The 55,354-nt window shown below is 62.3% G+C and carries 58 protein-coding genes and 2 tRNA genes (2 of these 60 running past the window's edge); 37 read left to right on the plus strand and 23 right to left on the minus strand.

Annotated features, from left to right (window positions below):
• On the minus strand, positions 1 to 408 hold the start of the coding sequence (locus tag H3H39_RS07565) for a DEAD/DEAH box helicase (RefSeq protein ID WP_182152757.1). The gene continues 996 nt to the left of window position 1, outside the view; the window shows 408 of its 1,404 coding nt (coding positions 1-408); the start codon lies at positions 406 to 408; the stop codon falls past the left edge of the window.
• A 380-nt stretch (positions 409 to 788) separates the two neighbouring features.
• On the opposite strand from H3H39_RS07565, the gene H3H39_RS07570 reads away from it, so the two are divergent.
• Positions 789 to 1,994: an NHL repeat-containing protein gene (locus tag H3H39_RS07570; RefSeq protein WP_182152758.1), complete on the plus strand. Its 1,206-nt coding sequence runs from the start codon at positions 789 to 791 to the stop codon at positions 1,992 to 1,994.
• A 121-nt stretch (positions 1,995 to 2,115) separates the two neighbouring features.
• Complete coding sequence (locus H3H39_RS07575; RefSeq protein WP_182152759.1) at positions 2,116 to 2,352, plus strand: hypothetical protein; 237 nt, start codon at positions 2,116 to 2,118, stop codon at positions 2,350 to 2,352.
• A gap of 22 nt (positions 2,353 to 2,374) precedes the next feature.
• On the opposite strand, the gene H3H39_RS07580 is transcribed toward H3H39_RS07575, so the two are convergent.
• From H3H39_RS07580 to H3H39_RS07590, 3 genes are all read right to left on the minus strand, one after another.
• On the minus strand, positions 2,375 to 3,028 hold the full coding sequence (locus H3H39_RS07580) for a UPF0149 family protein (RefSeq protein WP_182152760.1): 654 nt from the start codon (positions 3,026 to 3,028) through the stop codon (positions 2,375 to 2,377).
• Positions 3,029 to 3,133: 105 nt separating this feature from the next.
• Positions 3,134 to 3,925 (minus strand): enoyl-ACP reductase FabI, encoded by a 792-nt coding sequence (gene fabI, locus H3H39_RS07585; protein WP_182152761.1) that lies wholly within the window; start codon positions 3,923 to 3,925, stop codon positions 3,134 to 3,136.
• A gap of 180 nt (positions 3,926 to 4,105) precedes the next feature.
• Positions 4,106 to 5,473 carry a transglycosylase SLT domain-containing protein gene (locus H3H39_RS07590; protein ID WP_182152762.1) on the minus strand — a complete coding sequence of 456 codons (1,368 nt, stop codon included), beginning with the start codon at positions 5,471 to 5,473 and terminating at the stop codon, positions 4,106 to 4,108.
• Positions 5,474 to 5,779: 306 nt separating this feature from the next.
• Between H3H39_RS07590 and H3H39_RS07595 the strand changes: the two genes are divergently transcribed.
• Both H3H39_RS07595 and H3H39_RS07600 read left to right on the plus strand, forming a co-directional pair.
• Positions 5,780 to 6,340, plus strand: a complete 561-nt coding sequence (locus H3H39_RS07595; RefSeq protein ID WP_182152763.1) for a DUF1415 domain-containing protein — start codon at positions 5,780 to 5,782, stop codon at positions 6,338 to 6,340.
• A gap of 1 nt (position 6,341) precedes the next feature.
• Positions 6,342 to 6,533, plus strand: a complete 192-nt coding sequence (locus H3H39_RS07600) for a DUF1289 domain-containing protein (RefSeq protein WP_182152764.1) — start codon at positions 6,342 to 6,344, stop codon at positions 6,531 to 6,533.
• A 48-nt stretch (positions 6,534 to 6,581) separates the two neighbouring features.
• Here the strand turns inward: H3H39_RS07600 and H3H39_RS07605 are convergent, their stop codons facing one another.
• Complete coding sequence (locus H3H39_RS07605; RefSeq protein WP_182152765.1) at positions 6,582 to 7,088, minus strand: DUF1993 domain-containing protein; 507 nt, start codon at positions 7,086 to 7,088, stop codon at positions 6,582 to 6,584.
• A gap of 199 nt (positions 7,089 to 7,287) precedes the next feature.
• Between H3H39_RS07605 and H3H39_RS07610 the strand changes: the two genes are divergently transcribed.
• A complete protein-coding gene (locus tag H3H39_RS07610) occupies positions 7,288 to 10,413 on the plus strand; it encodes an EAL domain-containing protein (RefSeq protein ID WP_182152766.1) in 3,126 nt (1,041 codons plus the stop codon).
• A gap of 89 nt (positions 10,414 to 10,502) precedes the next feature.
• On the opposite strand, the gene H3H39_RS07615 is transcribed toward H3H39_RS07610, so the two are convergent.
• A complete protein-coding gene (locus H3H39_RS07615) occupies positions 10,503 to 10,931 on the minus strand; it encodes a thioredoxin family protein (RefSeq protein WP_182152767.1) in 429 nt (142 codons plus the stop codon).
• Between the two features lie 147 nt (positions 10,932 to 11,078).
• Between H3H39_RS07615 and tsaB the strand changes: the two genes are divergently transcribed.
• Genes tsaB through H3H39_RS07635 form a run of 4 tightly spaced genes read left to right on the plus strand, consistent with a single transcriptional unit; the run spans position 11,079 to position 14,269 of the window.
• Complete coding sequence (tsaB, locus tag H3H39_RS07620) at positions 11,079 to 11,807, plus strand: tRNA (adenosine(37)-N6)-threonylcarbamoyltransferase complex dimerization subunit type 1 TsaB (protein ID WP_182152768.1); 729 nt, start codon at positions 11,079 to 11,081, stop codon at positions 11,805 to 11,807.
• Positions 11,804 to 12,274, plus strand: coding sequence for a ribosomal protein S18-alanine N-acetyltransferase (gene rimI / locus H3H39_RS07625; protein WP_182152769.1), 471 nt, complete (start codon positions 11,804 to 11,806; stop codon positions 12,272 to 12,274). Before tsaB ends, rimI begins: the two co-directional genes overlap by 4 nt.
• A complete protein-coding gene (locus H3H39_RS07630) occupies positions 12,271 to 13,299 on the plus strand; it encodes a uracil-DNA glycosylase (protein ID WP_229217922.1) in 1,029 nt (342 codons plus the stop codon). Before rimI ends, H3H39_RS07630 begins: the two co-directional genes overlap by 4 nt.
• Positions 13,283 to 14,269, plus strand: coding sequence for a DUF1853 family protein (locus H3H39_RS07635; RefSeq protein ID WP_311196872.1), 987 nt, complete (start codon positions 13,283 to 13,285; stop codon positions 14,267 to 14,269). Before H3H39_RS07630 ends, H3H39_RS07635 begins: the two co-directional genes overlap by 17 nt.
• A gap of 107 nt (positions 14,270 to 14,376) precedes the next feature.
• Here the strand turns inward: H3H39_RS07635 and lplT are convergent, their stop codons facing one another.
• Positions 14,377 to 15,639, minus strand: coding sequence for a lysophospholipid transporter LplT (gene lplT, locus H3H39_RS07640; protein WP_182152771.1), 1,263 nt, complete (start codon positions 15,637 to 15,639; stop codon positions 14,377 to 14,379).
• Between the two features lie 207 nt (positions 15,640 to 15,846).
• Between lplT and alr the strand changes: the two genes are divergently transcribed.
• From alr to H3H39_RS07665, 5 genes are all read left to right on the plus strand, one after another.
• Positions 15,847 to 16,935 carry an alanine racemase gene (gene alr / locus H3H39_RS07645; protein WP_182152772.1) on the plus strand — a complete coding sequence of 363 codons (1,089 nt, stop codon included), beginning with the start codon at positions 15,847 to 15,849 and terminating at the stop codon, positions 16,933 to 16,935.
• 1 nt (position 16,936) lies between these two features.
• Positions 16,937 to 18,313 carry a DNA repair protein RadA gene (gene radA / locus H3H39_RS07650; RefSeq protein WP_182152773.1) on the plus strand — a complete coding sequence of 459 codons (1,377 nt, stop codon included), beginning with the start codon at positions 16,937 to 16,939 and terminating at the stop codon, positions 18,311 to 18,313.
• A 172-nt stretch (positions 18,314 to 18,485) separates the two neighbouring features.
• The gene (locus H3H39_RS07655) at positions 18,486 to 18,806 is read left to right on the plus strand and encodes a PilZ domain-containing protein (RefSeq protein WP_182152774.1); all 321 of its coding nucleotides are present in this window, start codon (positions 18,486 to 18,488) and stop codon (positions 18,804 to 18,806) included.
• A gap of 150 nt (positions 18,807 to 18,956) precedes the next feature.
• Complete coding sequence (gene fliD / locus H3H39_RS07660) at positions 18,957 to 19,745, plus strand: flagellar filament capping protein FliD (RefSeq protein WP_182152775.1); 789 nt, start codon at positions 18,957 to 18,959, stop codon at positions 19,743 to 19,745.
• A 77-nt stretch (positions 19,746 to 19,822) separates the two neighbouring features.
• A complete protein-coding gene (locus tag H3H39_RS07665) occupies positions 19,823 to 20,950 on the plus strand; it encodes an extracellular solute-binding protein (protein ID WP_182152776.1) in 1,128 nt (375 codons plus the stop codon).
• Positions 20,951 to 21,271: 321 nt separating this feature from the next.
• On the opposite strand, the gene sixA is transcribed toward H3H39_RS07665, so the two are convergent.
• Entirely contained in the window at positions 21,272 to 21,739 is a 468-nt protein-coding gene (gene sixA, locus H3H39_RS07670; protein ID WP_182152777.1) for a phosphohistidine phosphatase SixA, read from the minus strand.
• Positions 21,740 to 21,906: 167 nt separating this feature from the next.
• Entirely contained in the window at positions 21,907 to 24,003 is a 2,097-nt protein-coding gene (gene ppk1 / locus H3H39_RS07675) for a polyphosphate kinase 1 (RefSeq protein WP_182152778.1), read from the minus strand.
• 292 nt (positions 24,004 to 24,295) lie between these two features.
• On the opposite strand from ppk1, the gene pstS reads away from it, so the two are divergent.
• The 14 genes from pstS to H3H39_RS07745 all read left to right on the plus strand — a co-directional run bounded on the left by pstS (position 24,296) and on the right by H3H39_RS07745 (position 38,801).
• The gene (gene pstS, locus H3H39_RS07680) at positions 24,296 to 25,342 is read left to right on the plus strand and encodes a phosphate ABC transporter substrate-binding protein PstS (protein ID WP_182152779.1); all 1,047 of its coding nucleotides are present in this window, start codon (positions 24,296 to 24,298) and stop codon (positions 25,340 to 25,342) included.
• 264 nt (positions 25,343 to 25,606) lie between these two features.
• The gene (gene pstC / locus H3H39_RS07685; protein WP_182153077.1) at positions 25,607 to 26,551 is read left to right on the plus strand and encodes a phosphate ABC transporter permease subunit PstC; all 945 of its coding nucleotides are present in this window, start codon (positions 25,607 to 25,609) and stop codon (positions 26,549 to 26,551) included.
• Positions 26,551 to 27,408, plus strand: a complete 858-nt coding sequence (pstA, locus tag H3H39_RS07690; protein WP_182152780.1) for a phosphate ABC transporter permease PstA — start codon at positions 26,551 to 26,553, stop codon at positions 27,406 to 27,408. Before pstC ends, pstA begins: the two co-directional genes overlap by 1 nt.
• Positions 27,409 to 27,436: 28 nt before the next feature.
• Positions 27,437 to 28,237, plus strand: a complete 801-nt coding sequence (gene pstB, locus H3H39_RS07695) for a phosphate ABC transporter ATP-binding protein PstB (RefSeq protein ID WP_182152781.1) — start codon at positions 27,437 to 27,439, stop codon at positions 28,235 to 28,237.
• Positions 28,238 to 28,277: 40 nt separating this feature from the next.
• Positions 28,278 to 28,982 (plus strand): phosphate signaling complex protein PhoU, encoded by a 705-nt coding sequence (gene phoU, locus H3H39_RS07700; RefSeq protein ID WP_182152782.1) that lies wholly within the window; start codon positions 28,278 to 28,280, stop codon positions 28,980 to 28,982.
• A gap of 18 nt (positions 28,983 to 29,000) precedes the next feature.
• Positions 29,001 to 29,690, plus strand: coding sequence for a response regulator (locus tag H3H39_RS07705; RefSeq protein ID WP_182152783.1), 690 nt, complete (start codon positions 29,001 to 29,003; stop codon positions 29,688 to 29,690).
• 3 nt (positions 29,691 to 29,693) lie between these two features.
• On the plus strand, positions 29,694 to 31,007 hold the full coding sequence (phoR, locus tag H3H39_RS07710) for a phosphate regulon sensor histidine kinase PhoR (protein WP_182152784.1): 1,314 nt from the start codon (positions 29,694 to 29,696) through the stop codon (positions 31,005 to 31,007).
• Between the two features lie 243 nt (positions 31,008 to 31,250).
• Positions 31,251 to 31,607 (plus strand): carboxymuconolactone decarboxylase family protein, encoded by a 357-nt coding sequence (locus tag H3H39_RS07715; RefSeq protein WP_182152785.1) that lies wholly within the window; start codon positions 31,251 to 31,253, stop codon positions 31,605 to 31,607.
• 104 nt (positions 31,608 to 31,711) lie between these two features.
• Positions 31,712 to 32,623, plus strand: a complete 912-nt coding sequence (locus tag H3H39_RS07720) for a patatin-like phospholipase family protein (RefSeq protein WP_182152786.1) — start codon at positions 31,712 to 31,714, stop codon at positions 32,621 to 32,623.
• A gap of 38 nt (positions 32,624 to 32,661) precedes the next feature.
• Positions 32,662 to 33,066, plus strand: coding sequence for a GlcG/HbpS family heme-binding protein (locus H3H39_RS07725; RefSeq protein WP_182152787.1), 405 nt, complete (start codon positions 32,662 to 32,664; stop codon positions 33,064 to 33,066).
• A gap of 325 nt (positions 33,067 to 33,391) precedes the next feature.
• Positions 33,392 to 34,555, plus strand: coding sequence for a glutamine-hydrolyzing carbamoyl-phosphate synthase small subunit (gene carA, locus H3H39_RS07730; protein ID WP_182152788.1), 1,164 nt, complete (start codon positions 33,392 to 33,394; stop codon positions 34,553 to 34,555).
• Positions 34,556 to 37,786, plus strand: coding sequence for a carbamoyl-phosphate synthase large subunit (gene carB, locus H3H39_RS07735; protein ID WP_182152789.1), 3,231 nt, complete (start codon positions 34,556 to 34,558; stop codon positions 37,784 to 37,786). It begins immediately after the preceding gene.
• Between the two features lie 98 nt (positions 37,787 to 37,884).
• On the plus strand, positions 37,885 to 38,361 hold the full coding sequence (gene greA / locus H3H39_RS07740; protein WP_182152790.1) for a transcription elongation factor GreA: 477 nt from the start codon (positions 37,885 to 37,887) through the stop codon (positions 38,359 to 38,361).
• The gene (locus tag H3H39_RS07745; RefSeq protein WP_229217947.1) at positions 38,358 to 38,801 is read left to right on the plus strand and encodes a DUF4149 domain-containing protein; all 444 of its coding nucleotides are present in this window, start codon (positions 38,358 to 38,360) and stop codon (positions 38,799 to 38,801) included. The genes greA and H3H39_RS07745 overlap by 4 nt, the downstream gene beginning before the upstream one ends.
• Before the next feature lie 61 nt (positions 38,802 to 38,862).
• Here the strand turns inward: H3H39_RS07745 and H3H39_RS07750 are convergent, their stop codons facing one another.
• Complete coding sequence (locus H3H39_RS07750) at positions 38,863 to 39,333, minus strand: YhbY family RNA-binding protein (RefSeq protein ID WP_182152792.1); 471 nt, start codon at positions 39,331 to 39,333, stop codon at positions 38,863 to 38,865.
• Positions 39,334 to 39,374: 41 nt separating this feature from the next.
• On the opposite strand from H3H39_RS07750, the gene H3H39_RS07755 reads away from it, so the two are divergent.
• From H3H39_RS07755 to glmM, 4 genes are all read left to right on the plus strand, one after another.
• The gene (locus H3H39_RS07755) at positions 39,375 to 40,070 is read left to right on the plus strand and encodes an RlmE family RNA methyltransferase (RefSeq protein WP_182152793.1); all 696 of its coding nucleotides are present in this window, start codon (positions 39,375 to 39,377) and stop codon (positions 40,068 to 40,070) included.
• A 204-nt stretch (positions 40,071 to 40,274) separates the two neighbouring features.
• Positions 40,275 to 42,155, plus strand: a complete 1,881-nt coding sequence (gene ftsH, locus H3H39_RS07760) for an ATP-dependent zinc metalloprotease FtsH (RefSeq protein WP_182152794.1) — start codon at positions 40,275 to 40,277, stop codon at positions 42,153 to 42,155.
• An 88-nt stretch (positions 42,156 to 42,243) separates the two neighbouring features.
• Complete coding sequence (folP, locus tag H3H39_RS07765; RefSeq protein WP_182152795.1) at positions 42,244 to 43,083, plus strand: dihydropteroate synthase; 840 nt, start codon at positions 42,244 to 42,246, stop codon at positions 43,081 to 43,083.
• Between the two features lie 28 nt (positions 43,084 to 43,111).
• A complete protein-coding gene (glmM, locus tag H3H39_RS07770; protein ID WP_182152796.1) occupies positions 43,112 to 44,461 on the plus strand; it encodes a phosphoglucosamine mutase in 1,350 nt (449 codons plus the stop codon).
• Between the two features lie 125 nt (positions 44,462 to 44,586).
• Here the strand turns inward: glmM and H3H39_RS07775 are convergent, their stop codons facing one another.
• Positions 44,587 to 45,018, minus strand: a complete 432-nt coding sequence (locus H3H39_RS07775) for a hypothetical protein (RefSeq protein ID WP_182152797.1) — start codon at positions 45,016 to 45,018, stop codon at positions 44,587 to 44,589.
• A 97-nt stretch (positions 45,019 to 45,115) separates the two neighbouring features.
• On the opposite strand from H3H39_RS07775, the gene H3H39_RS07780 reads away from it, so the two are divergent.
• From H3H39_RS07780 to H3H39_RS07790, 3 genes are all read left to right on the plus strand, one after another.
• Positions 45,116 to 45,403 (plus strand): hypothetical protein, encoded by a 288-nt coding sequence (locus H3H39_RS07780; RefSeq protein WP_182152798.1) that lies wholly within the window; start codon positions 45,116 to 45,118, stop codon positions 45,401 to 45,403.
• A 434-nt stretch (positions 45,404 to 45,837) separates the two neighbouring features.
• Positions 45,838 to 45,914: transfer RNA gene (locus H3H39_RS07785), tRNA-Pro, on the plus strand.
• Positions 45,915 to 45,991: 77 nt separating this feature from the next.
• Positions 45,992 to 46,068 (plus strand) — tRNA-Arg (locus H3H39_RS07790).
• Positions 46,069 to 46,788: 720 nt separating this feature from the next.
• Here H3H39_RS07790 and H3H39_RS07795 read toward each other — a convergent pair.
• Complete coding sequence (locus H3H39_RS07795) at positions 46,789 to 47,382, minus strand: hypothetical protein (protein WP_182152799.1); 594 nt, start codon at positions 47,380 to 47,382, stop codon at positions 46,789 to 46,791.
• Positions 47,383 to 47,601: 219 nt separating this feature from the next.
• Between H3H39_RS07795 and H3H39_RS07800 the strand changes: the two genes are divergently transcribed.
• A complete protein-coding gene (locus H3H39_RS07800; RefSeq protein WP_182152800.1) occupies positions 47,602 to 48,009 on the plus strand; it encodes a hypothetical protein in 408 nt (135 codons plus the stop codon).
• 177 nt (positions 48,010 to 48,186) lie between these two features.
• Here H3H39_RS07800 and H3H39_RS07805 read toward each other — a convergent pair whose 3' ends face one another.
• The 5 genes from H3H39_RS07805 to H3H39_RS07825 form a co-directional block, all read right to left on the minus strand.
• Positions 48,187 to 48,390 carry a hypothetical protein gene (locus tag H3H39_RS07805; RefSeq protein ID WP_182152801.1) on the minus strand — a complete coding sequence of 68 codons (204 nt, stop codon included), beginning with the start codon at positions 48,388 to 48,390 and terminating at the stop codon, positions 48,187 to 48,189.
• Positions 48,387 to 48,575, minus strand: a complete 189-nt coding sequence (locus H3H39_RS07810) for a hypothetical protein (RefSeq protein ID WP_182152802.1) — start codon at positions 48,573 to 48,575, stop codon at positions 48,387 to 48,389. The genes H3H39_RS07805 and H3H39_RS07810 overlap by 4 nt, the downstream gene beginning before the upstream one ends.
• Positions 48,572 to 49,258, minus strand: coding sequence for a hypothetical protein (locus tag H3H39_RS07815; RefSeq protein ID WP_182152803.1), 687 nt, complete (start codon positions 49,256 to 49,258; stop codon positions 48,572 to 48,574). The genes H3H39_RS07810 and H3H39_RS07815 overlap by 4 nt, the downstream gene beginning before the upstream one ends.
• Positions 49,255 to 49,641, minus strand: a complete 387-nt coding sequence (locus H3H39_RS07820; protein ID WP_182152804.1) for a hypothetical protein — start codon at positions 49,639 to 49,641, stop codon at positions 49,255 to 49,257. Before H3H39_RS07820 ends, H3H39_RS07815 begins: the two co-directional genes overlap by 4 nt.
• Positions 49,642 to 49,841: 200 nt before the next feature.
• Entirely contained in the window at positions 49,842 to 50,150 is a 309-nt protein-coding gene (locus H3H39_RS07825; protein ID WP_182152805.1) for a hypothetical protein, read from the minus strand.
• A gap of 338 nt (positions 50,151 to 50,488) precedes the next feature.
• On the opposite strand from H3H39_RS07825, the gene H3H39_RS07830 reads away from it, so the two are divergent.
• Complete coding sequence (locus H3H39_RS07830) at positions 50,489 to 50,956, plus strand: hypothetical protein (RefSeq protein ID WP_182152806.1); 468 nt, start codon at positions 50,489 to 50,491, stop codon at positions 50,954 to 50,956.
• 2,146 nt (positions 50,957 to 53,102) lie between these two features.
• Here the strand turns inward: H3H39_RS07830 and H3H39_RS07835 are convergent.
• The 6 genes from H3H39_RS07835 to H3H39_RS07860 all read right to left on the minus strand — a co-directional run.
• Positions 53,103 to 53,408 (minus strand): hypothetical protein, encoded by a 306-nt coding sequence (locus H3H39_RS07835; RefSeq protein WP_182152807.1) that lies wholly within the window; start codon positions 53,406 to 53,408, stop codon positions 53,103 to 53,105.
• 1 nt (position 53,409) lies between these two features.
• Positions 53,410 to 53,943: a hypothetical protein gene (locus H3H39_RS07840; protein WP_182152808.1), complete on the minus strand. Its 534-nt coding sequence runs from the start codon at positions 53,941 to 53,943 to the stop codon at positions 53,410 to 53,412.
• Between the two features lies 1 nt (position 53,944).
• Positions 53,945 to 54,271, minus strand: a complete 327-nt coding sequence (locus H3H39_RS07845; RefSeq protein WP_182152809.1) for a P27 family phage terminase small subunit — start codon at positions 54,269 to 54,271, stop codon at positions 53,945 to 53,947.
• Between the two features lie 187 nt (positions 54,272 to 54,458).
• Positions 54,459 to 54,779, minus strand: coding sequence for a hypothetical protein (locus H3H39_RS07850; RefSeq protein ID WP_182152810.1), 321 nt, complete (start codon positions 54,777 to 54,779; stop codon positions 54,459 to 54,461).
• A gap of 135 nt (positions 54,780 to 54,914) precedes the next feature.
• Positions 54,915 to 55,181: a hypothetical protein gene (locus H3H39_RS07855; protein ID WP_182152811.1), complete on the minus strand. Its 267-nt coding sequence runs from the start codon at positions 55,179 to 55,181 to the stop codon at positions 54,915 to 54,917.
• Between the two features lie 32 nt (positions 55,182 to 55,213).
• A protein-coding gene (locus H3H39_RS07860; RefSeq protein WP_182152812.1) for a S49 family peptidase crosses the window boundary here: on the minus strand, positions 55,214 to 55,354 show its 3' portion. It continues 924 nt past the right edge of the window; only the last 141 of its 1,065 coding nucleotides appear in the window; the start codon falls outside the window, past its right edge; the stop codon is at positions 55,214 to 55,216.

Genomic DNA, 55,354 nt, shown 5'->3' on the forward strand with positions numbered 1-55,354 from the left:
GTAAGGCATGCCGCCCAGGATGGAGACGGCCTTCAGGCGGCGCAGGTTGACGCTGTACTTGTCGGTGTTGGTGGTCACCTGCAGGGCCAGTTCGCGGGTCGGGGTCAGCACCAGCATTTTTGGCTGTGCAGCTTTGAAACGGGGGCGCTCGCCACGGGCGCGCGCCGCTTGCATTTCCTGGTTGGGCGTCTTGCCGGCGGCGGCTGGCTCGGACGCGGACAAACGGTGCAGCGACGGCAGCATGAAGGCCGCCGTCTTGCCGGAACCGGTTTGCGAGGATACCAACAAGTCCTGGCCCGCGATAGCGGCGGGTACCGCCTGCTCTTGCACCGGAGTTGGCTTGGTGTAGCCGGCGTCGGTCAGGGCTTTGATGATGGACGTGTTGAGACCAAGTGCTTCAAATGTCATTCTTTTCTTTCGTAAAAATCAGCGTTCGTGCAAACAAGCAGAACGCGAAATAGCAACGCCAACCAAAACGAAATGACTCAATCTAAATCGATAGAAATTTCGGCACAAAAGCTTTGCGCCGGGACGGTGTCAGGTGCGACACACAAGGCGGGAGGGCTTTATAAGCGACATCAGTGTGATGCGCTAAGGCTTGCGAAGCTGCTAGTTATTTTTCGGGCGACTGCTGTCATGCAGCGCAGAGGCAGAACTATACCTGATTTCCACTGTTCTTGCACGCCTAAATATGCATTTCATTATGGACGTACTTTTCTAATTTTCAAAAAGATAAGCTTGTTATTTCATAGTAAGATGCCTGTTACTTAATTTTTTGCATATTCATCATGGCAACTTCGCGCAAAACTTCCCGCAACTACCTGGCCGCCGTGGTGGCGCTGGCACTGGCCGCGTGCGGCGGCGGCGCGGGCGTGCCCAGCGGCCCCATCGTCGTGGCGCCGGCCATCAATACGCCCGCCACGGGCGCCAACGGGGTGCAGATCATTCCGGCCGGCGGCAGCCATACCATGGCGGCCGGCGAGAAAGTGCTGGTGCCGTCCGGCGCCATCGTCACCTCCAATGGCAGCACCGTCAATATCAACGGTTCGGACAACACGATCAACGTGACGGCTGGTGCCGTGGTGCGGGTGCCGTCGTCGTCCACCGGCAAGGCTGACAATACCGTGGTGGCCAGCGCGGCTGCGCCCGGCGTGACGGTGGCCGCGCAGCTGATTGCCGGCCCGTCGACCATGGGCGCCTATGATCCGGTGGATGGCACGGGCGACCAGGCCCGCTTCGGCGGCCTGTACCAGTTGACGCTCGATGGCGCGGGCAACCTGATCGGCACCGACCGTGGCCGCCTGCGCCGCATCACGCCGGCCGGCGTGGTGAGCACGCTGCCGGCTTCCATCGCGCTCACGTTCGAAGGCGTGGCCGTCGATGGGACGGGCAATATCTACGGCACCGACAGCATCAGCAATGTGCTGTACCGCCGCACCCCGGACGGCGCCGAGCAGCCCTGGGGCCCGGACTGGAGCAAGGTGATGGTCAACAAGGGCGGCCAGTTGCTGGTTGATGGCGCCGGCACCGTGTACCGGGCTGATTTCGACAACCGCCGCATCCTGAAGATATCGGCGGCCGGCGTGGTCAGCGTGCTGGCCGGTGGCGGCTCCGGCGACGGCAACGATGGCGTGGGCGTCAACGCGGCCTTCCATGGCCCATGCGCCATGGTGTTCGATGCCAGTGGTGCGCTGCTGGTCAACGACAGCGACGCCATCCGCAAGATTTTGCCCAACGGCACGGTGACGACGGTGGCCAAAATTCCCAAGCGCATCATCCCGGTCGATGGTTCGATCGCCATCGACCATGGCAACATCTATGCGGCGACCGACAGCGCCATCGTGCGCGTGGCGCCGAACGGTACGGTGGAGGCCATGCACTTCGCCAACGGTAGCATGCCCTACATCATGACGCTGGTGTCCGATGGTAACGGCACGCTGTATGCGGGCACTGGATGGTCGTCGCCGGTGCAGGTATGGAAGATCACGCTGTGATTTTTCTGCTTGTGTAGATTGGAGAGAAACAAACGCGCATGAGTCGCTATACTTTATAAAAAGCATAACGTTAATAACTTTCCAAATGCTAGCAAACCATGGCTGGCGCGAGGAGACTATCATGCGCGGCAGGAGTGTTCCCCATTTGATGATCGTCGGCGGGGTGGCGTTGGGCGCCGCCCTCGGCGCGATGCAGGTCATGCGCGACATGACGGCGCCCAAGCCGGCGCTGGAGCCGGTGAGCGTAGCATCGCCCGCGCCCGCGCCGGCGGTCAAGAAGCACTCCAGGGTGCGGCAAGCGATCGCGCAGGCGTCGCAGACGGACAAGATCGCCCTGGCGCTGGGCGGCTCGGATTAGGCAGGCGCGGCGCCGCGCCCCGTCAGGCGTCGGCCGCGCCGCAGCACTTCTTGTACTTTTTCCCGCTGCCGCAAGGGCAGGGGTCGTTGCGGCCCACCTTGGGCGTGGCGCGCTGGGCCGGACGGCCCGCGCCGCCTTGCTGCGGTGAGCGCGTGCCATGGATGGCGATGATGGCCGGCGCCACGGCATCCATCCACTTTTCCGTTTCCTCGTCCGGCATGGGCGGTTCGCGTCCGTCCGACGCGGCCAGCTCGCGCATGGGCGCGAACCAGTCCGGCTGCGCGGCCTGCAGCGGCGCCCAGCCGGCCGCATCCAGTTCCAGGCCCGCCATAAAGCCCTGGCACCAGGCCGCGATGCCCCATTCCGGGCCGCAGTGGAAAATAGGTTCGAAACTGGCCGCGTCCCTGGCCAGCCATGCGCGCAGGTGGTGGAAATGGCGCAGCACCAGGCTGGTGGCGCGCTGCCGTTCGGCGTTGTCGGCGTCCGCCGGCGCCGTTGGCCACACCTGGGCCAGCCATTCGGCTTCCGCCGGCGGCGTGGCGGCTGTGGCGATGGCCGTCAACAATCCTTCCAGCGTGGAGACGTCATGGATGGCCGCGCCGGGCGTGGCCAGCAGCGCGCCGAGCGCCTCGTATTCATCGTCGGACAGGGGAGTGGCGAGCGCAGTGGTGGTCATGGTGGTGTCGGGGGCAGGTGGGCCGGCCGCGACATCATGCGCGGCCGGTCCGGATGTAAAAAAGCCGCCCGGCGGGGCGGCTGGTGCGATGCGCCAGGGGGGCGATCAGGTGTAGTCTTCCGCGTTCAGGCCCATCACGTGGGAGAAGCCGCCATCCACGTAGGTGATTTCGCCCGTGATGCCGGAAGCCAGGTCCGACAGCATGAAGGCGGCCGTGTTGCCCACTTCCTCGATGGTGACGTTGCGGCGCAGCGGCGCGTGCGAGGAGGCGAAGCCCAGCAGCTTGCCGAAGTCCTTGATGCCGGAGGCGGCCAGGGTCTTGATGGGGCCGGCCGAAATGCCGTTGGCGCGGATGCCCATCTTGCCCAGGTTTTCCGCCAGGTAGCGTACCGACGCTTCCAGCGACGCCTTGGCCAGGCCCATGGTGTTGTAGTACGGAATGGCGCGGATGGCGCCCAGGTACGACAGCGTCAGCAGCGACGAGCCTTCCTTCAGCAGCGGCAGGGCGGCCTTGGCCATGGCCGGGAAGCTGTAGGCGGAAATGTCATGGGCGATGCGGAAGTTCTCGCGGGTCAGGCCGTCCAGGAATTCGCCGGCGATCGCTTCGCGCGGCGCGAAGCCGATCGCGTGCACCAGGCCGTCCAGCTGCGACCAGCTTTTCGCCAGGTCGGTGAACAGGGCGGCGATCTGCTCGTCGCTGGAGACGTCGCAATCGTATACCAGGGTGCTGTCGAATTCGGCGGCGAACTCGGTGATGCGGTCCTTGAAGCGTTCACCAACGTAGGTGAAAGCCAGCTCGGCGCCTTCGCGGTGGCAAGCCTTGGCGATGCCGTAAGCGATGGAACGGTTCGACAGCAAACCGGTGATGAGGATTTTTTTGCCTTGCAAGAACGCCATATGGACTCCGATTGCTACTGCTGCGCCGTAGCGCCACCCGCTAGGCGGCGACGGCGACAGTATGGGTTGTTTGGTAGTGGTGGCCAGGACTGTGCGCGCTCAAGGTCTGGCTGCCGCAAGACCGAGATTGTAGGGCGTGCGCGCCGCGATGGCAACTTTTCATCGCGGCCAACACGGGCATCAGTCTTCGTTGCGGTGCCGCGATTTGTGGTAACGGGTGACGTGGGCCTTGACCAGCTTGACGGGTGCCTCATCGTCGTCGCCGTGGTGGCGGGCCGCCTTGTAGCCGCGGCCGCGCTTGTTGCCGCGGTCCGCTTCCAGCGCCACCACCGCGTTGTCGGCCACTTCCGGCGCGATATCCACGTTGGCCGAGGTGGCCAGCTTGGGCACCAGGATGGTGGAGCCAGCCTTGAGTACGGTCTTTTGCGGGATGTTGTTGGCCTGGCGGATCACTTCCGGCGTGGTGTGGAACCGGGAGGCCAGGGTTTCGATGCGCTCACGCGCGGTGGTGATCTTGTGGGTGGTCCAGGTCGACAGGGCGCGGCCCCATTGGGCCAGGTTCAGGTGGAACTTTTCCGCGTTCTGCTGCGGCAGCAGGATCTTGGTCTGTTCGCCGCCCGTGATGACGGGGCGGTTGAACTGCGGGTTCAGGGCCTTGAATTCATCGACCGACAGCTCGGCCAGGTGGGCGGCGATGGTCAGGTCGATGTCGCTGGTCTTGTCGACGGCCGTGAAGTAGGGCTGGTTGTCGACCAGCGGCAAGGTCAGGCCGTACTGGCCGGGATTGGCGATGATGTTCTTGACCGCTTGCAGCTTGGGCACGTAGTTGCGGGTTTCGGCCGGCATCAGCTCGGCCAGGCTTTCGAAATCAGTCGGCTTGCCCAGCGCGCGGTTGCGCTGGATGGCTTTCTGCACCGAGCCTTCGCCCCAGTTGTAGGCGGCCAGCGCCAGTTGCCAGTCGCCGAACATATCGTACAGGCGCTGCAGATAGGTGAGGGCGGCGTCGGTCGAGGCCACAATGCCGCGCCGCTCGTCCTTGAACACGTTCTGTTTCAAGTTGAAGTCGCGTCCCGTGCCGGGCACGAACTGCCACATGCCGGCCGCGTTGGCGCTCGACAGGGCTTGCGGGTTGAAGGCGGATTCGATGAAAGGCAGCAGCGCCAGTTCGGTCGGCATGCCGCGCTTTTCCAGTTCCGTGACCACGTGGAACAGGTAGCGCGAGGCGCGCGCCGTGGTGCGGGCCATGTAATCGGGACGGCTGCTGTACCAGGTGATGTGCTTGGCCACCAGCGGGTTGTCCAGGTCGGGAATGGCGTAGCCGGAGCGGATCCGGCCCCACACGTCCGTCTCGCGCAGCGCGTCTTCGCTGGCGGGGCGGGCTTGCTTGCTGTCGGTTCTGCTGGTGAAAGTGGTGTCGGGGGCCTTGGCCGCGGCCGGCTGGGAGGCCGGGGCGGGCAGCGCGCCCATGTCGGCGGCCTGGCTCAGCGCGGGAGCCAGCATCAGGGCCAGCGCCGCCAGTGCAGCGGAAGTGTTATTGCGTGCTTGCATAGTATTCCATTGTTGTCGGCGGGGAAATAACCGAGCGGACATGAATAAACGTGGAGTGTACGAAGGTCGATTGGCTGAGTCAAGCAATATGTCAGCCGCATGACGGTACGGTGGCTTAGTGCTATTTGGCAATAATTGCCGGTGAGTACAATACAGTTGTCGTGGAATTCAGGCTAAAACATGGGTGGTGGACGTTGCCACAGGGCCAGCATGGACCGGACCGGGCGTTGGCGCAAGCGGCGCGTGATCTATATATGAGATGGCGCAAAGAGTGCGTACAATTCGGGTTTTGAATCCAGGAATAACATGAACACCACCACCGACGACCACGCCGGCATCATCGCCGCGACTGAACAATGGCTGGAAAAGGCCGTTATCGGCCTGAACCTGTGCCCGTTCGCGAAAGCCGTGCACGTCAAGAAACAGGTGCGCTACGTGGTGTGCGACGCCGACACGCCGGAAGCGCTGCTGTCCACGTTGATGGATGAATTGCAATATTTGTCGGACGCGGACCCGGAAGCGGTCGATACCACGCTGTTGATTCACCCCAATGTGTTGACCGATTTCCAGGACTACAACGAATTCTTGGACGTGGCCGACGCCGCGCTGGAAGACATGGACCTGGCAGGCGAGCTGCAAGTGGCCAGCTTCCACCCGCAATACCAGTTCGCCGACACGGCGCCTGACGATATCAGCAACTACACCAACCGGTCGCCCTACCCGACCTTGCACCTGCTGCGCGAGGAGAGCGTGGAACGGGCGGTGGACGCCTTCCCTGAAGCCAGCGACATTTTCGAGAAAAATATCGCAACCCTGGAAGCGCTGGGCCATGAAGGCTGGGACAAGCTGGGATTGAAGGTGAAATAGGATGAGCAACGATTTGCCGGTGCGGCCCGACACGCCGTGCGTGGCCGTCTGTTCCACCACCTTCGACGAGATTTGCCGCGGCTGCGGGCGCAGCGTGGTGGAGGTGGCGCACTGGGTGGCCATGACGGCCGATCAGAAGGAAGTGGTGTGGCAGCGTATCCTGGCCCAGGGTTACCCGCGCCGCAACACCTGACGTCTGACGCGGCATGGCGGCCTGGGCGCCGCCGTCCGCCGCGACTAATTAATAGGTGCCGATGAAGTTCTTCTTGCCGATATCGAGGCCGTTGTGGCGCAGGATGTCGTAAGCCGTGGTGGCGTGGAAGAAGAAGTGGGGCAGCGCGTAATGCAGCAGATAGGCCTGGCCCGTGAAGTGCTTGGTCTTCTCGCCGCTGCCGGTGGTGATGGCGCGTTCCTCGCTGCCGGCGATCTGTTCCTGCGGCACGGTGTCGATGAAGGCCAGCGTCTTGACGATGCGCGCCTTCAGGTCGGCGAAGCTGCGCTCATTGTCCTCGAACGCGGGCACGTCCACGCCGCCCAGGCGCGCGCTGCAGCCTTTGGCGAAGTCGCAGGCGATCTGGATCTGGCGGATGAAGGGCAGCATGTCCGGATACAGTCGGAATTGCAGCAGGGCTTGCGGGTCGATTTTTTTCTCGTCGGCGTGGGTTTCGGCCTTGTCGAGGATGGCCAGCAAGCTGTTCAGTATTTGTTTGAACACTGGCACGGATGCGGAGTACATGGATAGGGTCATGGCGATTCCTCAGGTTGGGAGCGCAGATCATAGCCTGCCTGCGGTTTTTTTGCTGGCGGCGACCGAACTGTGCCATCAGGCGCGCCGGCGGATGACTTTTGCGTGTCTTTCCGTGCATAATTCTGTATAGAACAACGAATCGACCAACCAGCTTGATGATGCAAACTGATAAAACAGGCCGCTGCGGCGCGTCACGTGCATGACCAGTGCCCTCTACCAGCAGGTGCGTCAGCGGCTGACCGCGTTGTACGGCCTGTCCATCTATGGCGCGCTGCTGCTGGTGGTGTTCGGCGGCCTGGTGATTCCGGCCATGATAGGCAGTTACCTGCTGATCGGCGTGCACGAGCAGCAGTCGGCCAAGGTGGCACTGAACGAGGCGCTGCAGCGCAACGCCGACATCCTGGCGCTGGGCATGCAGGAATCGCTGTGGAACATGAATGCGGAATCGGCCCATTCGCTGGTCGAATCCGTCATGCGCGACCGTTCGGTGTTGCAGGTGGAAGTGACGGGGCAGGCCGATACCCAGTTCATCAGCGTGCAGTCGCCGCGCCGCGCCACCGGCCACGTGTTCCGCGCCGAGCGCGAAATCCTGGTGCGGGGCGAACATATCGGCCGCATCATGGTCGAGATGGACGACGCGCGCAGCCAGCAGGACTTGCGCGAGAAGCAGCTGTCCTATGTGTTCGTGCTGGCGGCCCAGCTCACCGTGTCGCTGCTGCTGATCATACTGTTCCTGAATAAGCGCCTGATCAAGCCCTTGCGCAAGCTGATGCGCTTTTCCGACCGCCTGTCCCATGGCGACTTCGAAACCCAGCTCGACCTGACCGGCAGCGATGAACTGGGGCGCCTGGCCGGCCAGCTGGAGCAGATGCGGGTGGCCATCAAGCACCTGTTCGAAGATATCGGCCAGCGCGAGGAACGCTTCCGCACCATCGTGACCCAGGTGCCGGGCGCCGTGTTCCGCTTCCGGCCGGATGGTCCGATCGACTTCGTGTCGGACGCCATCGAAGGCATTTGCGGCTACTCGGCCGCCCAGTTCATGCGCAGCACCACCCACGCGTGGGCCAACCTGATCTGCCCGGAAGACCGCAAGGCGCAGCGTCGCTGCGTGGCCCAGGCCGTGCGCGATGGCCAGCCGTACGAGATCGAATACCGCATCACCGACGCCAACGGCATCGAGCGCTGGGTGGCCGAGAATGGCCAGCCGCAGATGGCGGACGGCGACCATGATTCGCCCTGGGTGGACGGCATCATCTCCGACATCAGCCAGCGCAAGCATAACGAGATGCGCATCGAAGCCCTGCTGGCCGAACAAAGCGCGATTCTCGATAACGTGATGTTCGGCGTGATGTTCGTGCGTAACCGTACCATCGTCTCCGTCAACCGCCGCTGCGAGGAATTGTTCGGCTACGAGCCGGGCGCCATGACGGGCAGCTCCACCGCCATCGTGTTCCCCAACGCGTTTGACTTCGAGGCGGCCGGCGCGCGCCAGTACTCGTCGCTGGCCTCGGGCGACTACTTCAGCGAGGAACGCAACTACCGGCGCAAGGACGGCAGCCTGTTCTGGTGCATGGTGAGCGGCTGCGCGATCGACCAGAACCGCCCCAACGAGGGCAGCATCTGGGTCTATGCCGACATCTCGGCCCGCAAGGAGGCCGAGGAAAAGCTGCGCCTGTCGGCCACGGTGCTGGAACACATCGCCGACGGCGTGATGGTGGTGGATGCGGCCGGCAAGATCGTCGCCGTCAATCCGGCCTTCACCCAGATCACGGGCTACAGCGAGCAGGAGGCGCTGGGCCGGGACCGCACGCTCACGCGCTCGGGCCGCCACGACGACGCGTTCTACCAGAGCCTGTGGACGGAACTGGTGACCACCGGTTTCTGGCGCGGCGAGATCTGGAACCTGCGCAAGAGCGGCGAGCTGTATCTGGAATGGCTGACGGTGAGCGCCGTGCGCGACAACCGGGGCCAGACCACGCACTACGTGGGCGTGTTCAGCGACATCACGCAAGTGAAGGAGTCGCAGGAGAAGCTGGACCACCTGGCGCACCACGATCCGCTCACGGCGCTGCCCAACCGCCTGCTGTTTAACGACCGCCTGCAGCACGCGCTGCAGCGGGCCACGCGCGACCACGAACAACTGGCGCTGCTGTTCATCGACCTGGACCGCTTCAAGAACGTCAACGACACGCTGGGCCACCACATCGGCGACGAACTGCTCAAGCAGGTGGCCAAGGCGCTGCAGGAAAAGCTGCGCGAAGGCGACACGCTGGCGCGCCTGGGGGGCGATGAATTCATCGTGCTGCTGGAGAATGTGGATGGCCAGCACGGCGCCGGCCTGGTGTCGGACAAGCTGGTGGCCATGTTCGAGCAGCCCTTCATCGTGGCGGGGCACGAACTGTTCGTCACCTGCAGCGTGGGCATCAGCCTGTTCCCGACCGACGCCACCGACCTCAATATGCTGATCCGCAACGCCGACGTGGCCATGTACCAGGCCAAGGCGCGCGGGCGCAATGGCTACAGCTTCTACGCGCCGTCCATGACGGGCGAGGGCGTGGAGCGCTTGCGGCTGGAGACCTTCCTGCGCCGTTCGATCGAGAAAGAGGAGATCTTCCTCAACTACCAGCCGCAGGTGGAGATCGACACGGGACGGCTGGTGGGCGTGGAGGCGCTGGTGCGGTGGAACCATCCGGAGCTGGGGCCGGTGCCGCCGGTGCGCTTCATTCCGCTGGCCGAGGACACGGGCTTCATCAACCAGCTGGGCAAGTGGGTGCTGCACGAGGCCTGCCGCCAGATGATGCGCTGGCAGGACGCCGGGTTGCATGTGCCTAAGATCGCCGTCAACCTGTCGGTCAAGCAGTTCGAGCGGGGCAGCATCGTCAACATGGTGGCCGAGATCCTGCGCGAGACGGGGCTGGAGCCGGAACGCTTGCAGCTGGAGGTGACGGAGTCGGTCATCATGAACACGGGCGACGCGCTCAATTTCATCAATGACCTGCACTCGATCGGGGTGGGGCTGGCGATTGACGATTTCGGCACCGGCTATTCCTCGCTGGCCTACCTCAAGCAGTTGCCGGTGCAGACGCTGAAGATCGACCGTTCCTTCATCCAGGATATTTCGACGGACGTGAACGATGAGGCGATCGCCATCGCCATCATCCAGCTGGGCAAGAGCATGAATTTGTCCGTGATCGCGGAAGGGGTGGAAACGGAAGATCAGGCCGCCTTCCTGCTGCGGCAGGGCTGCCGTCTGGCGCAAGGTTATTTGTACAGCAAGCCATTGCTGGCCGAGGATATGCTGCTGCGCTGGCGCGTGCCCGCGTAAGGCGCCGTTTCAGCGGGCGGCCGGCGGGCCAGCTCCGTACTCGCTAGCCGCTGGGCCGACATTGTCGTCGCAGGCCGTGTGCGCGTGCGTCAGGTGTGCGCGGCGCGCAGCAGCGTGCGCAGGTTGCAGTCGCGCTGCCACTGGCGGCGTTCCTCGCTGGCGGCCGTCAGCGCGTTCAATTCCTCAGCGCTGTGGGCTGATTGGGCCTGCACCAGACGGTGCGCCAGACCCGCGTCGGGCAGCATGGTGCCGAAGAAGGCCACCTGTTCGCCATGCTGGATCAACAGGGTGGGGAAATTCTCCACGTCCAGCTCACCCACCACGTCCGCGTTATCCTCGATATCGATCCAGATGAAGCACTTGTCGGGATGGCGCGCCGCCAATTCGTCGAAGGTGGCGCGGTACGAGGAGCAGGTGCCGCACCAGGCGGCGCAGAGGCAAGCGACGATCCAGCGCTCGCCAGCGAGGGCGGCGGCGATGTCGTGGTGATTGTCGGAGCTGAGGGTCAGGCTGTGCATGGGAAATCGGCTATCGGAGGCGCCCGGGGCGCCAAACGTTCACATTCTACATGGGCGAAGCCTGCGGCGGAGGGGGGGAGGCCTGGAAGTGGCGTTCAAAAGGGCCGCGTATGGCCCGAATCAGGAGAGTGCGGGTTAAAATACGGGATGCCTACGATACTTGCCATTGAAACTTCCTCCGAACTGGCTTCCTGCGCGCTGCTGCGCGATGGAGCCGTCATCGCCCGCGCTTCTTCCGGCGTGCGCACCCATTCCCAGTCCATTTTGCCGATGGTGCAGGAGCTGCTGGCCGAAGCTTGCATCGCGCTCCAGCAATGCGACGCCATCGCCTACGGCTCCGGCCCCGGCTCCTTCACCGGCGTGCGCACCGCGTGCGGCGTGGCGCAGGGGCTGGCGTTCGGCGCCGGTTTGCCCGTGGTACCGGTGGTGACGCTGGACGCGATGGCGCTGGCCTGCCATCAGCAACATGGTGCGGACGCGGTGCTGACCGTGCTCGATGCGCGCATGGGCGAGGTCTATTGGGCCCAGTATCGCTTTGACGCGGGCGCGGTGGCGCCAGCGGTGGTGCTGGCGCCGGCGCTGGCAGCGCCTGAGGCGGTGCAGCCGCAAGGCCAGCCTGTCGCCTGCGGCAATGGCTTCGCGGCCTATGCCGAGGCGTTGGCCGGCCTGGCCTGCGCGCCATCGGCCCACGGCGAGGTGATGCCGCACGCGGCGCAGATCGCGCAGCTGGCCGCCGTGGCGTTCGCAGCCGGCCATGCCGTGTCGGCCGCCGAGGCGCAGCCGCTTTACCTGCGCAACAAGATCGCCTACACCAGCGCCGAACGCCGTGACATGCAGGCGGCCAAGGCGGCCCAGGCGGATGGGGCTGGCGCATGAAGCCAGTGTGGGATCTGGCCCGGCTCCAGTATGAGCCGATGCAATCGTCCGACCTGGAAGATGTGGTGGCGCTGGAGCAGACCGTCTATCCACACCCGTGGAGCCGCGCCAATTTCGACGATTCGCTGGCTAGCGGTTACCAGGCCTGGGTATTGCGCGACGCGGGCGGCGAGTTGCTGGGCTATTTCCTGCTGATGGCCATTGTCGATGAAGCCCATCTGCTTAACGTGGCCGTGTCGGCCGAGCGCCAGGGGCAGGGGCTGGGACGCTTCCTGCTGAACCAGGCCGTCGCGTGCGCGCGCGGGCTGGGCATGGAATCGGTGCTGCTGGAAGTACGGCCTTCGAACACGCGGGCGCTGGAGATCTACCAGCGCTATGGATTCCAACAGATCGGCCGGCGCAAGGCTTACTACCCGGCCGCCAATCAGCAACGCGAGGACGCGATCGTCATGCGGTTCGGATTATGAGTCAGCAGTCTGTCCGCAGCTCCGCCTTTCTCGATGAGATGGGCGTCGGCCCCCTGTGGCAGTTGCGCCATCCAACACCGTCGCAGCCGGACGCCGCGCCCGGTGAGGTAATGGATGCGCCGGCGGTGCAGGTGGCGGCGCCCGTGCCCGCAGCGCCAGCCGTCTCCGCGGCGCAGATTATGTCCGCCGCCGTACCGGTGGCCGCACCGACATTTGCTCCCACCGCTCCCGCAGCTGCGCCCGCGCCTGTCCCCGTGGCCGCGCCCGCGCCAGTGCAGGCGCCCGCGCGCGAGGCTGAGACGCCAGCCGTGTCCGCGCCGATGGCCGCCGCCATGGCCGCCCCCGAGCCAGATGCGCTCGACGCAGCCAACGCATCGGCCGCCGACCTCGCCGATGACGATTCCACAGCCTGGTTCGATGATGCGCCCACACCCGCCCGTCCGGCCCCGGTCAGCGAGGAAGCCATCGCCGCCATGGACTGGCCGGCGCTCAAGCAGGCCATCGCCAGTTGCACCCGCTGCGACCTGTGTGCCACGCGCCGCGCCACCGTGCAGGGACGGGGCCACACGGGCGCGCAATGGATGGCGGTCACTGCCGCGCCGAACCGGCTCGATGAAAAGGAAGGCCGCGCCGTGGCCGGCGAAGCGGGCAAACTGCTCGACAACATGCTCAAGGCGATCGGCCTGACAACGGAAACGGACGTCTACCTGACTGGCCTCGTCAAATGCCGCCCGGCTGGCGACGATGGCGCCGAACGCGCACCCTCGCCGGACGAAGTGGCGGCCTGCCGTCCGTTCCTGGAGCGGGAACTGGCGCTGACCGGCGCCGGCATGGTGCTCACCTTCGGCCAGGCCGCCGCCAAGGGCTTGCTGGGCGTGGCCTCGCGCGGCAAGGTGCATCGCCATGGCGCGCTGCCCGTGGTCGCCACTTACCATCCGGCCGACCTGCTGCGGCGGCCGGAAGACAAGGCCAAGGCATGGGCCGACCTGTGCCTGGCCAGGGGCATGCGTGACCACGCCGCCTGACGCCGGCGACGACAACTTCCAGGCGCGTTTCGAGCGCCGCTGGGGCCATTTGACCCGTTCCCATGTGCGGGCGCTGGCCTGGCTGCTGGACGCACCCGACCTGCTGGACCCGGCCTCGCCGCACTGGCGGGGCCGTATCGCCATGCTGGGCGCGGTGACGCCGGCCGTGGCCGATTGGCTGGCCGCGCTGGAAGCCGATCCGGCGCCGCTGGACGCCGCGCTGGGCCAGCGTTTCTATTCCCGTCTGGGCCTGTATGCGGAGAAGCTGATGGCCTTCTATTTTCAGCAGCACGGCATGTTGGCCGCGCACGGCCTGCAGGTGCGCGCCAACCGCAATGACACGGTGGGCGAATTCGACTTCCTGCTGCGCGATGGCGGCCGGTTGCTGCACTGGGAGCTGGCCACCAAGTTCTACCTGTTCGACAGCGCGCCGCCATGGGATGCCGATGACGGCAGTTTCAATTGCCTGATCGGCCCCAACCTGGCCGATACGCTGGGCGCCAAGATGCGCAAGATCCTCGACAAACAGCTGGTGCTGGCCAGCCATCCGGCCGCGCAGGCGCTGCTGCCGCAGCCGGTCGATCGCGCGCAGGCGCTGGTCAAGGGCTGGCTGTTTTATCCGGGTGGCGTGCGGCGCGCGTTGGAAGGCATCTCGCAACCGCATTGCCACGGTTTCTGGTTCACGCTGGCCGAGTCGGCGGCGCTGGAAGGGGAGCGCTTCATATTGATGCCGCGCCTGGAATGGCTGGCGCCCATGAAGGCGCCGCTGGCTACGGCCCCGGTGCTGGACCGGGCCGAATTGCAGCAGGTCCTGGCGCGCCATATGGCGACCGTGGCCACGCCGCAGATGGTGGCGGTGGTGGTTCCGCAAGATGGCTGGTGGGTGGAGCGTGCGCGCGGCTTCGTGGTGCCCGATGATTGGCGCGCACAGGCGGTGGCGCGCCGGCTGGCCGGCACGCTGCCATCCTGATTTTTTGAGGCTGGTTCAAAATGGCCGTGGCGAGGCGTGGCGACGAAGACAGTGCGCCTGCACGGCGAGGCGCCACAACAAAGCCACGGGCTTTTTGAAACGGCCTCTTAGTGTTTCATCTCGCCGATCAGCGATAGTGAATCGTGCTCGCGCTGGTTGGCCGCGTGCTTGCGCATGATGAACAGCATGACGCCGGCCACGAACAGGCCAAACAGGATGATGATGGCGTCCAGTTCCAGGTGCACACGCAGCATCAGCGAGTAGATCGCCAGCATGGTCAGGATGGACAGGTTTTCGTTGAAGTTCTGCACCGCGATCGAATGACCTGCGCTCATGAGCACGTGGCCGCGGTGTTGCAGCAGGGCGTTCATTGGCACCAAGAAGAAGCCAGACAGCACGCCGACCAGGATCAGCAGCGGGTAGGCCAGCCACACGGAATGGACCAGCGTCATGCCCATCACGATGCCGCCCATGGCGACGCCGAGCGGGATCACGGTGAGCGACTTGCGCAGCGAGATGAAGCAGGCCGACAGCACGGCGCCGGCGGCCACGCCGATCGCCACCACGCCCACCAGGCTGGTGGCTTTGTCATACGGCAGATGCAGCGATTTCTTGGCCCATTCCAGCACGATGAACTGCAACGTGGCCGCCGCGCCCCAGAACAGGGTGGTCACGGCCAGCGAAATCTGGCCCAGCTTATCCTTCCACAGCAGGCCGTAGCAGTTGGCGAAGTCGCTCACCAGCTTGATCGGATTGTGCTCCTGGTGCGGGTATTTGCAGCCGGTGTCGGGAATTTTCAGGTTGAACAGGGTGGCCAGCACGTAGATGCCTACCACCACGCAAAGCGCCGCTTCCGTCGGCGTGTCGATGCCGGTGTCGATGAAGGGCACGTCAAAGCCCAGCAGGAAGGCCGAGGTGCGGCCGCTCACCAGCATGCCGCCCATGACGGTACCGAAGATGATGGAAGCGACTGTCAAGCCTTCGATCCAGCCATTGGCCGCCACCAGCTTTTCCGGCGGCAGCAGTTCCGTCAGGATGCCATATTTGGCGGGCGAATAGACGGCCGCGCCAAAGCCCACCACGGCGTACGCCAGCAGCGGGTGGACGTTGAAGAAGATCAGGGCGCAACCGGCGATCTTGATCAGGTTGGCGATGAACATGACCCGGCCCTTGGGCAGCGAGTCGGCGAACGCCCCCACGAATGCGGCCAGCAGCACATAAAACAGCACGAATGACAATTTCAGCAGCGGCGTGATCCAGCCGGGCGACTTCATGCTGATCAACAGGTCAATCGCAACAAACAGCAGCGCGTTGTCCGCCAGGGACGAAAAGAACTGCGCTGCCATGATGGTATAAAAACCACGATTCATACTGAGACCTGAAAGCTTATCTGGCATGCTTTATACCATAAATGCCCTGCGATCCGAAGCAAACCGGCAACGACCCTGATATGCCTTATGGCCGTGGCGGTCGCGCGGCGTGTCCCCGGTGGTCCCAGCACGGCGTGCGAAGTGGACCCGCGCAGAACCGACCGGCTCCGGTAAAATACGGCTTCTTTCACCCAGCCTCGATTTCCTATGCCACGGCCGATAGTTGCAACCATCCACCTCGAATCCATGCAGCACAACCTGGCGCGCGCCCGACAGTGCACGCCGCACGCCAAAGCCTGGGGCGTGGTCAAGGCCAATGGCTATGGCCACGGGCTGGAACGGGCCATGCGCGGTTTCGCGGCGGCCGACGGCCTGGCCCTGATCGAATTCGACAACGCGGTGCGCCTGCGCGAGCTGGGTTGGAGCAAGCCGATCATGCTGCTGGAAGGCTTTTTCGACGCGTCCGACCTGCACACCATGGCGCAGTACGACCTGAACGGCGCCGTCCACTGCGAACAGCAGCTGGCCTGGCTGGAGGCGGCCACGCTGCCGCGCAAGCTGAACCTGCACTTGAAGATGAACACCGGGATGAACCGCCTCGGCTTCAAGCCGGAAGCCTTCGCGGCCGCCCATGCGCGCCTGCGCGCGCTCGATTGCGTGGGCGAGATCACCATGATGACGCATTTCGCCAACGCCGACGAACTGGCCCACCCCGGCCTGCCGATCCGCGAACAGATCCGCCGCTTCGAGCTTGGCGCGGCTGGTTTGCCGGGCGCGCGCAGCCTGTCCAATTCGGCCGGCGTGTTGCAGGCCAGTGAATTGGCCGACGTGCTGGCCAACGACTGGGTGCGCCCCGGCATCATGCTGTACGGCGGCACGCCGGGCGGCAAGAGTGCGGCCGATTTCGGCCTGCTGCCGACCATGACGCTGGCCAGCGAAATCATCGGCATCCAGGATATTGAAGCGGGCGACATGGTCGGTTACGGCAGCCGCTTCCAGGCCGACGGCCCGATGCGGGTGGGCGTGGTGGCCTGCGGCTACGCGGACGGCTACCCGCGCCATGCGCCGCTGGGTACCCCGGTGCTGGTGGATGGCGTGCGTACCCGCCTGGTGGGGCGCGTCTCGATGGACATGTTGACGGTGGACCTGACCCCGATTCCCCAGGCCCGCGTGGGCAGCGCCGTGACCCTGTGGGGCAAGGGCATGCCGATCGACGAAGTGGCCGAGGCGGCCGGCACCATCGGCTATGAACTCATGTGCGCGCTGGCGCCGCGCGTGCGCGTGGTCGAAGGCTGATATGGCCAAGGTCAAGACCAACTACACCTGCAGCGATTGCGGCGCCATCAGCAGCAAGTGGACCGGCCAGTGCGGCGCGTGCCAGCAGTGGAACACGATGGTGGAGACGCTGCCTGACAATCCGGGCGCCAACCGCTATTCCAACACCCAGCACCAGGCGCTGGCGCAGACGGCGCCCGTGCTGTCGCTGGCCGATATCGACGCCATTGATGTGCCGAGGTTCGGCACCGGCATCGAGGAATTCGACCGGGTGCTGGGCGGCGGCCTGGTGGCCGGCGGCGTGGTGCTGATCGGCGGCGATCCCGGTATCGGTAAATCGACCCTGCTGCTGCAGGCGCTGGCCAATCTGTCGCACCTGAAAAGCGTGCTGTATGTGTCGGGCGAGGAGTCGGGCGCGCAGATCGCGTTGCGCGCCAAGCGGCTGGCCATCGATGCGCGCGAGCTGAAACTGCAGGCCGAGATCCAGCTGGAGAAGATACTCGGCACGCTGGCCGAGCTGCGGCCCGAGGTGGCCGTGATCGACTCGATCCAGACCATGTATTCGGACGCGCTCAGCTCCGCCCCCGGCTCCGTGGCCCAGGTGCGCGAATGCGCGGCCCAGCTCACGCGCGTGGCCAAGACCACCGGCATCACCATCATCCTGGTGGGCCATGTGACGAAGGAGGGTGCTTTGGCCGGCCCCCGCGTGCTGGAGCACATCGTCGACACGGTGCTGTACTTCGAGGGCGACAGCCATTCCAGCTTCCGGCTGGTGCGGGCGATCAAGAACCGCTTCGGCGCCGTCAATGAGCTGGGCGTGTTCGCCATGACGGAAAAAGGCTTGAAGGGCGTGTCCAACCCGTCGGCCCTGTTCCTGTCCCAGCACGACAACCAGGTGCCCGGTTCCTGCGTGATGGTGACGCAGGAGGGCACCCGGCCGCTGCTGGTGGAAATCCAGGCGCTGGTGGACGCCAGCCACCTGCCCAACGCGCGCCGGCTGTCGGTGGGCCTGGAACAGAACCGGCTGGCCATGCTGCTGGCCGTGCTGCACCGCCACGCCGGCATCGCCGCCTTCGACCAGGACGTGTTCATCAACGCCGTGGGCGGGGTCAAGATCACGGAGCCGGCGGCCGACCTGGCCGTGCTGCTGGCCATCAATTCCTCGATGCGCAACAAGGCGCTGCCGCGCGGCTTCGTGGTGTTCGGGGAAGTGGGGCTGGCCGGCGAGATCCGGCCCGCGCCACGGGGCCAGGAGCGGCTGCGCGAGGCGGCCAAGCTGGGCTTCTCGCTGGCCATGATTCCGAAGGCGAACGTGCCCAAGCAGGCCATCGAAGGCATGACCATCATCGCCGTCGAGCGCATCGACGATGCCTTCGCCCGCATGCGCGAGCACCAGTGATCCTGGCGCGCCAACAATTTGATCCAGTCGTACTGTCGTCCCGCACGCCGATCCTGTTTGGCCTGTAAAATCATGTCCAGTGCTGGCGGTGCGTTGACACCGCTGGCCATGCAGGCAGGCGGCGCACGGCGCCGCTTCATTTTTTAATGCTCTTACATTATCGGAACATGCAGTGTCAGTAGAACAAAGATCAGCCGCGCGCAAGATCATGCGCGCCAAAGCGGTGGTGACCATGGACGGCATGCCGCCCCAGCCGGCACGCACGCTGGACATCGGCGCCAGCGGTATATCGCTCACGTTCGAGCACAAGCTGGAAGTGGGCCACCTTGGCAGCGTGGCGTTTGAGCTGTTTTTGGACGGTAAGGCGCACATCGTCACTTGCCGCTCCAAGGTCAGTTATTGCATCTTCAGCGGCGACCATTTCAAGATTGGTTATCAGTTCATTAACCTGGACCCGACGGCGCTGAACGCCATCACCAAGTTCCTGCGTTAGGCGTCGTCCGGCGCCGTCAGGCGTCCGGTCCGCGGCGCGGGCAAAACGGCCAGATGGCGGGGGAAACGGGCCTTGTTCCCTGTTTTAATTATTCGGCAATAGTGGATAATCAGGCAATTCAAGGCGCATCCGCCACTTTCAGGAACCGTCATGGCCACTTCCCCCATCAACGCCAGCAATGTCGGTACGGCGCCGTCGACCGATGTCTACAATCGCGTGCAGCAGACGCTGTCGTCGCAGAATACGGGCGTAAGCAAGCTCAACGCCACGCTGGCGCGCGACCAGACCCGTTTATCCGGGCTGGGGCAGTTGCACAGCGCGCTGGCCACCTTCCAGGCCAAGGCGGCCAGCCTGGCCGGCGGCGGCAAGGCGTCCACCACCGCGCCCGATGCCACCCAGACCGGCAAGAACGTGCGTGCCTTCGTGGCCGCCTATAACGAATTGAACCAGAAAATGCTGGCCTTGCAGGGCGGCGACTTGAAGGGGGACGTGGCGCTGGGCCAGGTCAGCCGCCAGATGGCGCAGCTGCTCAGGACGGGCGGCGATGGCGTATCGGCCGGGGCGCTGGCCAAGGCCGGCGTGACGCTGGACGGCAGCGGCAACCTGCAAGTGGACGACAAGAAATTGAGCGCCGCGCTGGCGGCCGACGCGGGCGCGGTCACCAAGCTGTTCACCAACGGCGGCAAGGGCATGGCCGACCAGCTGGCCGCCAAGGCGGGCGCCTTCACGGCCGACAACAGCGTGATCCGGCGCGAAGCCAGCTCGCTGAACAAGGAAATCACCACCATCAACAGCAAGCGCGCCGTGCTGTCCAAGGCGCTCACCGCCCAGGCCAGCGCGCTGGCGTCCCTGTACAGCCAGCAGGCGCAGACGGGCGGCGGCGGTTTGCCGGGCGGCACCTCCGGCGCCACCGGCACCGCGTTCGACTTCCTGGCTTGAAGGACAACGCTTGCAATCGTGACCACTATGCCTGATCATTTCGGCTTCACAGGGAATTCCATCTTCAGGAGGCGGGCATGGCAGGCAAAGGGTTGGGCAAGCTGTTTGGTTTGGGACTGGCCGCTGCGGCCGTGATGGCGGCGCTGGCCGCGCCATCGGCGCGCGCGCAGCAGGAAGAAAAAGTCCTCAACATCTACAACTGGTCGGACTACATCGCTGACGATACGGTCAAGAATTTCGAAAAAGAGACCGGCATCAAGGTCCGTTATGACCTGTTCGACAACAACGAGATCCTCAATTCCAAGCTGGTGGCGGGCAAGTCCGGCTACGACATCGTGGTGCCCACGGCCCAATGGGCGAAGTTGCAGATCGACGCCCATCTGCTGCGCAAGCTGGACAAGTCCAAACTGAGCAACCTGGGCAACCTGGACCCGGCCATCCAGGCCAAGTTGTCCAAGATCGACCCCAATAACGACTACCTGGTGGACTGGCTGTGGGGCTACACGACGGTGGGTATCAACGTCAACAAGGTCAAGGCGGCGCTGGGCGGCATGCCGATGCCGGACAACGCGTGGGAACTGATCTTCAACCCCAAGTACGCGGCCAAGCTCAAGTCCTGCGGCGTATCGTTCCTCGATTCGCCGTCCGAAGTGCTGCCGGCCGCGCTGATCTACCTGGGCAAGCCGGCCTATTCGGCCAGCGCGGCCGATTATGACGCGGCCGGCAAGATGTTGCAGGCCATCCGTCCCTATGTGACCCTGTTCAGCTCGTCCGGCTACATCAACGACATGGCCAACGGCGCCGTGTGCGTGGCGCTGGGCTGGTCGGGCGACATCAACATCGCCCGCCAGCGCGCCATCGACGCCAAGAACGGCAACGTGATCGAAGTGCTGGTGCCCAAGACCTCGGCCGCGCTGGTGTTCGACACCATGGCCATCCCGGCCGACGCGCCGCACCCCAACAACGCCCACCTGTGGATCAATTACATCCTGCGCGGCCAGGTGCACGCCAGCCTGACCAACAAGGTGTTCTACGCCAACCCGAACACGGCCGGCATGAAGTTTGTGCGCAAGGATATCGCCGGCAACAAGACCGTGTTCCTGTCGGACGCGGACAAGCAGCGCATGGCCGCGCCTGAAGCGGTGCCGGCCGACATCCGCCGCCATGTGACGCGCGTGTTCACCAAGTTCAAGTCGGGGATGTAAGCAAGGGGCTGTAAACGGCGGGGGAGGGGAGAAATGATGATGGCGCGAGAGGCAAAATCCGCGAGGACTTTGCCGCTGGCGCCACGGCTTCAATGAAGCTGGATGCTATTCGTGATAGCGGTCGATCAGTTTGTGCTTACTTCCCCGCAGTTCTTCCACGAGTTCGTAAATAACCAGGGCAATCATGCCACCAAAGATGCCCATGGTGAACCAGGTGATCATAGTCATTCAGTCGACTTACGACGGCTGCCCCCTAGAGTTGGTACACTTAAACTGTAGCAGATCGTTACCGGTTTGCAAGCCCATCCCAACCATCCGTTTCTATTTTACGACCAGGTCGGACCCCATCACGGCCTTCAGGTAGACGCTGAGCGGCTCGTTCGGGTCGCGCTGCGACAACCACCATGCGCCGGCCTTGCGGATATCCCATTCCTGCACCTCGCCCGTCATCAACAGCGCGGCCGCCTGGCCCAGCGTGGGCTGGTGGCCGACGATCAGCACGGCTTCGCGGCTGGCCGGCCAGTTGGCCGCCTTCAGGATGTCTTCCGGATCGGCGCCCGGCGCCAGGTCGGCGTGGATCTTGTATTTGCGCCCCAGCGCCTCGGCCGTCTGCAGCGCGCGCACGGCGGGGCTGACCAGTACCCGGCAACTGTCGGGCAGTTGTGAATCCAGCCATTGGCCCATGCGGCGGGCCTGTTTCTGGCCTTTGGCCGTCAGGGCCCGTTCCAGGTCGGACAGGCCGGGGCCGGCTTCCTCCGCCTCGGCGTGACGCCACAATATCAGGTCCATGCTGTGCTCCCTTCGAACGAAACCGGCACCTGGCGGCGGGGCCGACGCCCGCCGCGCATATGCTTAGAAGTCATTTCAAAAAGCCCATGGCGTCGTTGTGGCGCCTTGCCGTGCAAGCGCACTGTCTTCGGCGCCACGCCTAGCCATGGTCATTTTGAAACAACTTCTCAATCACCCACTTCGCTGGCTGGCGTGCCCAGCGACTGCATCAGGAACTGTTGGGCGCCGAACGGGGCTTGCTTGCCACGCGCCTTGCGGCGGTGATATTGGCCGTCCGCTTCCAGGTCCCAGGCGTTGGTGTTGTCCTTCAAATAGGGGTTCAAGCCTTCCGCGATCACGCGCCGCTTGAGGGCCCGGTCCAGCACGGGGAAGGCCACTTCGATGCGGCGGAACAGATTGCGGCTCATCCAGTCCGCGCTGGCCAGCAGCACATCGTGCGCCAGGTCGTTGCGGAAGTAATAGATCCTGCTGTGTTCGAGGAAGCGGCCGATGATGGAGCGTACCTTGATATTCTCCGACAGGCCGGGCACGCCCGGCTTGAGGGTGCAGGCGCCGCGCACGATCAGGTCGATCTTGACCCCATCGTGGGAGGCGGCATACAGGGCCCGGATCACCGATTCGTCCACCAATGCGTTGATTTTAACAATAATCCGGCCCGGCCGTCCCGCGCGCGCGATGCGCGCTTCGTTGCGGATCGCCTTGATGATCTCATTTTGCAACGCGAACGGGGCCAGCCATAAATGGGTCAGCTTGTGGGGTTTGGTCAGGCTGGTCAGGTGGATGAAGATCTCGTTGACCTCCTGGCTCATTTGCGGGTGGCAGGTGAGCAGGCCGAAGTCCGTGTACAGCTTGGTGGTGGTGGGGTGGTAGTTGCCCGTGCCCAGGTGGGCGTAGTAGCGCAACTCGCCTTCCTCGCGCCGGATCACCAGCGCCACCTTGGCGTGGGTTTTGAGGCCCACCACGCCGTACACCACCTGGGCGCCGGCCTGTTCCAGCTTGTCGGCCCAGTTGATGTTGGCTTCCTCGTCGAAGCGCGCCTTGAGCTCCACGATCACCGTCACTTCCTTGCCTTCGCGCGCGGCCGTCAGCAGCGATTCCATCAAGTCCGAGTTCATGCCGGTGCGGTAGATGGTCTGCTTGATGGCCACCACGGCCGGGTCATGGGCGGCGCTGCGGATGAAGTCGATGACGGTCTGGAAGGTCTGGAACGGGTGGTGCAGCAGGATGTCGTGCTGGCGCAGTTCGGCGAAAATGTCGGTGCCGGGCGACTTGCGGCCCACGCCGGGGTAGAACGGCGGAAAGCGCAGGTTGGCGTGGTTGACGTGGTCGATCATTTCCGTCAGCCGCACCAGGTTGACGGGGCCGTTGACGGCGTACAGCCGGCTCTGGTGCAGGCCGAACTGGTCGAGCAGGAATTGCGACAGCTCGGGCGGGCAGTTCATGGCCACTTCCAGCCGTACCGAGGTGCCGAACTGGCGCCCCTGCAATTCGCCCTTGAGGGCCTGGCGCAGGTTCTTCACTTCATCCTCGTCCACCCACAGGTCGCTGTCGCGGGTCACGCGGAACTGGGAATAGGCGATCACTTCGCGCCCGGCGAACAGGTCCGAGATGTGGGCGTGGATGATGGACGAGAGCAGGCAGAACGACACGCCGCCGCTCTTGGACAGATGGTCGGGCAGCCGGATCACACGCGGCAGCACACGCGGCGCCTTGACGATGGCGATCGCCGTGCCGCGGCCGAACGCATCCTTGCCCGACAGCGAGACGATGAAATTGAGACTCTTGTTGACCACCTGGGGGAAGGGGTGGGCCGGGTCCAGTCCGATCGGGGTCAGCAAAGGCCGTACTTCGCGCTCGAAATACTCCTTCACCCAGGCCCGCTGGCCTTCGTTGCGCTCGTTGTGGCGCACCAGGTGCACGCCTTTGGCTTGCAATTGCGGCAATACTTCCTGGTTCAGGATTTCGTACTGGTGCGCCACCAGCGCGTGGCATTCCTGGCTGATGCGGCTCAGCGTGGCCGTCAGGGCAGGGTGTTCGGACAGCGGGCCGTCCACGCTGGCGGCCGCCAGCAGGCTGGCCACCCGCACTTCGAAGAACTCGTCCAGGTTGCTGCTGGCGATGCACAGGTAGCGCAAGCGCTCCAGCAACGGGATGCTGCGATCCTCGGCCTGGGCCAGCACCCGCCGGTTAAAGGCGAGCTGGGACAGTTCCCGATCAAGAAAAATGCTGGACGTACCAGCTTCCGCGCGCAAATCAGGCTTCATGGTTTTCTTGTTCACTTTGCAGATAATAGATTCTAGCCTGTCATTAGTATGTATGTAACACAGCGCGCCAGTGTAGATGTCAAATATGACAAGTCCATGACACGGGCTGTCATAATTGCCCCTCCAGGCCGTCCGATTGTGACAAGAAGGGGTAAGATGCTGGGCAAATCGCCCCCTCTCATACTGTATCCGCGCCGTTTCCACTGAATTACACCGATGTCATAAACCTGTCATATTTCGCCGGTAGACTGCGCAGCATTCCAACCCCTGTCATACTCTTGAAGGACTAGTTATGCGAATGAAACAGTTGTTGACCTCGATGGTCGCCGGCGCCGCCGCCGTGATGGCATTCTCGTCCGCCGCCTCGGCTGCCGACATGACCGGCGCGGGTTCGACCTTCATGTATCCGATCGCCGCCAAGTGGGCTGAATCGTACAAAAGCGCCAGCGGCAACGGCCTGAACTACCAGTCCGTCGGCTCCGGCGCCGGCATCAAGCAGATCAAAGCCAAGACCGTCGATTTCGGCGCCTCCGACATGCCGCTCAAGGCCGAGGAGCTGGACGCGGAAGGCTTGATGCAATTCCCCGCCATCATGGGCGGCGTGGTGACCGTGGTGAACATCGACGGCATCGCCCCTGGCCAGCTGAAACTGACCGGTCCCGTGGTGGCCGACATCTACCTGGGCAAGGTCAAGCAGTGGAATGACGCGGAAATCGCCGCCCTCAACCCTGGCGTGAAACTGCCGGCCGCCGAGATTACCGTGGTGCACCGCGCCGATGGTTCCGGCACCTCCTTCCTGTTCACCGACTTCCTGTCCAAGACCAGCGCCGAATTCAAGACCAAGATCGGTTCCGGCACCGCCGTCAAGTGGGTGACGGGCGTGGGGGGCAAGGGCAATGAAGGCGTGGCCGCCAACGTGCAGCGCATCAAGGGCTCGATCGGCTACGTGGAATGGGCTTACGCCAAGAAGAACAAGATGGCGCACACCCAGCTGAAGAACAAGGACGGCAATTTCCTGCAGCCGGACGACGACTTCTTCAAAGCCGCCGCCGCTTCGGCCGAATGGGCCAAGACCCCCGGCTTCGGCGTGGTGCTGACCGACCAGGCCGGCAAGAACTCGTGGCCGATCACGGGCGTGACTTTCATCCTGATGCACAAGCAACAGGCTGACGCCGCCAAGGGCAAGGAAGTGGTCAAGTTCTTCGACTGGGCCTTCAAGAACGGCGGCGCCGCCGCCACCGAGCTCGACTACGTGCCGCTGCCGGCCACCGTCGTCAAGCTGGTGCAGGACGCCTGGAAAGCCAACCTGAAGGACGCTTCGGGCAAGGCCATCTACTAAACGGATCGCCCCTGGTTCACCGCGCCTGAGAGAGCGGCGGGCCAGGGGGTTAGCCTGCATCGCTCGACCCGGGCGGCGCAGGCTAGCTGTCATCCCAGAGATAAAAAAAACCATATGAGCGCTGAACTTATTTCCCCGCCCGTCATCCAGCCGGAGCCCACCATGAGCGTCACCGTCCATCCCGCCCCAGCGGCCCAGCCTGTCGTCTCGACGGCGCGCGCGCAGGCCGCCGCCGAGGCGGAGCAGGCCGCCAGCCTGGCCGCCATGCACGCGACCATGCGCAAGCAGCGCATCCAGGACTTCATCTTCCACAAGCTGACGATGACGTTCGCGCTGTCCGTGCTGGCGGTGCTGATCGGTATCATCATCTCGCTGATGATAGGCGCCTGGCCCGCGTTCAAGGAATTCGGCCCGGCCTTCATCACCACCGTCGAATGGGACCCCGTCAACGACAAGTTCGGCGCCCTGATCGCCATCGTCGGCACCCTGGCCACTTCCGGCATCGCGCTGCTGATCGCGTTTCCCGTCAGCTTCGGCATCGCCCTGTTCCTGACCGAGATCTGCCCACCCTGGCTGCGCCGCCCGATGGGCACGGCCGTGGAATTGCTGGCCGGCGTGCCGTCCATCATCTACGGCATGTGGGGCTTGTTCGTGTTCGCGCCGCTGTTCGCCGACTACGTGCAGCCGCTGCTGAAAAACACCATCGGCCACTTGCCGCTGATCGGGCAGTTCTTCAGCGGCCCCACCATGGGTATCGGCATCCTGACGGCCGGCCTGATCCTGGCCGTGATGATCATCCCCTTCATTTCCTCCGTGATGCGCGACGTGTTCGAGATCGTGCCGGCCGTGCTGAAGGAATCGGCCTACGGCCTGGGCTGCACCCGGTGGGAAGTGGTGCGCAAGATCGTGCTGCCTTACACCAAGACCGGCGTGGTGGGCGGCGTCATGCTGGGCCTGGGCCGCGCGCTGGGCGAAACCATGGCCGTCACCTTCGTGATCGGCAATGCCAACGAATTGTCGCTGTCGCTGTTCTCGGCCGGCAACAGCATCGCCTCCACGCTGGCCAATGAATTCGCGGAAGCGGAATCGAAGCTGCATGTATCGTCGCTGTACGCGCTGGCCTTGATCCTGTTTGCCATCACCTTTATCGTCCTGTCGGCCGCCAAGATCATGTTGGCCGGAATGTCTCGCAAGGAAGGCGTGAAATAATGACCCAAGCAATCAACCCCGTCTACCGCAAGCGCCTGTTCGTGCACCGGGTCGGCATCGCGCTGTCGGTGGCCGCCATGTCGCTGGGCCTGGCGTTCCTGGTCTGGATCCTGGCCACCTTGCTGTTCAAGGGCTTCGGCGCGCTGAGCATGGTCATGTTCACCCAGAACACGCCGGCGCCCGGCAGCGAAGGTGGCGGCTTGCTGAACGCCATCGTGGGCAGCCTGATGCTGGTCGGCCTGTCGACCCTGATCAGCACCCCGGTCGGCATCCTGGCCGGCATCTACCTGGCCGAATATGGCGACGAGAACAAGGTGGCGCATGTGACGCGCTTCGTGACGGACATCATGCTGTCGGCGCCGTCGATCGTGATCGGCCTGTTCGTGTACGCCATGTACGTGGCCAGCGTGAAGCACTTTTCCGGCTACGCGGGTACCATCGCGCTGGCCCTGATCGCCGTGCCGGTGGTGGTGCGCACCACTGACAACATGCTGCGCCTGGTGCCCAACAGCCTGCTGGAAGCGGCGTTCGCGCTGGGCGCGCCGCGCTGGAAGGTGGCCTTGCTGGTGCGCCTGCGCGCCGTCAAGGCCGGTGTGGTGACGGGCGTGCTGCTGGCGCTGGCCCGCATTTCCGGCGAAACGGCGCCGCTGCTGTTCACGGCCCTGAACAACCAGTTCTTCAGCGCCGACATGAACCGGCCGCTGGCCAACCTGCCGGTGGTGATCTACCAGTTCGCCATGAGCCCGTACGACAACTGGCGCAGCCTGGCCTGGGGCGGGGCGCTGCTGGTGACTTTCAGCGTCCTGGCCCTGAATATCCTGTCGCGCACGGTGTTCCACCAGCGCACTCCGAATTGAACGACGCATCGCATCCACGAGCATAACTATGAATACGCAACTGATCCAGGAACCCGCCGCCGCCATGACGTCCAAGCGCAAGACCATCGAGATTTCCGGCCTCAATTTCTTCTACGGCAAAACGCAGAGCCTGACCAACGTCAACCTCGACATTCATGAACGCCAGGTGACGGCCTTCATCGGCCCGTCCGGCTGCGGCAAGTCGACCCTGCTGCGCACGCTCAACCGCATGTACGACCTGTACCCGGGCCAGCGCGCGGAAGGTTCCATCATTTATCGCGGCAAGAATATCCTGGAGCCGGACCAGGACGTCAACATGCTGCGCGCCAAGGTCGGCATGGTGTTCCAGAAACCAACCCCGTTCCCCATGTCGGTGTACGATAATATTGCCTTCGGCGTGCGCCTGTATGAAGACCTGTCCAAGGGCGAGATGGACGAGCGCGTGGAATGGGCGCTGAAAAAGGCGGCCCTGTGGACCGAAGTGAAGGATAAGCTGAACAAGAGCGGCTTGTCGCTGTCGGGCGGCCAGCAGCAGCGTTTGTGCATCGCGCGCGGCGTGGCCGTGCGGCCGGACGTGCTGCTGCTGGATGAACCGACCTCGGCGCTGGACCCGATCTCGACTTCCAAGGTGGAAGAGCTGATCTCGGAACTGAAGCAGGATTACACCATCGCCATCGTCACCCACAACATGCAGCAGGCGGCCCGCTGCTCCGACTACACGGCCTATATGTACTTGGGCGAACTGGTCGAATTCGGCGAGACGGACCAGATCTTCATGAACCCGGCCCGCAAGGAAACCCAGGATTACATCACGGGCCGCTTCGGCTAACCTTATAATATCAACAACATTGTTACGAAGAGAGACCAGCATGTTAGGCGAGCATTCCTCCAAGCAGTACGACCAAGAACTCGAAGCCATCCGCTCCAAGGTGTTGCTGATGGGCGGCATCGTCGAGACCCAGTTCCTCGACGCCATGACCTGCTTCCGCATCGGTAACCCCGAGCGCGCCGACCGCGTGATCCGCGAGGACGACACCGTCAACCAGCTGGAAGTGTCGCTGGACGACGCCTGCAGCCACCTGATCGTGCGCCGCCAGCCGGCCGCCAACGATCTGCGCACCATCATGGCCACCATCAAGGTGATCACCGACCTGGAACGGATCGGCGACGAAGCCACCAAGATCGCCCGCACGGCCAAGTCCCTGCATGCGCGCGGCGCCGTCACCGTCAACCATTACGAGATGGTGCGTGGCATCGCCAACAACACCAGCGACATGCTGCACGACGCGCTCGACGCCTTCGCCCGCAACGATGGCAAGCAAGCCTTGCAGCTGATCGCCCAGGATGCCGTGATCGACCATGAATTCCGCTCCATCATGCGCAACCTGATCACCTTCATGATGGAAGACCCGCGCACCATCTCGGCCGCGCTCGATACGCTGTGGGTGGCCAAGGCCATTGAACGCATCGGCGACCATGCCAAGAACATTGCCGAGTACGTGATCTACGTGGTCGAAGGGCGCGACATCCGCCACAGCAAGACCGTTCCATTGGCCGACGACAGCGCCGAGTAACCGGTAACACTGAGACACATGGCAACCGACAAAACCACCATACTGATCGTTGAAGATGAACCGGCCATCGTCGAGCTGGTGACGTTCTCGCTGCGCGAAGCGGGCTGGAACTGCTGCGCCGTGCCCACCGTGGGCGAAGCGTGGGACTTCATCCAGCACCGCACGCCCCAGCTGATCCTGCTGGACTGGATGCTGCCCGACCAGACCGGCCTGCGCCTGCTGGCGCGCATCCGCGCCGACCGCCAGTTCAATGAAATCCCCGTCATCATGTTGACGGCCAAGAGCATGGAAGAGGACAAGCTGGCTGGCTTGAACAGCGGCGCCGACGACTACATCACCAAGCCGTTCTCGCCGCGCGAACTGCTGGCCCGCGCCAAGGCCCTGCTGCGCCGCAAGAGCCCGGAGCATGCCCAGGCCACCATGCGGGCCGCTAATGTGCTGCTGGACCCGGTCAGCTGCACCGTCATGCTGGACCAGCAGAAGATCGACATCGGCCACGCCGAATACAAGCTGCTCAAGTTCCTGCTGGCCCATCCCGAGCGCGTGTTCTCGCGCAGCCAGTTGCTCGACAAGGTGTGGGGCGACCATGTGGTGATCGAGGAACGCACGGTGGATGTGCACGTGCTGCGCCTGCGCAAGGCATTGAAAGAGGCCGAGCATTTGATCCGCACCGTGCGCAGCGTCGGCTACATGCTGTCAGAAAAATAAATCATGAATCCAAAACTGTTGTTCTGGGTGCCCGCCGCGTTGCGCATGGGCTTGATCCTGGCGGGCCTGGGCGTGTTGTGGTTCCTGTTCGGCGCCATGCCGGCGCTGGCCGTGGCCACGTTGGCCATGTCCGTGCTGGTGTTCATCCAGCTCGGTTATCTGTACCAGCTGAGCGGCTGGCTGGAAGATCCGCAAAGCGCCAAACTGCCCGATGGCTGGGGCGCCTGGACCGACATCTTCTCCCGCCTGTACAAGCTGCGCCGCGACGATGAGAAGAACCAGGCCGAGCTGACCGAATGGCTGGCCCGCTTCCGCCAGGCCATGCATTTGCTGCCGGACGGCGTGGTGATCATGGACGACGTGCTGTTTCTCGAATGGTGCAACCCGGCCGCCGAGCAGCACCTGGGCCTGACCCACGAGCGCGACAAGGGCATGCGCGTGACCAACCTGGTGCGCAATCCCGATTTCATGGACTACATCATCCTGGGCCGCTACGACCAGCCGCTCACGCTGAGCTTCCGCGAGCGCAAGCTGATCGTTCACATCATCCCGTTCGAGAACCGGCGCCAGATCCTCGTCACGCACGACGCCACGGAGACGGAACGGATCGAGGAAATGCGGCGCGACTTCATCGCCAACGCCTCGCACGAACTGCGTACGCCGCTGACGGTGATCGTGGGCTTCCTGGAAATCGCCGCCTCGGAAGACCTGGACGCGGCCACCCGCGGCGCCCACCTGAAGCTGATGACGGAGCAGGGCCACCGCATGCAGAACCTGATCGAGGACATGCTGACCTTGTCGCGGCTGGAGTCGGTGGATTATCCGATGCGGCCGGAACGGGTCGACATCGTCAAGCTGATGGGCCAGGTGCAGCGCGACGCGCGCGCGCTGTCGGCCGGCAAGCACGAGATCACGATGGACGTGTCGGGTCCGGACGTGATGGGCAGCATGGAAGAGCTGCACTCGGCGTTCGGCAACCTGGCCTCGAATGCCGTGCGCTACACGCCGGCCGGTGGCAGGATCCACTTGTCGTGGCAGGAAGGGCCGGCCGGCATCAAGTTCAAGGTGGAGGACACGGGCATCGGCATCAGTCCCGAGCACATCTCGCGCCTGACCGAGCGCTTCTACCGGGTCGACAAGAGCCGTTCGCGCGAAACCCAGGGTACGGGCCTGGGCCTGGCCATCGTCAAGCACGTGCTGCTGCGCCACGGCGGCACGCTGCAGATCAAATCCGAAGCGGGCAAGGGCAGCAGCTTCATCGTCTGCCTGCCCAAGACCGCCATCGCCTCCAAACAGCCGGAACTCCTGCTGGGCTGATCTCGTCCAGTTCCTAAAATAGATCAAAAGGCCCCCCAGCCCAGCGCTGCGGGGCCTTTTGCTTTTCTTGATGCACATTGTGGCGCCTGGCGGTGCCGGAAACGTAGACTGGCCCCCGTCGCGCTTGCATGGCGCTTTGCTGTTGACATCACTATATAAAATAATATAATGTGTACTTGTAGAGTGATGTGACAACCCGATCCGTACAACCCAATCCGTATCTATATTTTCAAAGGAATAGCGATGAGCACCCCATTGACCGGTTTTCGCGAACTGACCCAGGCCGTTTCCACCCAACTGGCCACGCTGCGCGCGGACATGCCGGAGGTGATGAAAGGCTTTAGCGACATGGCCCGCGCCGCCACCAAGGATGGCGCGCTGGATAAGAAGGCCAAGGAATTGATCGCGCTGGCGCTGGGCGTGGCCGTGCGCTGCGATGCCTGTATCGGTTTTCACGTCCAGGCCCTGGTTCAGCTGGGCGTGACCAAGGCCGAGCTGGAGGAGGCGCTGGCCATGGCCGTCTACATGGGCGGCGGCCCGTCGCTGATGTATTCGGCCAATGCGATGGCGGCCTTTGCCGAGTTCTCCGCGGCGAAGTAAGCGTTCTGCCCGCAGGGTGGGGCGTCTTAAGGTGGTTCTCAGGGGCAAGGCCGGCAATTGGTATACAATCTGCGGCGCCGACTTTTCCCCACCATCACCACCACATGCACCCTAGACGCCTCTTTACTTTCGCACTCGCCGCGTTCGCGCTGGCCGCCTGCAGCACCACGCCCCACGTCGATACGTCCCCGGCGGCAACGCCCCTGGCGGCACCACAACCACCGCGCAAGATCAAGATCGGCCTGGCGCTGGGCGGCGGCGCGGCGCGCGGTTTTGCCCATATCGGCGTGATCAAGGCACTCGAAGCGCAGGGCATCTATCCCGATATCGTGGTCGGCACCAGCGCCGGCAGCGTGGTCGGCGCCATGTACGCGGCCGGCAACACGGGTTTCCAGCTGCAAAAGATGGCGTTTGATATGGACGAGGCCGCCATTTCGGACTGGGCCTTGCCCCTGTTCGGCAAGAGTTCCGGCGTGCTCAAGGGGGAGGCCCTGCAAGCCTATGTGAACAAGGCCGTTAACAACCAGCCCATGGAAAAGCTCAAGATTCCGTTTGGCGCCGTGGCGTCCGACCTGAAGACGGGCCAGCCTATCTTGTTCCAGCGTGGTAATACGGGTATGGCCGTGCGGGCATCGTCGTCCGTGCCGGGCGTGTTCCAGCCGGTGGCCATCAACGGCCACACCTATGTGGACGGCGGCCTGGTGGCGCCGGTGCCGGTGCGTTTCGCGCGCGACATGGGGGCTGACTTCATCATCGCCGTCAATATTTCCACCCAGGCTGACGCGCAAGCGACCGTCAGTTCGCTGGAAGTGATCATGCAAACCTTCAGCATCATGGGCCAGCGCATCAACCAGTTCGAACTGAAGGATGCCGACATCGTGATCCAGCCCGCGCTGGGCAAGATGGGCAGCAGCGATTTCAACAGCCGCAACCAGGCCATCCTGGCCGGCGAGCAGGCGGCGGCCGCTTTAATGCCGCAAATCAAGCAAAAACTTGAAGCCAAGCGCAGACCATAACGGCGTACAATCGTCGTTCAATTTTTTAGGGAAGTAACATGCAAACCAAACCATTCCTGACTCTTGCGGACGTCAAGAAGATCGCCGCCGCGGCGGAAGCGGAAGCCGTGGCCAATAAATGGGCGGTCGTGATCGCTATCGTGGACGACGGCGGCCACCCGCTGTGGCTGCAGCGCATGGATGGCGCCGCGCCCCTGTCGGCCCACATCGCCCCGGCCAAGGCCAAGACGGCCGCCCTGGGCCGCCGCGAGTCGCGCATCTATGAAGAAATGATCAACAACGGCCGCGTCTCGTTCCTGAGCGCGCCGGAAGTGGAAGGCTTGCTGGAAGGCGGCGTACCGATCGTCGTCGACGGCCACTATGTGGGCGCCGTGGGCGTGTCGGGCGTGAAATCGGCGGAAGACGCGCAGATCGCCAAGGCCGGCATCGCCGCGCTGAACTAAGTCGTGACGAGGGCCGCCGCTGCGGCTTTCTCGGCAAAAATCAGGGACAGCCCACGCACAAAGTCGTGGCCTGTCCCCGATTTTTATGGAAGTTGCCCGGTTTGCAATGCGGCTCAGACCAGTGCGCAGGGCTGCGTTCGTTGCTGCCAGCATCTTGTCAAACGGCAGGCTTTTGGTTATAATTCAAAGGTTTAGCCAATCTCACATCTACCGTAGCGACTACCACCCATCCATCATCGATCTGACCTCGACCCGGGCCTCGGCCGGGGATGCTCGACGGTCGTCTGACGTGGCGCAGCTACGGTAACTTTATCAGGAGTTGCCCTTGCCGCCATTTTTTTCTGGCCCCGCTGTTCCAGCCATCCTCGCCCTCGCTGACGGAACCATCTTCAAAGGTTTTTCCATCGGCGCCGCCGGTCACACGACTGGTGAGGTGGTCTTCAATACCTCGATGACCGGTTATCAGGAAATCCTGACCGATCCCAGCTACTGCCGCCAGATCGTCACCCTGACGTATCCGCATATCGGCAATACCGGCGTCAATGCCGAAGACGTCGAGTCGACCAAAGTCCACGCCGCTGGCCTGATCATCCGTGATCTGCCGCTGCTGGCCTCGAATTTCCGTTCCACCCAGTCGCTGTCGGACTACCTGAAGGCCGAGAACGTCGTGGCCATCGCCGGTATCGATACCCGCAAGCTGACCCGTATCCTGCGCGAAAAGGGCGCCCAGGCCGGCGCCATCCTGGTCGGCACCCAGGGCAATGAGCCATCCGTGGCACAGGCGCTGGAACTGGCCCGTTCCTTCCCCGGCCTGGCCGGCATGGACCTGGCCAAAGTGGTGTCGACCACGGCCGCCTACGAATTCACGGAAACGGAATGGACGCTGGGCGAAGGCTACGGCCAGCAGAGCGCGCCTAAATTCCATGTGGTGGCATTCGACTTCGGCGTCAAGCGCAACATCCTGCGCATGCTGGCCGCACGCGGCTGCAAGGTGACGGTGCTGCCGGCCCAGTCCTCGGCCGCCGACGCGCTGGCCCTGAACCCGGACGGCGTGTTCCTGTCGAACGGCCCCGGCGACCCGGAGCCATGCGATTACGCCATCGCCGCCACCCGTGAACTGATCGAGAAGGGCATTCCCGTGTTCGGTATCTGCCTGGGCCACCAGATCATGGCCCTGGCCTCCGGCGCCAAGACGCTGAAGATGAAATTCGGCCACCACGGCGCCAACCACCCGGTGCAGGACCTGGACAGCAAACAAGTGCTGATCACGTCGCAGAACCACGGCTTCGCGGTCGACGCCGACACGCTGCCGGCCAACTGCCGCGTGACCCACCGCTCGCTGTTCGATGGTTCGCTGCAGGGCTTCGCCCGCACCGACAAGCCGGCTTTCTGCTTCCAGGGCCACCCTGAAGCATCGCCCGGCCCGACTGACGTCGCTTACCTGTTTGACCGCTTCATCGGCATGATGGAAGCTACGGAGAAAAAATAAATGCCTAAACGTTCTGACATTAAAAGTATTCTGATTATCGGCGCTGGCCCCATCATCATCGGCCAGGCCTGCGAGTTCGATTATTCCGGCGCCCAGGCCTGCAAGGCCCTGCGCGAGGAAGGCTACAAAGTCATTCTGGTCAACAGCAACCCGGCCACCATCATGACCGACCCCGAGATGGCCGACGTGACCTACGTCGAGCCCATCACGTGGCAAGTGGTCGAGCGCATCATCGCCAAGGAACGTCCGGACGCGATCTTGCCGACCATGGGCGGCCAGACGGCGCTCAACTGCGCGCTGGACCTGTTCCACAACGGCGTGCTGGACAAGTACAAGGTCGAGCTGATCGGCGCCACCCCGGAAGCCATCGACAAGGCCGAAGACCGCTCCAAGTTCAAGGATGCGATGACCAAGATCGGCCTCGGTTCGGCCAAGTCGGGCGTGTCGCACACGATGGAAGAATCGTGGGCCGTGCAGCGCGAGCTGGGCTTCCCCGTCATCATCCGTCCTTCGTTCACCATGGGCGGCACGGGCGGCGGTATCGCCTACAACGAGGAAGAATTCGAAACCATCTGCAAGCGCGGCCTGGAAGCGTCGCCCACCTCGGAACTGCTGATCGAAGAATCGCTGATCGGCTGGAAAGAGTACGAGATGGAAGTGGTGCGCGACAAGGCGGACAACTGCATCATCATCTGCTCGATCGAAAACCTGGACCCGATGGGCGTGCACACCGGTGACTCGATCACCGTGGCGCCGGCGCAGACGCTGACCGACAAGGAATACCAGATCATGCGCAACGCCTCGCTGGCCGTGCTGCGCGAGATCGGCGTCGATACGGGCGGCTCCAACGTGCAGTTCTCGATCAACCCGGCCGATGGCCGCATGATCGTGATCGAAATGAATCCGCGCGTGTCGCGTTCGTCCGCGCTGGCCTCGAAGGCGACCGGTTTCCCGATCGCCAAAGTGGCGGCCAAGCTGGCCGTGGGCTTCACGCTCGACGAACTGCGCAACGAGATCACGGGCGGCGCCACTCCGGCGTCGTTCGAACCGTCGATCGACTATGTCGTGACCAAGATCCCGCGCTTCACGTTCGAGAAATTCCCGACCGCCGACCACCACCTGACCACCCAGATGAAATCCGTCGGTGAAGTGATGGCCATCGGCCGCACCTTCCAGGAATCGTTCCAGAAAGCCTTGCGCGGCCTGGAAGTGGGCGTGGATGGCCTGAACGAGAAGACCAAGGACCGCGAGAAGATCGAAGAGGAACTGGGCGAGCCAGGTCCGGAACGTATCTGGTACGTGGGCGACGCGTTCGCCCAGGGCTTCACGCTGGAAGAAGTGCACCAGCTGACCCATATCGATCCATGGTTCCTGGTGCAGATCAAGGAGATCGTGGACCTGGAGCTGTGGCTCGACACCCAGAAGCTGGAAGCGCTGGACAAGACCACGCTGTACAAGCTGAAACAGAAGGGTTTCTCGGATCGCCGCCTGGCCTTCCTGCTGCAGACCACGCAAGCCGCCGTGCGCGCCAAGCGCCACGAACTGGCCATCCGTCCGGTCTACAAGCGGGTCGACACCTGCGCCGCCGAGTTCGCCACCAACACGGCGTACATGTACTCGACCTACGACGAGGAATGCGAGTCGCAGCCGACCGACAAGAAGAAGATCATGGTGCTGGGCGGTGGTCCTAACCGCATCGGCCAGGGTATCGAATTCGACTACTGCTGCGTGCACGCCGCGCTGGCCATGCGCGAAGACGGCTACGAGACCATCATGGTCAACTGCAATCCGGAGACCGTGTCGACCGACTACGACACCTCCGACCGCCTGTACTTCGAATCGCTGACGCTGGAAGACGTGCTGGAAATCGTGGAACTGGAAAAACCGGTGGGCGTGATCGTCCAGTACGGCGGCCAGACCCCATTGAAACTGGCGCTGGACCTGGAAGCGAACGGCGTGCCTATCGTCGGCACCTCGCCCGACATGATCGACGCCGCCGAAGACCGCGAGCGCTTCCAGCAGCTGCTGCACAAGCTGCAACTGCGCCAGCCGCCTAACCGCACCGCGCGCACCGAGGAAGACGCGCTGCGCCTGGCGCAGGAAATCGGCTACCCGCTGGTGGTGCGCCCATCGTACGTGCTGGGCGGCCGCGCGATGGAAATCGTGCACGAACAGCGCGACCTGGAACGCTACATGCGCGAAGCGGTCAAGGTATCGCACGATTCGCCCGTGCTGCTGGACCGCTTCCTGAACGACGCCATCGAGTGCGACGTGGACTGCATCTCGGACGGCGAAACCACCTTCATCGGTGGCGTGATGGAGCACATCGAGCAGGCTGGCGTGCACTCGGGCGACTCGGCCTGCTCGCTGCCACCGTACTCGCTGGCGCAAGCCACGATCGATGAACTGAAACGCCAGACCTCGCTGATGGCCAAGGGCCTGAACGTGGTGGGCCTGATGAACGTGCAGTTCGCGATCCAGAAGCAGGAAATCGACGGTGAGCTGCAGGACGTGGTCTACGTGCTGGAAGTGAACCCGCGTGCTTCGCGCACCGTGCCTTACGTGTCCAAGGCGACCGGCCTGCAACTGGCCAAGATCGCGGCGCGCTGCATGGTGGGCCAGAGCCTGGCCTCGCAGGGCGTGACCAAGGAAGTGGTGCCGCCTTACTTCAGCGTCAAGGAAGCCGTGTTCCCGTTCGTGAAGTTCCCTGGCGTGGACACCATCCTCGGCCCGGAAATGAAATCGACCGGCGAAGTGATGGGCGTGGGCATGACCTTCGGCGAAGCGTTCGTCAAGTCGCAGCTGGGCGCGGGCGTCAAGCTGCCCAAGTCGGGCCGCGTGTTCCTGAGCGTGAAAGCGTCGGACAAGCCACGCGCCGTGAAAGTGGCGCGCGACCTGGTGGACATGGGCTTCACGCTGGTGGCCACCAAGGGCACGGCCGCCGTGATCGCCGCCGCCGGCATCCCGGTCACTCCCGTCAACAAGAAGACGGAAGGCCGTCCGCACGTGGTCGACATGATCAAGAACCATGAGATCGTGTTGGTCATCAACACGGTGGAAGAGAAGCGCAGCGCCATCGCCGACTCGCGGGCCATCCGCACCTCGTCGCTGGCGTCGCGGGTGACCACCTACACCACCATCGCCGGCGCGGAAGCGGCCGTCGAGGGCATCCGTCACCTGGACGAGTTGCGCGTGTACGATTTACAAGGTCTGCATAAAACCTTACACTAAGCTTCTTGGCACCACCCTTGAACCACAGAGCCCGCGTCGCAGGATGGCGCGGCCTCTGTGGTTTTCCGTTGTAATAACACGTAAATAGCAGATTAAACATGACTTCAGTCCCACTCACCAAGTTCGGCGCGGAACTCTTGAAAGAAGAGTTGCATCAGTTGAAGACCAAGGAGCGCCGCATCGTGATCGACGCCATCGCCGAGGCCCGCTCCCATGGCGACCTGTCGGAAAACGCCGAGTACGATGCCGCCAAGGAGCGCCAGGCGTTCGTGGAAGGCCGTATCGCCGAACTGGAAGGCAAGCTGAGCGCCGCCCAGATCATCGACCCGACCCAGCTCGACGCCGAAGGCCGCGTGGTGTTCGCCTCGACCGTGGACCTGGAAGACCTGGATTCTGGCGCCAAAGTGACCTACCAGATCGTGGGCCTCGATGAAGCGGACCTGAAGCTGAGCAAAGTGTCCGTCACTTCGCCCATCGCCCGTGCGCTGATCGGCAAGTCGGCCGGCGACGTGGTGGAGGTGCAGGCGCCGTCCGGCCCGCGCGAATACGAAATCCTGGAAGTACGCTACATCTGATGCTGGCCCGCGCGCGCCTGCTGGTCGCGACCGCCTGGGCTGGCAGCCTGTGGACGGTGGGCTATCTGGCCGCGCCCACCTTGTTCGGCACGCTGAGCGACCGGGTGCTGGCCGGCACCATCGCGGCCAGTCTGTTCCATGCGGAAGCGCTGTTATCGATCGCGTGCGCGGCGTTGCTATTGCTGCTGTTGTGGCTCGATAAAACGGGCTTGCTCGGCGCGCGCCGTACCACGCTGTTGCTGGCGCTGGTCATGCTGGCCTGCACGCTGGTGTCGCATTTCGGCTTGCAGCCGGAAATGGCGGCCTTGCGGGCGGCGGCGGGGCCGGGCGGGGTGATGGAATCGGCCGCCAAGGGCCGGTTTGGCATGCTGCACGGGGTCTCGAGCAGCATTTACCTGTTCCAGAGCCTGCTGGCGGCCTGGCTGGTCGTCAAACAATAAAAATGGGGACGTGGCACAAATTTGTGCCACGTCCCCAAATGATTCCAGGCAGATCGTCGGTTTATTTGCCCAGCGCGCTCTTCTTGGCCGAGCTCTGACGCGGTTTGGCGCGCTTGATGGAGCCGCCTTCGGTCACGCGCTCGTTGCCTTTGATCATGACCTTGGTCACGGATGGACGCTTGGTGCCGCTGGCGCTGGGCTTGACGATGGTTACCTCACGCAGGCCCTTGCCGGTTTTGGCACTGCGTTCCTTCACCACCTCTTTTTTCGGACGGTACAGAACCAGCAGTTTACCGATGTGTTGTACGGGAGCTGCATCCAATTGCTCGCAGATCGTGTCGTACATGGCGACGCGGGCTTCGCGGTCATCGCCGAACACACGGACTTTGATCAGTCCGTGGGAGTCGAGTCCCAGTTCGACTTCTTTCATGACGGCCGGGGTCAGTCCCGCCTCGCCGATCATGACGACTGGCTTCAAGCCATGGGCTTCGGCGCGCAGGGCGCTGCGCTCAACGGGTGTAAGTTTAATCATAATAATTTTTAGTGGTTCCTCAAAAGCAGTATTCTACGCGAATGGCAAAGAAAAAATTAAACAAGAACTGGTTGCACGACCACATTAACGATCCCTACGTGAAATTGGCGCAGAAGGAGGGCTATCGGGCCCGCGCCGCGTTCAAGCTCAAGGAGATCGACGAGGATGAAAAGCTGATCAAGCCGGGCCAGGTCATCGTCGACCTCGGTTGCACGCCGGGCAGCTGGGCCCAGTACACGCGGCGCAAGCTGTCGGGCAAGGAGGGCGGCGGCGTGAACGGCACCCTGATCGGACTGGACATGCTGCCCATGGAGCCGATCGCCGACTTCCACTTCATCCAGGGCGATTTCCGCACCGGGCGCGTGCTGCGCGAGCTGGAGGGCGTGCTGGCCGGGCGCAAGGCCGACCTGGTGCTGTCGGACATGGCGCCCAACCTGTCGGGCATCGCCACGGCCGACGCGGCCCGCATGGAGCACTTGATCGACCTGGCCATCGAATTCTCGCAATTGCATTTGAAACCGACCGGTTCCTTGCTGGTGAAGTGTTTCAAGGACATGGGTTTCAGCCAGATCGTGGAGAAATTCCGGGCTGAATTCAAAGTCGTGATCCAGAAAAAACCCAAGGCCAGCCGCGATAAATCGTCTGAAATATTTCTGCTGGGTAAGGGTTTGAAAAATCCCACCACCGGCAGCATGGCGATCGACGATGAAATGGATGATTTCCCTCTTGATATTTAAGGGCAGGGCCGCACTTTACTGTGGATAGAAACGGTTTGTGCCCGCAACCGGGGTGGGAAATCGTCAAAATCCGGGACTTTCCTGCGCCCGTGGTGGCTTATGGGCCGCGCGGATGGGATGGTTTCTGGCACCGCCTGCTTATTGCGAGTAAAATCGGGTTTCTAGCTATTGGTAAAAGATGCGCCCCGCATCCAAGGAGTTTTCGTGAATAACATGTTTTCCAAATCGGCCATTTGGGTAGTCGTTGCGCTGCTCTTATTCATGCTGTTCAAGCAATTCGACAACCATGGCATGACCGGTGGCAGCAAGGCCATCGCCTATTCCGACTTGTTGGATGAAGTAAAAGCGAAACGCATCAAGGAAGTGCTGATCGAGGGCGGCACCATCACGGCCACCCGCGTCGATGACAGCAAGGTGCGCACCAGCGCCACCTTCCTGGACCGGGGCTTGATCGGCGACCTGCGCGACAACGGCGTGCGCTTCGACGTGAAGCCGCCCGAGGAGCCTGGTTTCCTGCAGCAAATGTTCGTCTCCTGGTTCCCCATGGTGCTGCTGATCGGCGTGTGGATTTTCTTCATGCGCCAGATGCAAGGCGGCGGCAAGGGGGGCGCGTTCTCCTTCGGCAAGTCGAAGGCGCGCATGATGGATGAAACCAACAACACCGTCACCTTCGCCGACGTGGCCGGCTGCGACGAGGCGAAAGAGGAAGTCAACGAGATCGTCGATTTCCTGAAAGACCCCACCAAATTCCAGAAACTGGGTGGCCGTATTCCCCGTGGCGTGCTGATGGTCGGTCCTCCCGGCACCGGTAAGACGCTGCTGGCGCGCGCCATCGCCGGCGAAGCCAAAGTGCCGTTCTTCTCGATTTCCGGTTCCGACTTCGTGGAAATGTTCGTCGGCGTGGGCGCGTCCCGCGTGCGCGACATGTTCGAAAACGCCAAGAAACATTCGCCTTGCATCATCTTCATCGACGAGATCGACGCCGTGGGCCGTCACCGTGGCGCCGGCATGGGCGGCGGTAACGACGAGCGCGAACAGACGCTGAACCAGTTGCTGGTGGAAATGGACGGCTTTGAAGCGAGCTCCGGCGTGATCGTGGTGGCCGCCACCAACCGCGCCGACGTGCTCGACAAGGCGCTGCTGCGCCCGGGCCGTTTCGACCGCCAGGTGTCCGTGGGCTTGCCCGACATCCGCGGCCGTGAGCAGATCCTCAATGTGCACATGCGCAAAGTGCCGATCGGCACCGACGTCAAGGCCGACATCCTGGCCCGCGGCACGCCTGGCTTCTCCGGCGCCGACCTGGCCAACCTGGTCAACGAGGCGGCCCTGTTCGCGGCCCGCCGCAGCAAGCGCCTGGTGGACATGATCGATTTCGAGGACGCCAAGGACAAGATCTTCATGGGTCCGGAACGCAAGTCCATGATCATCCGCGAGGAAGAGCGCCGCAACACGGCTTACCACGAGTCCGGCCACGCCGTCGTGGCCAAGCTGCTGCCCAAGGCCGACCCCGTGCACAAGGTCACCATCATGCCGCGCGGCTGGGCCCTGGGCCTGACCTGGCAGTTGCCTGAACACGACAACCTGTCCGGCTACAAGGACAAGATGCTGGAGGAAATCTCGATCCTGTTCGGCGGCCGTATCGCCGAGGAGATCTTCGTCGGCCAGATGTCGACCGGCGCCTCCAACGACTTCGCCCGCGCCACCAAGCTGGCCCGTTCCATGGTGACCCGCTTCGGTATGTCCGACAGCATGGGCGTGATGGTGTACGAGGATAGCCAGAACGATGGCTTCTTCGGCGGCGCCTCCAAGACCATTTCCGAAGCCACCCAGCAAAAAGTGGACGCGGAAATCCGCAGCATCCTCGACACCCAGTATTCGCTGGCCCGCAAGCTGCTGGAGGAGCACCGCGAGCAGGTGGAAATGATGACCAAGGCCCTGATGGAGTGGGAAACCATCGACGCTGACCAGATCAACGACATCATGGCGGGCCAGGAACCCCGTCCGCCGAAAGCGGGCGTGACCATCCGCAAGCATCCCAGCGATGGCGGCCCCGGCGTGACCCCCAGCGTGACCGCGCCGGCCTGATCTTTCCAGGCCGATGACCAGTAAAGGGTGAGGAGCGATCCTCGCCCTTTTTCATTCTGCGCCCCGGCGCCCAACAACATACGTTTCAATGCGACAACAACTTCAGTTCGGCCGTTTCAATTTTCCGCTGGCGGGCCAGGGCTATCGCCCGCGCGTGATGGGCATTCTCAACGTCACCCCCGATTCCTTCTCCGATGGCGGCCATTACCAGTCGCTGGAATTCGCCGTGTCGCACGCCGAGCAGTTGATCGGGCAGGGCGTGGACATCATCGACGTGGGCGGCGAATCGAGCCGCCCCGGCGCGCCGGCGCTGCCGCTGGAGCAGGAGTTGCAACGCGTGATGCCGGTGCTGTATGCGCTGCGCGACAGCGGTCCGGCCATCTCGGTGGACACCTACAAGCCGCAGGTAATGCGCGAAGCCATCATCGCTGGCGTCGACATGATCAACGACATCAACGGCTTCCGGGCCCCGGGTGCCATTGAAGCCGTGCGCGACAGTGACTGTGCGCTGTGTATCATGCACATGCAGAGCACGCCCGATACGATGCAGTTGCAGCCCGACTATGGCGACGTGGTGGCTGAAGTGACGGCGTTCCTGCGCGAGCGGGTGGCGGCGCTGACGGCGGCCGGCATCGACCCGCGCCGCCTGTGCATCGATCCGGGTTTTGGTTTTGGCAAGACGGTCGCGCATAATTACGCTTTGCTCAAGGCCACCGGCCAGTTGATTGAACAGCTGGGGCTGCCGCTGCTGGCGGGGCTGTCGCGCAAGTCCATGATCGGGGCCGTGACGGGCAAGCCCGTTGAGCAGCGCCTGGCCGGCAGCCTGGCGGGCGCGCTCGCTGCGGTAGCGCAGGGTGCGCTGATCGTGCGGGTGCATGATGTGGCGGAGACCGTCGATGCCCTCAAGGTGTGGCAGGCGGCACAATAAACGAATTTTCTATCAGGAAGAGAACAAAATGGCACGCAAATATTTTGGTACCGATGGTGTACGTGGACTGGTGGGCGTGGCGCCCATCACGCCGGACTTTGTCATGCGCCTGGGCTACGCGGCCGGCAAGGTGCTGGCCAAGGCCCGCTCGGGCGGCAACAAGCCGACCGTGTTGATCGGCAAGGACACGCGCATTTCCGGCTACATGCTGGAAGCGGCGCTGGAGGCGGGCTTCTCGGCCGCCGGCGTGGATGTGATGCTGGCCGGCCCCATGCCGACCCCCGCCATCGCCTATTTGACGCGGGCGCTGCGCTTGCAGGCCGGCGTCGTCATTTCCGCCTCGCACAACCCGTTCCAGGATAATGGCATCAAGTTCTTCTCCGACCAGGGCACCAAGCTGCCGGACGCGGTGGAACTGGAAATCGAAGCGGCGCTGGACTTGCCGATGGATTGCGTGCCGTCCGAAAAGCTGGGCCGCGCCAAGCGCCTGGACGACGCCCAGGGCCGCTACGTCGAATTTTGCAAGAGCACCTTCCCCAATGAGCTGGACTTGCGCGCGCTGAAGATCGTGGTCGATTGCGCCCATGGCGCCGCCTACAACATCGCGCCCCACGTGTTCCATGAGCTGGGCGCGGAAGTGATCGCCATTGGCAACAAGCCCGATGGTTTCAACATCAACGCCGGCCACGGCGCCACGGCGCCGGACGCCATGTCGGCCGCCGTGCGGGCCCATGGCGCCGACCTCGGCATCGCGCTCGATGGCGACGCCGACCGCCTCATCATGTGCGACGCCACGGGCCGCCTGTACAACGGCGACGAGCTGCTGTACGTGATGGTGATGGATCGCCTGGCCACCGGCCCCGTGCCGGGTGCGGTGGGCACCTTGATGACCAATATGGCGCTGGAAGTGGCGTTCAAGGAAAAGAACATCGGCTTCGCGCGTGCCAAGGTGGGCGACCGTTACGTGCTGGAAGTGATGCAGGAAAAAGGCTGGATCCTGGGCGGCGAAGGCTCGGGCCACTTGCTGTGCCTGGACAAGCACACCACGGGCGACGGCATCATTTCGTCGCTGCAAGTGCTGTCGGCGCTGGTGCGCAGTGGCAAGTCGCTGGAGCAGTGCGCGCAGGAGCTGGTGCTGTTCCCGCAAACGCTGGTCAACGTGCGCGTGGCGCCTGGCTTCGACTGGACCCGCAACGCGGCCATGGTGCATGAAAAGGAACTGGTGGAACGCGAACTGGGCGACAGCGGGCGCGTGCTGATCCGCGCTTCGGGCACGGAACCGCTGATACGCGTGATGGTGGAAGCGCGCAGCGCGACCGACGCGGCCGCCATGGCGCAACGCATCGCCGACAAGGTCGACAGCCAGCTGGCGGCCTGAGGCAAGGGAGGGCGCGGCGGTCCGGCCGTCAGGCACGGGCCGCCGCCTCGCCCGGGCGCCCGGAGGGGATCGGGCGGGCGACGCCGGCTGGCCAGACACGACCCGCCGGCCTGGCCGGCGCTCGATCAGCGTACGGCCAACGCCATGGTCTGGGCCGGGATCACAGTGCCGTCGGACATGGTCCTTTCCGGCACCACCATCAGCAGCTCACCCGCGACGTTATCGTTCGGCAGCAGCTCGATCGTCATTTGCAGTTGCTGGTCCAGCGCCGTGAACGAATTGCTACTGGTGGCCACGATCTGGTGCTTGCCTTGATCATTGACTTCAGCAAACATCTTGGTGCCGCGGGCGGTCAGCGTCAACTCCTGGCCATTGGCCAGTTCATACGTGGCTTTGTAGGGATAGAACTCGTCCTGGCTCATGTGGCGCACATGGGTGGGCGCGTCGATGCGCAGCGCGTGGCCGGGCACGGTGACGGTTTCACCCGGGGTGACGGTTTGGCTGAATGCGGCCAGGGATGCCACACTTAATAGTGAGGCGAGAATAAGCTTTTTCATGATTTTCACCATCCTTTCTTATTAAACAGTATCGCTGTCAGTTCGGTGATTTGATCGGTTGATATTGGCGGTCTTGCTGTGTGATATAAACTTCATCATGCACATTTCGCGTGAGAAGTTCCGTGGCCGTATCATTTCAATACCTGTGACTGAATATTCCGGTCATGCTGTTTATTTATATTCGCGCTCTGGACTGAATATAAATCTGGTTGTGCGCCGAGCTGGCGGGAAACGGACGGCCAACCGTAATCCCGCCAGCTCCATCCGCCCCCGCAAGGCAGGGACGAACCAGCGCAGCGTAACTGCTGAAGCAAAAGCAACGATGTCGCTCAAACCATCCGAGATGGAGAAGAACCCTGCCGGCGCGATGAGAATGGCCGGCTGAACAAGGCACGCATGGCGCGAACCTGATTGGCGATGGGCGGTCATTTGTATTACTGAGAGAAGCGTTATAACTGTTCTCTGGCAGTATTGCCCATTCGTCCCCTGCTGCAGCTCCGGCGGGTGCGCGGAGATATAGTCTGGTATCGTCTCGTGGACGGCACCACGCAGCGCAAGAATTTTCGATTGATAGTCATTCTGCTATTAAACGAAAAAAATGTAACTAAATATATTTCTATCGTTTATGGGTAGGTGCTGCATAAAATATATGACACATTGTGCGGTGTCCGGCTTATAAAACCGGCTCGGAATAGGGCGAAGAAGGTCGTCATTTCTGGACGGGCCTGAAACGAGGGCGGCCGCTGGCAAGGCGCTGACAAATCGATAACTGAGCTCGAACATTGACGAAAATGGCCACTACGGTTATGATGTCGTCATCGGAGTGTAGCGCAGCCCGGTAGCGCACCTGGTTTGGGACCAGGGGGTCCAAGGTTCGAATCCTTGTACTCCGACCAAGAACAAATAAGACGGGTTGTCGATGACAGCCCGTTTTTCATTTCCGCATGCGTTCGCGTGCGCACTTCACATCGCACTGCCCATAGCTCAGTTGGATAGAGCATCAGCCTTCTAAGCTGAGGGTCGCAGGTTCGATTCCTGCTGGGCAGGCCAATAAAATCAAGGGCTTAGGGTAAATCTAAAGTCCTTTTTTTGTGCCTGAAATTTCCATGTAGGCACCATGTAGGTTTTGAAGCCAAGGAAGCTCGTGCTACCAAATTTGCTGATCAAAATATTTTGCTATTACCCGCGCGCACTCCATGCAACAGTAAAAAAGGCTCTGTTTGCGGAGCGACCTACTATCAAAGATTTCCTTGACTCACCGTCGAACGTGAAAGGTATTTTTGATAATGTTTCTAGGTCGATACAGTCTACGGCCGTCACGATAGGCGGGGGCTACCTCTTCAATGAGCGCGCTATGCGAGCACAAAATCGGATCGCAACAGAGTGCTTGGGCTATTTTATTTTTGCTGTTGGCCTAATTTTACTGCTCATCAATCTCGCGCATGGGCACCATCACGTAAAGAAAAGATATCCTCGCATCGCTCCGTTTTTTTTCTTGGCATACGCCTGTTTTTCTGTCGGGCTGGTGCTATCAATCCTCTTCGCAAAGGGCATGAGGATAGCCTAATTTATTGCTGTTTGAAAACTTCGCGCTGCTTGATCACACCGAGATTTTTGCGCACCAGAGCGGCTTATCGACTCAGACGAAGGGGGGGCGAACGGGGCATTGTTTATTCGCGCTTTGCCCGCTCAATCGTGCGCCACGCGTACCCGGCGCCAGCCGCATCCGCCTTTACCTGCTTCGTTGATATCGGGCCGTCCGCCAACAGGTCAAGGCACTGGTGGCCTTCCTGTGACCGCTTCGTAGGTACGGGCGAGAATAGCCATTTCGTTAATGATTGCTGTATTGAATTTATTCACTGTCTCGCGAAGCGATTCCTTCGTGTGAGCGCCAGTCTTGGAAATCATTCCGGAGTAAAGATCTGAGACCATTATGACGGTCCGCGCGATACAGTGTGCGTCTCCCTCATGCAAGTCTTCGAATGAAATTGACTCCAGCCCACGAAGGGCAATGGCAAGGCGGTGTTCCTGATACTCGAAAGCTCCATTAAGCATTGTCTTTTTGCTCAATGCAACCTCAAATTCGTTAAGAATTTTGCGAACATGAAGCCCATGCATGACTGCGAGCAATATGCGATTTGCGCGAAGATCATTTCGTCGCTCTTGTTGTGCCTCTCGCTCCCTCTGTGTTTGCATTCTTGCAATGGTGAATGCACCGAGGATCGCTGTAATCGACCCAACAGCCTGAACCCACGCGGCAAGACCATATTTAGCGTCAGGCCAAGCGTACGCAAGAAAGAAGCAAATTATCACAAGCGCGATGAGCATCAACACGATTTCAAATGCGTTTCGGATATATTGCATGCGATTCCCATATCTATTTCCTCATGAGAATATTACCATGAGGTTACTTTTTTACCACCTTCAGGATATTGGCGCGCTGCGGCTCCCAGCCCTCCGGGCGGTCACTGCTGTTTGCGATTAGCGCCATAGGCGATGATTTGGCGGTTGAATGCAAGGTGACGCCGCTCTTCGCGGGGGCATACAGCACGGCAAGATCATTTTATGAACTAGGAGACATTGATGGAAATGACGGAGCACGACAAAGCGGAACTCCAATCGCATCACGCCCATCGCATAGAAACTTACAAATCTATGATTTCGATTTCGGTGGAAGGATTCAAGTACACGGCCTTGCTCAACGGCGGAGCTGCGGCTGGCATGATCGCGACCATCGACAAACTGCGCAATGCGATGCTCCCAGGGCCCATGCAGATAGCCATGCTCCTCTTCGTGGCTGGGCTTGGCCTAAACGGTTTCGCAATCGCGTTTTCGTATGTGACCCAAATGGCGCTCTACAACGAATCGATAAAGAGACTTCGCGATGGCCAACACAGTTGGCCGCTGAACATCTCGGTTGCCTGCTTCGTCGGCAGCCTGCTGGCTTTTTGTGCTGGAGCAATTGTCGCTGTAAATGGGTTGAAGCCTTAAATTCAGTTGGTTTTGTCGGCTGACGCCAACGAAGCGCCAAGAAAGCAAAATGCCCAGCGCTCGGCTGGGCTCGGTTCCTCGGTGCGCTCGTTCAGGTACCGCGTTGCGCCGGCATCAACTTACCATCGAGCGCCGCCAGACGAATGCCGGGTGACTCGCTTGCCGCTATCGGCCGCGTCAGGATTTGTCCTGGCGGTCACGGTGCTCCCCCGTCACAAGGCGCAGCGCCGGCGTGATACGGCGCGGGAACTCGCTGGCCATGCCCTCCATGCATACCAAATTGTCGCGTTGGCATTCGTCATCCATCCTCCGGAAGGCATCTAGCCAGCGCCTCTCCGCATAGGTGAGTGGCTGCTCAGATGGCGGCGTGATGGTCTTCATTTCGCACCTCCAATCAGAAGCCGAAGCACAGGGGCGTGGCGATGCGGGTACTCCCGCGCATAACAATCGGCGATGGCTTGCAAGTCCAGTTTGCTCTCAGCGTCCATCCTGCGATAGGCGCTCAACAGACGCTGCTCGTAGACGGTGAGCGTTTGTGCTGGCGGCGGTGGTTGAACGGTCTTCATTTTGTGACTCCTTCGGGAGCCTGAATTTCTTGCCAGTGCGTGACAACGTCGTTGCCCAAGCGGAGACCATCATATTTCGAGAACCAGCAGTTCTCATCCGTGCAGTAGAAGGCTGCAGTGGGCTGTTGCTCTGCAGTGTTCCAGACGAGAACATCGCGGTTGCTATCGGGTGTGGCGCCGGTCGCCACAGGCATCCAGCCGTTACGGTCAACGCCGATGTTGTTGGGCGTGGAGTTCGCCGCGCCGCCGGTGGCGTGCAACTGCCGGGCAATGGCGCCGATGTCGTCGATGAAGCGCTTTGCACCCCGAATGGCGGCGTTTGCGCCGCTGTCGGCCACACCAGGCAGTCGGTCAAGTGCGAGCCGCAACAGGTCGTTCGCCGTCTCAATCGCGCATTCGATATCATCGGCCGCATCACTAACACCGTACACCTCGCCGTCGAAGGTAGTCACCCAGGCGGCCAGAAGTTTTTCGCGCTCGCTATGGTTGAGGGCGCTGCCTTCCAGAACGTCGCGAACTTCGTCGCGGCAGCTGTCACGCCACGCCATCAAACTGGAGACGTTGCGCAAATCGGCTTCGTTGTCGTTCCATGCCGCTGCTTGGCTCAGCGCGGACGAACTCATACTGGCGACGGTATGGGCTACCACCTTTTTAGCCACTGCTGCGGTGGTACGGGCGCTCATGCTCGCACCTGTTCGTTCAGTTTGTCGGCGGTCAATGCGATATCCTCGCTGATGCCTTCGCACACCGTGGCCACCATGTTAGTCAGAGCGCTGATCGCGGTGTTGCTGAGCGGGGGCTCGGAGGCGTCTTCAGGGTTATAGCAGTCTTCGAGCACGGGATTGCCCCCGACGATGCGCATCACGACGCCCATGCCTGCGCAAAGCTGCTGAATTCGATTAAGGCGTTCCATCAACAGCCCAGCGTTCGGTGATGCTTCTTTGTTTTGCTGGATCGTCGACTCCCAGAAAGACATGTAATTATCCTCCAGCGAGTTTTTGTGCTGCGTCAGCGGTTGAACCGTTGTACCTGCAATTGCATCTGCGTTGCTGAATTGATTCATCATGGTATCTCTCCAAAAAGTTCAGGACATACGGGCCCAGCCAGTGCGGGGATGCCTGGTGGTGGGACATTTCTACTGCGGGATAAACCACAGTTGACTGCGTGTTTGCAGGCGGCCAGATTACCTACCAGCTTCATCTGCAGGAAGGGCCCAGTTCGAGCGCAGTTGGGACCTTCCTAATTTCGATGAACAGGTGCAGGTGCCTATTTGGTCGTGAGGGATTCGGCCTGGGCGCGGCGCCAGAGCGCATGGCCTTCCGCTACGCCAGCATAAAATGCATCGTCCTCGGCAGATGCCGGGTCATACAGGCGCGCGATACGGCGGCCCTCGATGCGGAACGCCAGCGCGGCACGGACGCCGTTCTTGTAGGAGGTGCTGCGTGGGTCGCGCGGGACGCTGAATGCGGCTTGGAAAAGCTGTTCGACGGTCGCGGCCGGTGTCGCTTGGAGTACTGCGGGTGGGAGTAAGGCTGGCGCGGCGCTGGCGCCGGGCGTGAGGGTGCTATTGACCATAATGGCCTCCTGTGCGGTTGATGAACCGCTCAACCCGCTTCCAAACGGGGTGAGCAGCGATGACAAGGTTGGAAGACCGGCGCACAGGGTACCGGCAGGCGTGAGCCTCCCCACCACCGCCGCTCATTGAAGGCACGACGTGGTACGGACGAAAAAATACCGCCTATTGGCGGTCGTCCGCCTATGCATTCGGGCTTCCAAACCCGTTCCCCTCTTTCTCGGGGATGATTAAGAATAGTCCTGCAACTGGCGCCGCGTCAAGCAGAAGTTGCGGTGATATTTTGAGAGATTTCTCGGTGCTGATGTTTATAGAATGTCTGGAACGCTAGAAAGGGCGCATGATGAAATTTCTAAAGTGGCTTGCCATCGTCGTTCTCTTGGTGCCTGTACTGTTGGTCGCTGGGTTTTATGTGCGGAACAAGGCAGTAGGGCCTGCGGGTTGGGCCGAGGACAATACCATTAAGACGCTCAGGGCGCGAATGAAAGACCCAGATTCGATGGTTATTCGTTCATCTTACTTCGTGCGAAAAGTAGCGGCGTCAGGCGATGTGGAAATTGCGATGTGTGGGATTGTTGATGGGAAAAACAGCTTTGGCGGCTTCACGGGTGGCACCCGGTTTGTCTCGGTCAGTACGGATTATAAAAATACCGAGACCTTCGACACGCACATCGTGCAGATGGACGAATCAAGTTCATCTGATCGTGCAGCCGCACAATCGCTGCATCGCGTAACTCCATTCGAGGAGGTGTACTGGAACGGGCACTGCGTGGACGATGCGCATCCGGCCCTTGTAGCCGAGAACTGAAACCGAGCACGGTCAACGTTCTTCTATCCCTTCAGATGGTACTCGCGGTCATCTCCTCAAAAAACGATTTTTCTATCCTGCACGCGCAAAAAAAACTCTGAGCAGCCGGTTTTTAAAGCTGGCGGCTGTAGAGATTTTCACCCCCTACCCCCTAGCGTTGGGTGGCTGCTGCGCGCCTCGCCAAAGCTCGCTCAATTGTGAGCCGACGGTCGAGCTCACCACTAAAGCAAAATTCCTGCATTTAATCCCCACCTGTCGCAAGCCCCTTCGAAGCCCCTCAAAAGGGGTTTTCGAGCCCAGCCCCGCAACAAGCGTTCAACGCTCGCTGGAACCCAGCTGGAACCGGCTGGGTTTTCAGCTACTAACGCTCCGAGCGTTACCTCTAGCGTTACCCCGGCGTTACCTGTGACGTCACTGCAGCGTCACCGTAACGTCACCGCGCGCGTCCGCATTGTGTCCGCTGGCAGTGCGGACAAGATGCGGACAGGACAGGAATAGCGTTCGCAAGGGGGTAGCGTTTCGTTATACCCTTTGGCCCCGTTGCCACCGGCGCCGTCCACGCGTTGGCTGTGGGGTCGTGAAGCGCTACCCCATCATCGACAGCGCGCGCCGGCAAGGAGGTGCAAGAACGGCACCCCCTTCAAACTGCTGGCGGTGAGCGCTCGCGAAGCCTCGCGCGTCCTCAGCGAAATTACCTTAGGACCGTCTCGGATATTTTGCCGAGACGGTTATTAGGCGCTGTACAGTAGCACGCCCTCATGTTTGCACGTCGTTAATAACTACTCGCAAAGCCGCGCTGACCAACGGCGGCGCCAGGCCGCTGGACCGGGCTTGCCCGTGACGGATAGTCACACGCCGATTTGCGGATTACCGATGTTCACTCGCGCCCGGGCCCGTGTACATACGGGAAAATCACACATGTAGGACTAGGCCAGCTATTTACCAGAATATCTGGTATTGAGAAGGTGCCAGCCAAATACCGGGGAAACCGGTATTTGCGAGGGACTAAATGTCACCCGCAAATCTGCGCCCCTCTTAAAGAGGGTTGCAAAGCAGTGATGGCTGGCAGTGGGCTGCTTTGACGCGTGCGGCACGCGTCAGGCACGCGTGGCTGACGCGTCGGCGTCGATATGGGATTTCCCATACCTGGGGCAAAGTGGGATTTTCCCACTTCGAGGCGATGTCGGATTTCCTGCTTCGGTAAGCACCAAGGGCAAGTTCCGTTCTGGTCCTTGGTGATGATTCCCGGTTGCGCGGGAACCTTCTGGGGGCAAGATCCGGACGGCCTCCTTGAATTTCAGGAGGGGTCACATCCGATGTGAGTGGTGATGGCACGGCGCCGGCACGTTCCTAGAAATTCAGGCCCGCGCGGCACTGGGGGCAATCTCCTAGAATTTCAGGAGAAGTCCAGGCCAGCCAGTGCCTGTCGCAGGACGGCGCCCAGCTAGTCCCAAATCGGGACGGGGTGTCCTAAATCGGGACGGGGCAAGGCCGAATTTACCGCCGACGTACGGCACCGACCGGAGAACTTCTGCTTAATCGCTCAGCGACCGGCAGAGTTCGAGAAGTTCGATGTCATAGCCGTCAGCGCTGACTAGGATCAAGTGGGAACGCCGGGCCGGTAACCACCCAACTTCGTCCAATAATTCAAGTGCAGTGTCTCGAAACTCTTCAATTTCTTCTGGTGGTGTCGCCTCCAATGCTTTGCGCGCATAGTATGTGCATGCCATGGCAGCATGCGCGACAGCGTAGGAATATTGATCCCGCCATAGGCCGCGAGCCCATAGGTGCCCAGAAATGCGGTAAAAAGCGGGATGTCCATTGGCGGGCATCCAATCCGGTGGCACTGGTCTATCCGTTTGCATGGCTTTCCCCGTTTTGGCGAATCGGTTTGCCGGTTTGTACTTTAACAATGATACCTTGTAGGCACCAACCACAAAGAGTTTTTAGACGGTACGGCTATACGCCGGCTGGCGTGCTGGTCGGAATTTTTCGGCGAGTATTGCTGGCCTGAGATTTTAGGTGAGTGCTGACCCAAAATTTTGGGCAAGTGCTGCTGGGCTGAAGTTTAAGCCGAGCGACCGGACAAACTATCGGTGCCGTCCAGTCGCTGGACGTCATCGGAAGCGGCGCGCCGCGCCGGAACTCAGCCGGTGGTCGGCAGTAGCACCGCCGTACCGTCCAGGTCGATGACGTCTGCAGAATCCAAGTGGCCGCGCTGCTTCGCGCAGGCCTTGGCCAAGGCGCGCAAGGCAGCCAACTCCTTGCGCTTGAGCTCCGTCAACTGGCGCGCAGCGTTTCCCTGCTGAGTGTAGGCCGGCGAAAATATCGACAAGCCTTCGGCTTTGAGCTGCTTCTCCAAGCGGCGTTTCTCGGCGCCGATGGCCATGCGGCGTGCGTGGGCGGTATGCCACTGCAGGACAGCGTGAACTAGTTCGCGTTCGTGGCTCATGTCAGCTCCGTTTGGTGGCCGGCCGGCGGGCGCGGTTCGCCGGCTCGGCCTGCGGTTTCAATAGCTTCGCCTCACCAGGGAAAAGCAGCCCGTGGCGTTTCAGGTATGCGGCCTGGCTCTCCCACACTGGCGGGTCAGCGAGAAGGGCTGGGTCATCGTCGTCCAGATTAGAGGCGGGAATGCCGAAATTGCTGGCGCAGTAGAACGGCTCCGGTTCAACGGGCGAGCCACCAACCTGCAGGCGTGGGCACGGCGCCGGCCACGGTTCGCCGTCAGGATCATCCTCGTTGGGGAATAGCTCGCATGGCGCGTCGTACTTCCACCAAAAGCTGGGCCGGGTGCCTGGATGCTTCGTCACCCATTCGGCAAGGATGGCGTCTTTGTGCTGGGTCCACAGATCAAGCCACATTTTGTCACGTCGGATTAACCTAACGAATTTGTTCTTAGGCTCCTGGTCAGTCAGATATGCCCATTGATCGGGATCGATAGGCGGCCCACGACGGCCACGCACGGTGCGTTTTCGGTTCGTCGGCATGTCATTTCCCAGGTTGCCGGCCCGGCTTGCCGATTGGCTCCAGGTCGAGATTCAGGGCTTTCAAGGCGCTGATCATTGCGGCGCGCGAGTCGCGCTCGATGGTGGTCGCCGGGTTCGGCCGTAGTTGGCCAAAACGGTCTTCGGTGACGATGCCGTGCTGAGTAATGAGTGCCGCTGCTTCGGTCATGCGGTCCATTGCGCGCATTGCCGTTTCAAGCAGGAGCAATCCGGCCTGGTCGTCAATTCCGTATTCGTCGGTCAGCTTGTTCCACCAGGCTTTTGCCAGCGCGGACAGTCCTTTCGGTGCGGCGTGAATGGAATTTTTCAAAGCAAATCCTTCGATAAATAAAAAAAAACTTAAGGCAACGGTTTTCGCCGGACGACTCCCTAGGGATTTACATCCCCCTACCCCTGTCTGAATGCCTCTGGCACCGCCCATCCGGGCCGCCATGCCACGATCAGAGAGGCAGTCCCATCACGGCAGCAATCCAGACCGGCGAGCGTCATAGGCGCTTCTAGCGCGTCTGGTACTTGGCGACGATGCCCCGCAAGGCAGACTCACCGGCGGCTGCGGTCGCGGCCTCGGCCATCTGTCTCACACGTGCCGTCACCTCGTTGCGGGCAAGCAGTGTGGCCAGGATGTCGCCCTGTGCGAATCCGCCGGCGCGGGCAGCAGCAAGAATGTCATCCATGATGTATTGCGCGCGGACGATGCTTGCCGGATCGGTCGCCAGGGTTGCCCGGTAACAGACTTCCGCACATTGCAGCAGCAGGCACGCTGGACTCGGGTTGTGGTCGCTACCGTTGTGCGGCGCTGCGGGTTGTTGTGTTGCCATGCCGTTCCTCGCTGATCTCTGATGACTATCAATAATCATGGGTTACTGTACCTAAAGGCGATATGCGGAATCGTTCGCCATTTTCTCGCCACCGATTCAGGCTTTTAATGCCGCATCGGCCGGGTCAACGTGCGCTTATGGCAGCGTCCAGGTCACCTGCACCTTGCCGACATCGGCGGCGTTGCTCAGTGTGAAGAACGCCGGCCCCCAGACGTCGGCCGCCACGCTCTGCACGCCGTTCAGGCCGCCGGTGCTGGTGAAAGCCAGGCCGTTGCCGTTGATGCTGACGGTGCCGACCAAAGCCGATGACGTGCACACCGTCATGTTCTTCACGTGGTTGACGGTGTTGAGCTGGCCGGTCAGGGCGCCGTCGAGCAGTGCGCCGGATACGAGGGTTGTCATGTTGTGGTCCTTTCAGTTGGTTGGGCTGGCGGTCATTTCGATGCGATTTCGATCTGGCGCCAGCGGGCCGCAATGCGGGCCCGGACCTGCTCGCTGTTAGCTGCCCTGCTGGTGCTGCTGGTGGTGGGCGATTGGCCGGTCAGGGCGGCAATCTCTACTTGCCGCTGGCGCGC

It is taken from the genome of Rugamonas apoptosis, assembly GCF_014042355.1.
Lineage (GTDB): Bacteria > Pseudomonadota > Gammaproteobacteria > Burkholderiales > Burkholderiaceae_D > Rugamonas > Rugamonas apoptosis.

Excerpts from the sequence above, each read along its gene's own strand:
- H3H39_RS07570 (WP_182152758.1), top strand. The coding sequence starts at position 789 with ATGGCAACTTCGCGCAAAACTTCCCGCAACTACCTGGCCGCCGTGGTG.
- H3H39_RS07575 (WP_182152759.1), top strand. The coding sequence starts at position 2,116 with ATGCGCGGCAGGAGTGTTCCCCATTTGATGATCGTCGGCGGGGTGGCG.
- H3H39_RS07580 (WP_182152760.1), bottom strand. The coding sequence starts at position 3,028 with ATGACCACCACTGCGCTCGCCACTCCCCTGTCCGACGATGAATACGAG.
- fabI (WP_182152761.1), bottom strand. The coding sequence starts at position 3,925 with ATGGCGTTCTTGCAAGGCAAAAAAATCCTCATCACCGGTTTGCTGTCG.
- H3H39_RS07590 (WP_182152762.1), bottom strand. The coding sequence starts at position 5,473 with ATGCAAGCACGCAATAACACTTCCGCTGCACTGGCGGCGCTGGCCCTG.
- H3H39_RS07595 (WP_182152763.1), top strand. The coding sequence starts at position 5,780 with ATGAACACCACCACCGACGACCACGCCGGCATCATCGCCGCGACTGAA.
- H3H39_RS07600 (WP_182152764.1), top strand. The coding sequence starts at position 6,342 with ATGAGCAACGATTTGCCGGTGCGGCCCGACACGCCGTGCGTGGCCGTC.
- H3H39_RS07605 (WP_182152765.1), bottom strand. The coding sequence starts at position 7,088 with ATGACCCTATCCATGTACTCCGCATCCGTGCCAGTGTTCAAACAAATA.
- H3H39_RS07610 (WP_182152766.1), top strand. The coding sequence starts at position 7,288 with ATGACCAGTGCCCTCTACCAGCAGGTGCGTCAGCGGCTGACCGCGTTG.
- H3H39_RS07615 (WP_182152767.1), bottom strand. The coding sequence starts at position 10,931 with ATGCACAGCCTGACCCTCAGCTCCGACAATCACCACGACATCGCCGCC.
- tsaB (WP_182152768.1), top strand. The coding sequence starts at position 11,079 with ATGCCTACGATACTTGCCATTGAAACTTCCTCCGAACTGGCTTCCTGC.
- rimI (WP_182152769.1), top strand. The coding sequence starts at position 11,804 with ATGAAGCCAGTGTGGGATCTGGCCCGGCTCCAGTATGAGCCGATGCAA.
- H3H39_RS07630 (WP_229217922.1), top strand. The coding sequence starts at position 12,271 with ATGAGTCAGCAGTCTGTCCGCAGCTCCGCCTTTCTCGATGAGATGGGC.
- lplT (WP_182152771.1), bottom strand. The coding sequence starts at position 15,639 with ATGAATCGTGGTTTTTATACCATCATGGCAGCGCAGTTCTTTTCGTCC.
- alr (WP_182152772.1), top strand. The coding sequence starts at position 15,847 with ATGCCACGGCCGATAGTTGCAACCATCCACCTCGAATCCATGCAGCAC.
- radA (WP_182152773.1), top strand. The coding sequence starts at position 16,937 with ATGGCCAAGGTCAAGACCAACTACACCTGCAGCGATTGCGGCGCCATC.
- fliD (WP_182152775.1), top strand. The coding sequence starts at position 18,957 with ATGGCCACTTCCCCCATCAACGCCAGCAATGTCGGTACGGCGCCGTCG.
- H3H39_RS07665 (WP_182152776.1), top strand. The coding sequence starts at position 19,823 with ATGGCAGGCAAAGGGTTGGGCAAGCTGTTTGGTTTGGGACTGGCCGCT.
- sixA (WP_182152777.1), bottom strand. The coding sequence starts at position 21,739 with ATGGACCTGATATTGTGGCGTCACGCCGAGGCGGAGGAAGCCGGCCCC.
- ppk1 (WP_182152778.1), bottom strand. The coding sequence starts at position 24,003 with ATGAAGCCTGATTTGCGCGCGGAAGCTGGTACGTCCAGCATTTTTCTT.
- pstS (WP_182152779.1), top strand. The coding sequence starts at position 24,296 with ATGCGAATGAAACAGTTGTTGACCTCGATGGTCGCCGGCGCCGCCGCC.
- pstC (WP_182153077.1), top strand. The coding sequence starts at position 25,607 with ATGCACGCGACCATGCGCAAGCAGCGCATCCAGGACTTCATCTTCCAC.
- pstA (WP_182152780.1), top strand. The coding sequence starts at position 26,551 with ATGACCCAAGCAATCAACCCCGTCTACCGCAAGCGCCTGTTCGTGCAC.
- pstB (WP_182152781.1), top strand. The coding sequence starts at position 27,437 with ATGAATACGCAACTGATCCAGGAACCCGCCGCCGCCATGACGTCCAAG.
- phoU (WP_182152782.1), top strand. The coding sequence starts at position 28,278 with ATGTTAGGCGAGCATTCCTCCAAGCAGTACGACCAAGAACTCGAAGCC.
- H3H39_RS07705 (WP_182152783.1), top strand. The coding sequence starts at position 29,001 with ATGGCAACCGACAAAACCACCATACTGATCGTTGAAGATGAACCGGCC.
- phoR (WP_182152784.1), top strand. The coding sequence starts at position 29,694 with ATGAATCCAAAACTGTTGTTCTGGGTGCCCGCCGCGTTGCGCATGGGC.
- H3H39_RS07715 (WP_182152785.1), top strand. The coding sequence starts at position 31,251 with ATGAGCACCCCATTGACCGGTTTTCGCGAACTGACCCAGGCCGTTTCC.
- H3H39_RS07720 (WP_182152786.1), top strand. The coding sequence starts at position 31,712 with ATGCACCCTAGACGCCTCTTTACTTTCGCACTCGCCGCGTTCGCGCTG.
- H3H39_RS07725 (WP_182152787.1), top strand. The coding sequence starts at position 32,662 with ATGCAAACCAAACCATTCCTGACTCTTGCGGACGTCAAGAAGATCGCC.
- carB (WP_182152789.1), top strand. The coding sequence starts at position 34,556 with ATGCCTAAACGTTCTGACATTAAAAGTATTCTGATTATCGGCGCTGGC.
- greA (WP_182152790.1), top strand. The coding sequence starts at position 37,885 with ATGACTTCAGTCCCACTCACCAAGTTCGGCGCGGAACTCTTGAAAGAA.
- H3H39_RS07750 (WP_182152792.1), bottom strand. The coding sequence starts at position 39,333 with ATGATTAAACTTACACCCGTTGAGCGCAGCGCCCTGCGCGCCGAAGCC.
- H3H39_RS07755 (WP_182152793.1), top strand. The coding sequence starts at position 39,375 with ATGGCAAAGAAAAAATTAAACAAGAACTGGTTGCACGACCACATTAAC.
- folP (WP_182152795.1), top strand. The coding sequence starts at position 42,244 with ATGCGACAACAACTTCAGTTCGGCCGTTTCAATTTTCCGCTGGCGGGC.
- glmM (WP_182152796.1), top strand. The coding sequence starts at position 43,112 with ATGGCACGCAAATATTTTGGTACCGATGGTGTACGTGGACTGGTGGGC.
- H3H39_RS07775 (WP_182152797.1), bottom strand. The coding sequence starts at position 45,018 with ATGAAAAAGCTTATTCTCGCCTCACTATTAAGTGTGGCATCCCTGGCC.
- H3H39_RS07780 (WP_182152798.1), top strand. The coding sequence starts at position 45,116 with ATGCACATTTCGCGTGAGAAGTTCCGTGGCCGTATCATTTCAATACCT.
- H3H39_RS07795 (WP_182152799.1), bottom strand. The coding sequence starts at position 47,382 with ATGCAATATATCCGAAACGCATTTGAAATCGTGTTGATGCTCATCGCG.
- H3H39_RS07800 (WP_182152800.1), top strand. The coding sequence starts at position 47,602 with ATGGAAATGACGGAGCACGACAAAGCGGAACTCCAATCGCATCACGCC.
- H3H39_RS07805 (WP_182152801.1), bottom strand. The coding sequence starts at position 48,390 with ATGAAGACCATCACGCCGCCATCTGAGCAGCCACTCACCTATGCGGAG.
- H3H39_RS07810 (WP_182152802.1), bottom strand. The coding sequence starts at position 48,575 with ATGAAGACCGTTCAACCACCGCCGCCAGCACAAACGCTCACCGTCTAC.
- H3H39_RS07815 (WP_182152803.1), bottom strand. The coding sequence starts at position 49,258 with ATGAGCGCCCGTACCACCGCAGCAGTGGCTAAAAAGGTGGTAGCCCAT.
- H3H39_RS07820 (WP_182152804.1), bottom strand. The coding sequence starts at position 49,641 with ATGATGAATCAATTCAGCAACGCAGATGCAATTGCAGGTACAACGGTT.
- H3H39_RS07825 (WP_182152805.1), bottom strand. The coding sequence starts at position 50,150 with ATGGTCAATAGCACCCTCACGCCCGGCGCCAGCGCCGCGCCAGCCTTA.
- H3H39_RS07830 (WP_182152806.1), top strand. The coding sequence starts at position 50,489 with ATGATGAAATTTCTAAAGTGGCTTGCCATCGTCGTTCTCTTGGTGCCT.
- H3H39_RS07835 (WP_182152807.1), bottom strand. The coding sequence starts at position 53,408 with ATGAGCCACGAACGCGAACTAGTTCACGCTGTCCTGCAGTGGCATACC.
- H3H39_RS07840 (WP_182152808.1), bottom strand. The coding sequence starts at position 53,943 with ATGCCGACGAACCGAAAACGCACCGTGCGTGGCCGTCGTGGGCCGCCT.
- H3H39_RS07850 (WP_182152810.1), bottom strand. The coding sequence starts at position 54,779 with ATGGCAACACAACAACCCGCAGCGCCGCACAACGGTAGCGACCACAAC.
- H3H39_RS07855 (WP_182152811.1), bottom strand. The coding sequence starts at position 55,181 with ATGACAACCCTCGTATCCGGCGCACTGCTCGACGGCGCCCTGACCGGC.